Consider the following 57223-nt stretch of genomic DNA (forward strand, 5'->3'; position numbering starts at 1 on the left):
AGCAACGGCCACAGCGCTTCCGGCAACGAGAAGTTGTAGTGGATGCCAGCGATGCACTGCATGGTCTTGCCATAACGCAGGGCCAGGCCCTTGCGATACACGTACTTGAGCTGTCCGATATTGGACGTGCCGTAGTAGGCAATCGGAATGTCTTCCTCGGCCGGCAACGGGCACGGCATCGAGGGGCTCCACAGGTATTCACTGCCCAGCTTGGTGTAGGCAAAGCGATGGATCTTGTCCAGGCTGCTCAGGGTATCGGCCGGGTTGGGCAGGGCGGGAGTGATGAACTCCAGCAGCGATTCCGAGTAGTCGGTGGTGATCTGTTCGTGGGTCAACGCGGCGCCCAGGGCTTCAGGGTGCGGCGTTTGTGCCAGTCGACCCTCACCGGTGACACGCAGGCATTCGCGCTCGATGCCGTGCAAGCACTGCTCTAGCAGGGAGAGGTGTTCGCGCTTGCCGAGCAGGGCCAGGCGGCGGTTGAGAAGTTCGCTCAAGTTGGATTCCTTCACGCGTCAGTCGCCCCAATATGGGGGTGGGCAGGACGGTCTACAAGGGTGAAGTTAAAACTGGCGTGATCGCCTGGTTTAGAGTCGATTTAACCCGCTCTGAATATGCCGACTTCACTCCATGAATTTGGCTACAGCGCAGCGAGAAAATTCCGACGCCGTGATTGCAGCGCCGAAATTAACTCAAATCGGGGGTGGGGAGCTATAGGACAGCGAAGGTGCCCTGCGCTTTTGCGACAAGTCTTTCGTCTTGATACACGTCTGCCTCGACCACCAACGTGCGGCGACCGGCATGAATCACCCGGCTGGTGCACAGCACGTCACCGTCCGACACGGCGCGAATGTAGTTGATCTTGCACTCGATGGTCGCGCTCTGCTGGTCGAAACCATGAGAGCTGGAACAGGCCAGCCCCATCGTAATGTCCACCAGGCTGAAAATCGCCCCGCCATGGAGCTTGCCCGCGCGGTTGCGCAGTTGCGGCTCCAGGGTCAGGGCCACCTCGGCAACGCCTTCCTCAAGGCGTTGCAGGCGGCAGCCGATCAGTTCGCTGAACGCGCTCTGGGTCAAACCGGCCGGGATTTCCATCAGCGTTTCTTCAACTGTTTGGCGTTGGCGAACAGCGAGGCCATGGCATTGTTGCTTGGCGCTGCGGTGGCGGTTTCCTTACGCGGTGCATTGTTCTGCGACTGGCGTGGAGCGGAACCCGGGCGCGCGCCACGGGCACCGTCGATTTTCTCGCCGGGGGTGTCGCTCATGCGCATCGACAGGCCAACGCGTTTGCGCGGGATGTCGACTTCCATCACCTTGACCTTGACCACGTCACCGGCTTTCACCGCTTCACGCGGGTCTTTGATGAATTTCTCCGAAAGTGCAGAGATATGCACCAAACCGTCCTGATGCACGCCGATGTCCACAAAGGCGCCGAAGTTGGTCACGTTGGTGACCACGCCTTCGAGGATCATGCCCAGCTCCAGATCCTTGAGGTCTTCGACGCCGTCCTGGAACTCGGCGGTCTTGAACTCGGGACGTGGGTCGCGGCCAGGTTTTTCCAGCTCTTGCAGGATGTCGGTGATGGTCGGCACACCGAAGGTTTCGTCGGTGTACTTCTTCGGATCCAGGCGTTTGAGGAACGCAGCATCGCCGATCAGCGAGCGGATATCGCGGTCGGTCTCGGCGGCGATGCGCTGCACCAGCGGGTAGGCTTCCGGGTGGACGGCGGAAGAATCCAGCGGGTTGTCGCCGTTCATTACGCGTAGGAAGCCGGCGGCTTGTTCGAAGGTTTTCTCGCCCAGGCGTGCGACCTTTTTCAGCGCTGCACGGGTCTTGAACGCGCCGTTTTCGTCACGGTGGGTCACGATATTTTGCGCCAGGGTGGCGTTGAGGCCGGAAATGCGCGCCAGCAGGGCAACAGAGGCGGTGTTCACGTCCACGCCCACGGCGTTTACGCAATCTTCCACCACCGCGTCCAGGCCGCGTGCCAGTTTCAGCTGCGACACATCGTGCTGGTACTGGCCGACGCCGATGGATTTAGGGTCGATCTTCACCAGTTCGGCCAGTGGATCCTGCAGGCGACGGGCGATGGACACCGCGCCACGGATCGACACGTCGAGGTCCGGGAATTCCTTGGACGCCAGTTCCGACGCCGAGTACACCGAGGCGCCGGCTTCGGAAACCATGACCTTGGTCATCTTCATGGCTGGGTATTTTTTGATCAGTTCGGCGGCCAGCTTGTCGGTTTCACGGCTGGCGGTGCCGTTGCCGATGGCGATCAGGTCCACCGCGTGCTTGGCGCAGAGGGCGGCCAGGATGGCGAGGGTCTGGTCCCACTTGTTGTGCGGCACATGCGGGTACACCGTGGCGTGGTCCAGCAGCTTACCGGTGGAGTCGACCACCGCGACCTTGCAGCCGGTGCGCAGGCCCGGGTCGAGGCCCAGCGTGGCGCGCGGGCCGGCCGGGGCGGCCAGCAGCAGGTCATGCAGGTTGTGGGCGAACACGTTGATCGCCTCGGTCTCGGCGCCGTCGCGCAACTCGCCGAGCAGGTCGGTTTCCAGGTGGGTGTAGAGCTTGACCTTCCAGGTCCAGCGCACGACTTCACCGAGCCACTTGTCCGCAGGACGGTTCTGATTCTGGATGCCGAATTGTTGACCGATCATGCCTTCGCACGGGTGCATGGTGCCCGGCAGCTCGTCGCCGACCTTCAGCGCGGAGCTGAGAATGCCTTCGTTGCGGCCACGGAAAATGGCGAGCGCACGGTGGGACGGCATGCTTTTCAGCGGCTCGTCATGTTCGAAGTAGTCGCGGAACTTGGCGCCTTCCTCCTCTTTGCCAGCGATGACGCGGGCACTGAGAATGGCTTCCTGTTTCAAGTAAGTGCGCAGTTTTTCCAGCAGGCTGGCGTCTTCGGCGAAGCGCTCCATGAGGATGTACTTGGCGCCTTCGAGGGCGGCCTTGACGTCGGCGACGCCTTTTTCTGCATCGATGAAGCGCGCGGCTTCAGTGTCCGGGGTCAGCGACGGGTCGTTGAACAGACCGTCAGCCAGCTCGCCCAGGCCGGCTTCCAGGGCGATCTGGCCCTTGGTGCGACGCTTCTGCTTGTACGGCAGGTAGAGGTCTTCGAGGCGGGTCTTGGTGTCGGCGAGCTTGATGTCACGCTCGAGTTGCGGGGTCAGCTTGCCCTGTTCCTCGATGCTGGCGAGGATACTGATGCGCCGTTCGTCGAGTTCTCGCAGGTAGCGCAGGCGCTCTTCCAGGTGACGCAGTTGGGTGTCGTCGAGGCTGCCGGTCACTTCTTTACGGTAACGGGCGATGAAGGGCACCGTGGAGCCCTCATCCAGTAGCGCGACGGCCGCTTCGACCTGTTGTGGGCGTACACCGAGTTCCTCGGCGATGCGGCTGTTGATGCTGTCCATAAAACCACCTGAAATTCTGAAAAGCAGCTCGCAGGCCCGGAAAACAAGGCCCTGGGAGGCTGGTTGAGCGGCCCGACTGGCGCCGCTGCCTGGGTCAAGAGGCAGCCTATTGACCCTCGAAATCGAAAAAATCACACAAGCGGGTAAAAAAAGCCTCGGCATCAAACGGTAACGATCGGACGTTGCCCTGCACGACGGCGCCGCATTATAACCAGCGTTCTGCCCTTGGGGGGGATTGCGCCAACGGTTGTAGGGCGTGGGTTCGCTGGCAATTGAGGAAAAATCTGCTAACAATGCACACGGTGCGTATAACGGCAGCTAGGCCATAATGCGCGCCGAGATAAGAGGAGCATCCAATGAGCAGCACTGCACAAACTGCTGAAGGCGAAAAAATTCTCATCGTTGACGACGATCCTGGGCTGAGCAGCCTGCTGGAGCGTTTCTTCAACTCAAAGGGCTACCGTGCCCGCGCGGTGCCTAACACCGAGCAGATGGACCGCCTGCTGGGGCGTGAAGTCTTCAACCTGGTCGTACTCGACCTGATGCTGCCCGGCGAAGACGGCCTGACCGCCTGCAAACGCCTGCGCGGCGCAAACAACCAGATTCCCATCATCATGCTCACCGCCAAGGGTGATGAGCTGAGCCGCATCAAGGGCCTCGAACTGGGCGCTGATGACTACCTGGCCAAGCCGTTCAACCCTGACGAGCTGATGGCTCGGGTCAAAGCCGTACTGCGTCGCCAGGCACCGCCGGTTCCAGGTGCCCCAGGTAGCGAAGACGAGAGTGTCACCTTTGGCGACTACGAACTGTCGCTGGCCACCCGTGAGCTCAAGCGTGGCGATGAAGTGCACATGCTCACCACCGGCGAATTCGCCGTGCTCAAGGCCCTGGTGATGAACGCTCGCCAGCCGCTGACCCGCGACAAGCTGATGAACCTGGCCCGTGGTCGGGAATGGGATGCACTGGAGCGCTCCATTGACGTGCAGATCTCCCGTCTGCGCCGGATGATCGAGCCGGACCCATCCAAGCCGCGGTACATCCAGACGGTATGGGGCGTGGGTTATGTGTTTGTGCCGGACGGCAATAAAACCAGTTGACCGGTGATTTGCAGGGGCGGGCATCCTGGCGTTTGACTCCATGAGGGTCGACGGGATGTCCGGCGTCTGCAATTCTGCGAGCGCCGCTCGTTTCTGCAAGGTATCTAGCAGTCTTCTATGAAAACCCCGCTGTGGTTCCCCCAAAGTTTCTTCTCCCGCACCCTTTGGCTGGTGCTGATCGTCGTTCTGTTCTCCAAGGCACTCACACTGGTTTATCTGTTGATGAACGAGGACGTGCTGGTGGACCGGCAATACAGCCACGGTGTCGCCCTGACGCTGCGCGCCTATTGGGCGGCAGACCCTGAGAACCGCGAGAAGATCGCCAAGGCCGCGACCTTGGTGCGTGTCGCCGGCGCGGGTGTGCCAGAAGGCGAGCAGCATTGGCCCTACAGTGAAATCTATCAACGCCAGATGCAGGCCGAACTGGGTGAAGACACCGAGGTGCGGCTGCGTATGCATGTGTCGCCAGCCTTGTGGGTGCGTGCGCCAAGCCTGGGCGAAGATTGGTTGAAAGTGCCGCTGTACCCGCATCCGCTGCGGGGGCAGAAGATCTGGAACGTGTTGGGCTGGTTCCTGGCGATCGGTTTGCTTTCAACGGCCTCGGCGTGGATTTTCGTGCGGCAGCTCAATCAGCCTCTAAAACGCCTGGTGTTTGCCGCCCGTCAATTGGGCCAGGGGCGCAGTGTGCGTTTGCCGGTCAGCGACACGCCCAGTGAGATGACCGAGGTGTACGGCGCGTTCAACCAGATGGCGGAAGATGTCGAACAGGCCGGACGCGAGCGCGAGCTGATGCTGGCGGGGGTCTCCCATGACTTGCGCACGCCGTTGACGCGACTGCGCTTGTCTCTGGAGTTGATGGGCAACCACAGCGATCTTACCGACGACATGGTCCGCGACATCGAAGACATGGACGCGATCCTTGACCAGTTCCTGGCGTTTATTCGCGATGGCCGTGATGAAGTAGTTGAAGAAGTTGACCTGACGGACCTGGTACGTGAGGTGGTCGCACCCTACAACCAGAATGGTGAACAGGTACGTATGCGCCTGGAGCCTATCCAGCCGTTTGCGTTACGTCGGGTATCGATGAAGCGCCTGTTGAACAACCTGATCGGCAATGCCTTGCACCACGCCGGTTCCGATGTGGAAGTGGCGGCTTATGTGTCCGGCGACAGTGCGGCGCCTTATGTGGTGCTGAGCGTGATGGACCGGGGCGCCGGCATCGACCCGGATGAGTTGGAAGGCATCTTCAACCCGTTCACCCGTGGTGACCGTGCCCGGGGTGGCAAGGGGACTGGCTTGGGGTTGGCGATTGTGCGGCGGATTGCCTCGATGCATGGTGGCAATGTTGAGCTGCGCAATCGCGAAGAGGGTGGCCTGGAGGCGCGGGTGCGTTTGCCGCTTGGGCTGATGTTGCCCCGCGACGCGGTCTAAGCAACAACACAGGCCGAATGTGGGAGCGGGCTTGCTCGCGAATGCATGGGGTCAGTTGATATATATTTGACTGATCCACCGCTTTCGCGAGCAAGCCCGCTCCCACACTGGTTTGTGGCGGTTGATCAGCCCTTGCCCTTGGTCCGAGTCATATTCGGCCCACCATTCTTCTCCAGATGCTGAATGATGATCCCCGCCACGTCCTTGCCGGTGGTGGTTTCAATGCCTTCGAGGCCCGGTGACGAATTCACCTCCATTACCAGCGGCCCGTGATTGGAGCGCAGAATATCCACACCCGCCACACTCAACCCCATCACCTTGGCTGCCCGCAGTGCGGTCATGCGTTCTTCCGGGGTGATCTTGATCAGGCTGGCGCTGCCGCCACGGTGCAGGTTGGAGCGGAACTCCCCTGGCTTGGCCTGGCGCTTCATCGCTGCAATCACCTTGTCGCCCACCACGAAGCAGCGGATATCCGCACCGCCGGCTTCCTTGATGTATTCCTGCACCATGATGTTCTGCTTGAGGCCCATGAACGCCTCGATCACGGATTCGGCCGCTGTCGCGGTTTCACACAGCACCACGCCGATACCCTGGGTGCCTTCCAGCACCTTGATTACCAGCGGCGCACCATTGACCATGTCGATCAGGTCGGGGATGTCGTCGGGGGAGTGGGCAAAGCCCGTCACCGGCAGGCCGATACCTCGGCGCGACAGCAACTGCAGCGAGCGCAACTTGTCCCGTGAACGGGCAATGGCGACCGACTCATTGAGGGGAAACACCCCCATCATTTCGAACTGGCGCAACACCGCGCAGCCATAGAAAGTCACCGAGGCGCCGATGCGTGGGATCACGGCATCAAACCCCTCCAGCGGTTTGCCCCGGTAGTGGATCTGCGGCTTGTGGCTGGCAATGTTCATATAGGCACGCAACGTGTCGATCACCACCATTTCGTGGCCACGTTCGGTGCCGGCCTCAACCAGGCGGCGGGTGGAATACAGACGCGGGTTTCGCGACAGCACAGCAATCTTCATGCAGCACCTGGGACAGAAAGAGTAGAGACCGGGAACACCGGCTTGTCTTGAACGTACTTGATGCCGGGATTGACCACCAGTTGGCCGTCAATCAAGGCTTTGGAACCCAGCAACAGCCGGTAACGCATGGCTTTGCGGCAGGCCAGGGTGAACTCCACCCGCCATACCCGATCACCGAGTGCCAGGGTGGTGCTGATGACATAGCGCACCTGCGCATGCCCGTTGGAGCTCTTGATGGTTTTCATCGTCACCAGGGGCGCTTCGCAGCGGCGGTGACGCAGTTGCACAACGCTGCCCAGGTGCGCGGTAAAGCGCACCCACTTCTCACCGTCGCGCTCAAATGGCTCGATATCGGTAGCGTGCAGGCTTGAGGTGCTGGCACCGGTGTCGATCTTGGCGCGCAGGCCTGCCACTCCCAAGTCGGGAAGTGCCACCCACTCACGCAGACCCACAACGGTCAAATGGTCAAATGTCTTCAATATGGATAACCGGCATTTCAGAAATGTTTCGTAGTTGTCGAGGACAGTAACGTCCAACTGCTCACGGATTGTGACAATCCCCTGCCATCACTAATGGCTAGGTGCCGAATTCGCGGTATTCACGCAGAATAATCGGCAAATGGCGACAGATATCTCTCAAGCTTCAATAATCACTGGAGGCTTGGGCAAGGCACGCAAAACTGGATGTTCCTGGCGTATCTTAGGTGAGCCTTGAGGTTTATGCGTTGAAGGGTTTCAAGAGTAAGGTTGCGACATTTTTCAGAACGAGGAATTCAAGTGGCTCAAAAGCACGAAGAGGAAGAAAAGGTCCGATTGGACAAGTGGCTATGGGCCGCGCGTTTCTATAAAACCCGTGCGCTGGCCAAGGCTGCCATCGAGAGCGGCAAGGTGCACCATCGTGGCGAGCGCTGCAAGCCGGGCAAGGAGCCGCGTGTCGGGGATGAGTTTCAGATTCGTGTTGGGTTTGATGAAAAGACGGTCGTGGTCCAGGCGCTTTCCATCGTGCGCCGTGGTGCGCCTGAAGCACAGGCGTTGTACACCGAGACCGAAGCCAGCATCGCCAAGCGTGAAAATGCAGCAGCGATGCGCAAGGCCGGTGCCACAGGCATGACCACCGATGGCAAACCGAGCAAGAAGCAGCGCCGTGATCTGTTCAAGTTTCGCGGCAGTGGCAATGATGATTGACGGCGACAGTGAGGGAGCAAGCTCCCTCACCCTTGGCCATCACGCTGGGTGAACCACACTCAGTCGACTGATCAGCGGCACGTGTTGAAGCAGCCCAAACACCGGCGCCGTCACCCGCAACAACCCACTCGAAACCTTCGCCGCGAACGGCGTGTAATACCCCCATCCCAACGCCAACAGCGCCAGCAACACCCCGCCAATGTAATCGTCCTGGCCCCAATGCGCGCCCGCCACCAGGCGCGGCATCATGAACAGCAGTGCCAGGCCCCAGATCACCAGCACCTGGCCGATGCGCTGGGCGAATACCGTCATGAACATCCCCCAGATCAACAGTACTGACGCGTGATCCCCTGGAAAACTCTGGCTCGAACGGTCCTTCAATTCCCAGGTCTTCTCCAGCCCCGGGAAGTAGTCGCTCATCTGGATCGCTCCGCTGATCACCATTGACGGGCTACTGTGCTGCCAGCCCATGTGCGCTGCGAGTTTGGAAAACAGCATGCGGATAAACAGCAACAGCAGCAGAATGCCGATAAAACCGAACAGTGCCTGGCGCACCTGCACGGCCTTGAATATCCAGTCGCCGCGAATCAGCAGCGTCAGCAGAATCACGCCGACCACCGCATCGAACGGCCGCAAACTGGCTACTGCCCATACGTGCAGCCAGGTCGAATTGCTGGCCAGCGGGTCATTAAGCAGATGAAACAGCCACTCGTCGAAAAGCACACACAGCATCTGGCCCGTGGGCCACAGCCAAAAACACAGCAGTGCGATAGCGAGTAGATTGCAAAAGGCCCATCGCCCGAGGTTCCACTTGGCTTGGAACAAACCCGGATTGTTCATAAACTGTCCCCCACGGCTTCAGAAAACCGCACCAAAACGGTGCTAAAGCGTTTAATTCTATAAACCTTGTAATCAATTTGTCATCAATTCAGATACCCAGACCTATGACTGATCTACCGGATACCGACTTCACCCAACGCTTCATCTTTGACGAGAGCGACGCCCGCGGCGAGCTGGTCTCGCTGGAGCGCAGCTATGCCGAAGTCCTCGCCAAGCACCCCTATCCGGAGCCGGTCGCGCAACTGCTCGGGGAGCTGATGGCAGCGGCGGCGCTGCTGGTGGGCACCATGAAATTCGACGGGTTGCTGATCCTGCAGGCGCGTTCCGAAGGGCCGGTGCCGATGCTGATGATCGAATGCTCCAGCGAGCGTGAAATCCGTGGCCTGGCCCGTTACAAAGCCGACCAGATTGCCCCGGACGCCACGTTGTCCGACCTGATGGCCAACGGCGTGCTGGCGATCACCGTCGATCCGACCGAGGGCCAGCGTTACCAGGGCATCGTCGACCTGGACGGCGAAACCCTGTCGGACTGCTTCACCAACTATTTCGTGATGTCCCAGCAGGTCGGCACCAAGTTCTGGCTCAACGCTGACGGCAAACGCGCCCGCGGCATGCTGTTGCAGCAATTGCCACCAGATCGCATCAAGGACGAAGACGAACGCACCGACAGCTGGCGCAAGTTGACGGCCCTGGCCGGCACCCTCACCGCTGAAGAGCAACTGGGCCTGGACAACGAAACCATCCTGCATCGCCTGTACCACGAAGAAGCCGTGCGACTGTTTGTCGCACAAGGCCTGCACTTCAATTGCAGTTGCTCGCGCGAGCGCTCGGCCAATGCCTTGGTCAGCCTCGGCCTTGAAGATGCGCAAAACCTGGTGGTAGAGCACGGCGGCCATATCGAGATCGACTGCCAGTTCTGTAACGAGCGCTACCTGTTCGATGCGGCCGATGTCGCCCAATTGTTCGCCGGCGCAGGCATCGACACCCCTTCCGACACCCGCCACTAAAACGTTTAAGCACAGGTAAATCACCTGACAAACGCCGGATTAGCGCAGTTCTGACGGGAGGGCCCTACTCTTTTTGGGCTTTTCTGGCATAATCCGGCCCACTTTTTTCGCGGTAGTAGTGCGCAACTTTCTACTACAAAACGTTTGGAGCACTCGGCCATAGGCCGACGGGGAACCTCATGACGCAAGCCAACAACGCCGTATACACCGATCTGAGTGTTGACGATCTGGTTAAAGAAGCCCTGCAGCGTGGTGAAGGCGTGCTCGCCGATACTGGCGCGCTGGTCGTCGAAACCGGTCACCGTACTGGCCGTTCGCCGGTCGACCGTTTCATCGTTGAAGAGCCTTCCACCCAGGCTTCCATCGCCTGGGGCCCGATCAACCGCAAGTTCCCGGCCGACAAGTTCGATGCCCTGTGGGCTCGCGTCGAGGCCTTCAACAACGCGCAAGAGCATTTCGTTTCCCATGTTCACGTAGGGGCTGCCGAAGACCACTACCTGGCCGTGAAAATGACCACCCAGACTGCTTGGCAGAACCTGTTCGGTCGTTGCCTGTTCATCAACCCGGCCCAGTACAACCCGGCCGGTCGTGAAGAGTGGCAAGTGCTCAACGTGGCCAACTTCGAATGCGTGCCAGAGCGTGACGGCACCAACTCCGACGGTTGCGTGATCCTCAACTTCGCCCAGAAGAAAGTGCTGATCGCCGGCATGCGTTACGCCGGTGAGATGAAGAAAGCCATGTTCTCGGTGCAGAACTTCCTGCTGCCGGCTTCCGACGTGCTGCCAATGCACTGCGCCGCCAACATCGGCGAAGCAGGCGACGTGACCCTGTTCTTCGGTCTGTCGGGCACCGGTAAAACCACCCTGTCCGCCGACGAAAGCCGTTACCTGATCGGTGACGACGAACACGGCTGGGGCGAAGGCGTGGTGTTCAACATCGAAGGCGGTTGCTATGCCAAGTGCATCGACCTGTCCGAGAAGAACGAGCCGGTCATCTGGAAAGCCATCAAGCACGGCGCTGTGCTGGAAAACGTGGTGATCGACGAGGCCAAGCACGCCGACTACACCAACGTCAGCCTGACCCAGAACAGCCGCGCCGCCTACCCGCTGGAGCACGTTGCCAAGCGTTCCGAGAAGAACCTGGGCGGCGAGCCAAACGCGGTAATCTTCCTGACCTGCGACCTGACCGGCGTACTGCCGCCTGTGTCGATCCTCAGCGAAGAACAAGCGGCCTACCACTTCCTGTCCGGCTACACCGCACTGGTGGGCTCGACCGAAATGGGTTCCGGCGGCGGCATCAAGTCGACCTTCTCCACCTGCTTCGGCGCACCGTTCTTCCCGCGCCCGGCTGGCGAATACGCTGAGCTGCTGATCAAGCGCATCCGCGGCTTCGGCTCCAAGGTCTACCTGGTCAACACCGGCTGGACCGGCGGCGGCTACGGCGTTGGCAACCGCTTCAACATCCCGACCACTCGCGGCGTCATCGCAGCGATCCAGAGCGGCGCGTTGATCGGTGCAGAAACCGAACACCTCGACACCATCAACCTCGACGTGCCACTGGCCGTACCGGGCGTTGAAACCGGCCTGTTGAACCCACGTAACACCTGGGCCGACAAGGCTGCCTACGACGAAGCGGCGAAGGCACTGGCTGGCTTGTTCATCGAGAACTTCAAGAAGTTTGAAGTGAGCGATGCGATCAAGGCTGCGGGTCCTAAGTTGTAAGATTCGAGCGTTGTGAAAAAGCCGCCTCTTGTAGGCGGCTTTTTTGTGCGCGAACGCTTAGTCGGCGATGTGCAGAACCACCGCACCGACCAGTACCGACACAACCCCCAACACCTGCACCGCCGACAACCGCTCCTTGAAAAACACAAACCCCAGAATCGCCGCAATCCCGCCCGACAACGTACTGATCACCGTCACCACTGACACCGACCCCGCCATCGCCCCCCAGGAAAACGCCGAGAACCCACCCAGGTTCATCAAGCTTGCACCGGTCAGCGTTGCGCAGTTTTTAAGCGGTGGGATTTTCAGGCCGTCCTTGATCTTCAGCACCATCACCACCAATACGCACAGCCCCACCAGGTAACCGAGCCAGAGCATGGTGATCGGCCCCAGCGCGGGCAGGGTGTAGCGGCCTTGCAGCCAGAAGCTGGTGCCATACAGCAAGGCGGCGAGCATGGCGTAGGCGATGGACTGGCGCGGGTTGTTGTGGGGGACGCCGTTGTCCTTATGGATGCTGGACAGGACCACGCCGATCACGCACACGGCGATGCAGCCCAGTTGCGTCAGGCTGATGTGCTCGCCGCTGGCCCAGGACAGCAAGGTGGTCACCACGCCGTAGGACGTCACCAGCGGCGCGACGATGGCGGCTTTGCCAAGGGCGAAGGCCTTGGACAGCGCCAGGGCGCCGGAGACGGTGAGCAGGGCGGCGGCAACGCCCAGCAGCCACACGCTCAGCGGGGCGTCGAGGGATTTGAACAGCAAGCTTGGGAGAATGACCAACAGCAGGGTCATGATCACAAAGCCCAGGGCTTGGCCAAAATACACCGCGCGTTTAACGCCCACGGCTCGGGCGTTGAGGCCCACGAGAAAATCCGTACCACCCCAGAGCAGGGCAGCCAGCAGGCCCATTGTTACGTCCATGTAAGGTCCTTAGTATTTCAGCTCAGGTTTTCCAGCGTCTGCGTGTCCCAGCTGTGGGTCTTGATGGCCAGGTAGAGCATGCCGAGGGTCAGCGGCACTTTTTCGCCGCGACCCTTGGCGCGGCGTTTGAGAAACACATCGAACACCGGCGGGTTGAAGTAACGATAAGTGTCGAAGTCGCCCAGGTCGAGCGCAAATTCCTGCTCCAGTGCTTCCATCAGTTGCTTGGCTTCACTGCCGTCGCAGCCGAGGTCGAAGTTGATTGAGGTTTGCAGGCGGATCGTCTTGTGTTTGGGAAGGCCGATTTCTTCGTGCAGCAGTTGCAGGAGTTGCTGCATGACGGGGTCTTCGGGGAAGTTGGGGGCGAGGTTCATGGTGGGGGCACGCAGGAGTGGGTGATTGGCTTTTACTTTGCAATAGATACTCTGGGTGCTCAACAACCCGATGCCTGTCACAAAGACAACTATCGGCAGACTTTCAAGCTGTGCACCTCTGATCCATGAGGTGGCATAAAACAGAAGTACTGGGCCGGTTACCAAGAGGCAGAGTCCAACCCATCTTCTGAGTACGGGCAACTTTATTATTCTGTCGATTATGGCGGCCAGTGCGAGGAGGAGGAGCAGATAGATCCACTGGGTGTATTCGCTCATCGTCTTGGCCACTCTGGAGCTGTAGATCCATGGCCGATATGTTGAGTCCTTTCGATGTTCAAAGGTGTTTGCCGGGGGCTGTTGAAAGGATGCTAGTTTCAGTCAGAGAAAGGTGAGTTTTGTAGAGGGGCGGGCAGGAGTTTCAAGTAGTTTCGGAAGGGGATGTCGAAGCGTATAGAGGTTTCTTACAGGGCTTTCCGGAATTTGCCCTTTGTAGTGACTTAACAGCAAAACAGGTGAGTGGTGTGCGGCGAGCTGGCGTGTGATCAGTTGCCGACAGGCCGACTCACACACCGCTCAAAAATCACCTCTAACCCCCGATAATTACACGCCACCGCATCAATATTCGCCGGTATCCACGCCGCGTGTTTCACCAGCCACCAGTTCACCGAAAACCCGGCGTTGACGATGATCTGCTCGAACAAGATCCGTTGCGCCCGGCCGTTGCCTTCGCGGAAGGGATGGATGACGTTGAGGTCGCCGTAGGCCTCGGCAATTTGCGTAATCAGCTCAGCCTGACTCACACCGACATACCAGTTGGCCTCATGCATGCGCCGGATGATCTTCGCCGCTTCCGGCGGGATGCGTTCCGGGGTGCAGAACAGGGTGTCGCCTTTCTGGATGTTGACGCTGCGCAATTCGCCGGCCCAGTCGTAGAGGTCGCCGAACAGGGTGCGGTGGATGTGTTGCAGACGGTCGAGGTCGTAGGGCGGTGGGAAGAGGGGGAGGTTGCCTACGGCGATTTCGGATAATTCCCGCTCGGCTTGGTGCAAGCGGGCCTCGTCGTGCAAATCGAGGCGGTTGCGCAGCACGCTACCACCGGGATAGCAGTACGGATCCTGGCCCACCCCGTATTTGTCGAGCATCAGCGTGGGGTGTTGCGGTACTTGGCGAGGACGGCTTCGCGGGTCGGCAGGGGTTTGTCGACGTCGGCGGGTTGGGTGTCGAACCCTTCCAGGCGCAGGCTGGCCAGGTAATTGGAACGGCGGATCTTGTGGTAGTGATCCTGTTTTTGCTCAAACGTCGGTTCGCTCATGGCAGCGTACTCCTGGGTAGCAAGGCTTTATTGTAGCGCAATGCTTCAGAGGGTAGGCCGGAGAAAAAAATCACATCAACGCGCCCCAGTCCGGCATCGTCTTTTTGCGCAATGGCTACGGTCGCGAGGCTGCGTCGAGGTCCATCAACCCTCGCCCATAGGCTTCGCTGTTGGCATAGATTCCGGTTCGATTCGCCGTATTGAGCAGGCGCTCACGCACTTGTTGGGGTGTCATTTCGGGAAAGCGACTCTGCAATGCCGCCAAGGCACCACTGACCAACGCAGCGGCCGGCGATGTGCCGGCAGTGGGGCCGTAGCTGCCATCCTTGTTGGTGGTCAACAACCCAGCACCGCCATCGCCTCCTGGCACCGCGATGCACCAGCGTGCCGCGAGGCCGCAATAATTGGATTTGAGATTGATGGCCGTGCCGTCGTTCTTGAGGGCCATGACGGCAATCCAGCCTTTCTCCAGCTCCGGCACCAGCGCGGGCAGGCCGGGTTCGGCGAGTGGCTCACGCTTCACCTCGTTACCTGTTGAAAAGACGAATACAGCCCCTTCGCCCACTAGCTTTTTTGCCACGCCCAACGAGTCACCCATCAGGCGTTCGTAGATGGAGACCTCGTTGGTGTTGGCTTCAATGGGGTTCGCCCATGAGTTGCTGAAAATGCGTGCGCCTTTGGTGAAAGCGAGGTCCCAGGCCTGGGGCGATTTCGCTGTCGAAGTAGAACGGCTCCTTGTCATCACCGAAGCGCATGGGGATCAACTGGGCGTTGAAGGCGATACCGTGGATGCCCTGGTCATTCTTGTTCGCGGCGAGAATACCGGCCATCTGGGTGCCGTGGCCCTTGATGTCGAGGGTGCCCGGCTGTTGTGTCACAAAGTCATAGCCCGGATCGGCCACGCGGCCGTAAAACTCGGGCAGAGCCTGGTTGAGCCCTGAGTCGATCAGCGCGACTTTAACGCCCTGGCCAGTGCCACCCCGCGCGTAGAGGGAGGAGGCTTTGACAATGGGCAGGGCTTTTTGCTCGAGGTATTCGGGCGTTTCAAAACGCTGTGTGTCCGGTTCGGCAGGTATTGGGGCGGGGGCGTTTGCACAGCCCAGCAGCAATAATGACAGCGTGAACATGGCTAGATGTTGCAGTGAAAACAGTGAGCATCGAGACATCCGCGACTCCTTGTCGGGGGTAGGTGATCTGGCGTGTTACTGTCTGCGTTTTTGCGCGGGCTTGCTGGTTTTCTCTGTATCAGTTTGTAGCGTTTATCCCCGACCTTTTCTTGATCGCTGATCTATGTTTTTGATTCCTTCAGCGGTCAACGGAGTGACAGCCTATGCACGACACCCTCCAGCAGGTTTTTGGTTATCCACAGTTTCGCCTGGGTCAGGAAGAGACGGTCAGCGCCGTGCTGGCCGGCCGTTCGGCAGCGGCTATTTTCCCAACGGGGTCGGGCAAGTCCCTGTGCTACCAATTGTCGGCGGTGCTGCTGCCGCACCTGACGCTGGTGGTGTCACCGCTGTTGGCGCTGATGCAGGACCAGTTGGGTTTCTTGCAGCGCCACGGCATTTCGGCGGGCAGTATCGATTCGGCCCAGAGCCGCGAGGACGCCAATGACGTGATGGCCCGCGCGCGTTCGGGCGAGTTGAAGATCCTGATGATTTCCGTGGAGCGCCTGAAGAACGAGCGCTTTCGTAACTTCCTGCAAAGCGTGCGGATCTCGTTGTTGGTGGTGGACGAGGCGCACTGTATTTCCGAGTGGGGCCACAACTTCCGTCCGGACTATTTGAAGCTGCCGGACTACCAGCGTCAGTTCAATATCCCACAAGCCCTGCTGTTGACGGCTACAGCAACGCCCAAGGTGATTGCCGACATGCAGGCGAAGTTCGCCATTGCGCCGAGCGATGTGGTCACCACGGGCTTCTACCGGCCCAATCTCAATTTGTTGGTGGAGCCGGTCAGCGGTGCGGACAAACGTCGACGGCTGGTGCAGTGGATGAGCGAGCGTGCCGATCAGCCGAGTATCGTCTACGTCACCCTGCAGAAAACCGCCGAGCAGATTGCCGAGCATTTGAACCGCAACGGCATCCAGGCCGAGGCCTACCACGCCGGCTTGCCTCACGATAAACGCGAGGGCATCCAGCAGCGCTTCATGGGCGGGCGCTCCAATTGCATCGTCGCCACTATCGCGTTTGGCATGGGCATCGACAAAAGTGATATCCGCAATGTGGTGCACTTCGACCTGCCCAAGTCCATCGAGAACTACAGCCAGGAAATCGGCCGCGCGGGGCGTGATGGGCAACCGTCCGATTGCCTGGTATTGGCCAACCGCGACAGCCTCAATGTGCTGGAAAACTTCGTGTACGGCGATACGCCGGAGCAGGAGGGCATTCGGCGGGTGCTTGACGAGTTGCAGGCCGCGCGAGGCGATGGGCAGTGGGAGTTTTTGCTCAGGTCCTTGTCGGACCACAGCAACATCCGCGAGCTGCCGTTGAAGACGCTGCTGGTGCAGTTGGAGCTCAAGGGCGTGATTGCGCCGCGTTATGCGTTTTATGCCGAGTACCGTTTCAAATACCTGATCGAACCTGAAGCTTTGCTCGCGCGCTTCTCCGGTGAGCGGCAGCAGTTTGTCGCGGCGATCATCCAGGTGTGCAAACGGGCCAAGACCTGGGCGACGGTGGATTTTGACGCGCTTTATCAACAGCACAATGCCGAACGCAGCAGGGTGGTGAAGGCGCTGGATTACTTCCAGGAGCAAGGCCTGATCGAGCTTGAGAGCAAGCAAATGACGGAGGTCTATAGCTTGCTTGATACCGCGTTTGACCCTGATGAATTGAGCAAAGAGTTATACACAGGCTTCAAGCAGCATGAGGTGGGCGAAGTCGCACGGATTCACGCCATGCTTGATCTGTTCGCCACCGAACACTGCCTGGGTCAACGCCTGGCGCAGTATTTCGGCGATGAGCGCGCGCCCCAGCGCTGTGGGCACTGCTCGGTGTGCCACGGCAACGTGGCGCACCTTCCGCCGCCGCCAGGTTTGCCGCCGCTTGTGGATAAAAACTTCATGGGGCTTTGCGGTGATTTTATCCACAGGCATCATGAACACACCGGCCACTTGCCGGGAGCGGAACGCCTGACGCGTTTCCTCGGCGGCATCAGTGTGCCGTTATTCACCAAGTTGAAGGCGCGGGGCATTCCGGGCTTTGCTGCGTTGGAGGATTATCCGTACGCCGAGGTACGCGAGTGGGCCCAGGCCCATTTGAATGACCTGTAACTCACTTTAACGAGATGACCCGATGCCTGACTCAGTGCCTCAACGCAGCGATTACCCGCACTTCCAACCGATCATCACGCGCTGGCACGACAATGATGTGTATGGCCATGTGAACAACGTGACCTACTACAGCTTTTTCGACACGGCGGTGAATACCTACCTGATCGAGCAAGGTGGGCTGGATATTCATGACGGTGAAGTGGTGGGGTTTGTGGTGAGTTCGGCGTGCGATTATTTTGCGTCGATCGCCTTTCCCGAGCGCATCGAAATCGGCCTGCGGGTTGGCAAGCTGGGCAATAGTTCAGTGCAGTACGAATTGGCGGTGTTCAAGCAGGGCGAAGAAGAGGCCTGTGCGGCGGGGCGGTTTGTGCATGTGTTTGTGGATCGGGGTTCTAACCAGCCGGTGACGATTCCGGGGATGTTGCGCGAGGCGTTGCAGCGGTTGGTGGTGTAGGCGCGAGCGCCCACACCCTCAGGCCTTAGCGGTGACGGTAGTGATGCTTGTTCTTGCGATGGCCATAGGCATGCCCGCGGCCACGGTGATCATCGCGGTCATAGCGACGGTTATCACGCCCGCGTGAACGACGATCATCGTCATCGCTCTTGTTGCCCATGTAGTTACCCAGCGCGCCACCTGCACCGCCGCCGGCCGCTGAACCGATCAGTGCACCGGTGCTGCCGCCGACACTGCGGCCCACCACGTTGCCGCCGGCCGCGCCCAAGGCGCCACCAATGGCTGCTTCGCCACGGCTGCGTTTGTCCGCACCCACCGCGCTGCCGCCTGCGCCGCCCAGGGCTGCTCCGATGGTCGAGCCGGTGTTGCCGCCGATAGACTGGCCGACAACCGAACCTAGAACCCCGCCCAATGCGCCGCCCACACCGGCTTCGGTGGTGCCACCGGCCATGGCTGCGCCACTGACCAGGCCAAGGGACAACAAGAGAATCGAGGAGAACTTCATCAGGGGAAACCTCAAGGGGATGACGGCGCGATCCTGAGGCTGTATCGGGAGTGTGACAATCGAAATCCGACCGGTGGCAGCAGTTGTATACAATTTGCTAAGTTACTGTTTTGTATGGGGAACTTAAGTCGTTTTTGTGAGTCTTTAACTACTTCGGAACGGCCGCTTTTATGCAAAAGCGGCCTTTTTTGTGCCCGAAGATTTATGCAGAGCGCGCCATGATCAGCCCATTGTCACTCGCCGCTTCCAAGCGGATCGCCACGAACTTCGACGTCGGCGTATGGCTGCCATCCCCTGTGCTTTCCAGCGGCACCAGTGGGTTCACTTCCGGGTAGTAGGCCGCAGCCTGCCCGGCCGGAATATCAAACGCCAGGAGGGTAAAGCCCTTCACCCGGCGCTCGCGGCCGTCTTCCCACAGCGACACGATGTCGGCCTTCTGTCCCGGCTTGAAGCCCAGGCGGATGATGTCGGCTTCGTTGACGAACAGCACATCACGCTGGCCCTTGACCCCACGGTAGCGGTCGTCCAGGCCATAAATGGTGGTGTTGTACTGATCGTGGGAGCGCATCGATTGCATGATCAGGTCCGGAACCTTGCCCGTTGCGTGGGTGCGTTCGTGGATCAGATCCTTGGGCAAGATGTTCGGGCGGAAGTTGGCGCGCCCCGACGGGGTGTTCCAGCGGCGTGCACCGGCGGAGTTGCCCAGGTAGAAACCACCCGGATTCTTGATCTTCTCATTGAAGTCCTTGAAGCCCGGAATGGTATCGGCGATCAGGTCGCGGATGCGCCCGTAATCGGCCACCAGCCAATTCCAATCCACCGGCTTGCTGCCCAGGGTGGCGGCAGCGATACCCGCCAGAATCGCCGGCTCGGATTTCATCAGCTTCGACAGCGGCTGCAACTGGCCGTTCGAGCCGTGGACCATGCTGAACGAGTCTTCCACCGTCACCGCTTGCGGGCCGTCGGCCTGGATGTCGATGTCGGTACGGCCCAGGCACGGCAGGATCAGCGCGTCTTTGCCGTGCATCAGGTGGCTGCGGTTGAGCTTGGTGCTGATCTGCACGGTCAGGTCGCAATTGCGCAGTGCTTCGAAGGTACGCGGGCTGTCTGGCGTGGCTTGGGCGAAGTTGCCACCCAGGCCGATAAACACCTTGGAGCGGCCTTCAAGCATGGCGTGAATCGCTTCGACCACGTTGTGGCCGTTGACGCGCGGCACCTGGAACTGGAAGCGACGTTCCAGGGAGTCGAGGAACGCCACCGGCGGACGTTCATTGATGCCCATGGTGCGGTCGCCCTGCACGTTGCTATGGCCGCGCACTGGGCACAAGCCGGCACCTGGGCGGCCGATGTTGCCGCGCAGCAGCATCAGGTTGGCGATTTCCTGGATGGTCGGCACCGAATGGCGGTGCTGGGTGATGCCCATCGCCCAGCACATGATCACGTTCTTGCCTTTGGCGTACATGCGCGCCGCTTGCTCGATCTCCACCAGGGTGAGGCCAGACTGCTCGACGATTTCATCCCAGGAGGTGTCGTCGATCTTGCCCAGGTACTCCAGCACGTTGGCCGTGTGTTCGTTGAGGAAGTCGTGGTCGAACACGGCTTCTTTGCCTTCGGCCTGGGCCTGGCGTTCCCATAGCAGCAGGAACTTGGCCATGCCGCGCAGGATGGCCATGTCGCCACCCAATGCAGGGCGGAAGTAGGCAGTGTTGGTCGGTTTGTCACCGTTGGTGAGCATTTCCAGCGGATGTTGCGGATGCTGGAAGCGTTCCAGGCCGCGCTCTTTCAGCGGGTTGATGCACACAACCTGGGCGCCACGTTTGACCGCCTCGCGCAGCGGTTCGAGCATGCGCGGGTGGTTGGTGCCGGGGTTCTGGCCCCAGACGAAGATCGCATCGGCATGCTCAAAGTCATCAAAGGTCACGGTGCCTTTGCCGACGCCCACGCTTTGCGCCAGGGCAACGCCGCTGGCTTCGTGGCACATGTTGGAACAATCCGGGAAGTTGTTGGTGCCGTAGGCACGCACGAACAGTTGATACAGATACGCCGCCTCGTTGCTGGCGCGACCCGAGGTGTAGAACTCGGCCATGTCCGGGCTCGGCAGGGCATTCAGATGTTTACCGACCAGGTCGAAGGCCGCTTCCCAACTGATGGGCTGGTAGCGGTCGGTTTCGGCGTCATAGCGCATCGGCTCGGTCAGGCGGCCTTGGTATTCCAGCCAGTAGTCACTTTGCTCCAGCAGGGCAGTCACGCTGTGTTTGGCGAAGAACGCCGCGTCGACGCGGCGTTTGGTGGCTTCCCAGTTCACCGCCTTGGCGCCGTTTTCGCAGAACTTGACCATGCCGCTTTCCGGCGAATCACCCCAGGCGCAACCGGGGCAGTCGAAGCCGCCGTTCTGGTTGGTCTTGAGCATCATGCGCAGGTTCTTCAGCGCGTTGTCACTGGTCAACCAGGCCTGCGCCACGCTGATCAGTGCACCCCAGCCGCCGGCAGGGCCTTTGTAGGGCTTGTAGCGCGGGGTCGGGGTTTGGTCGGCTTGGTGGTGCTGGCTCATGGCTGGTTCTCCATCGCAGGGCTGTAGACCCGCGGCGCACTTTTCTGCGGCAGGTGGATGAGATTGAGGTTATGCCGGCGGGCCCATTGCAGGGCCAGGCCGGTGGGTGACGACAGGCTGACCAAGGTCTGGATGCCGGCGCGCAGGACTTTCTGGATCAACTCCAGGCTGCAACGGCTGGTAACAATCGCCAGGCCGCCTTCGGTCGGAATCTTTTGGCGGATCAAGGCGCCGATCAACTTATCCAGGGCGTTGTGCCGGCCGATGTCTTCGCGACCGAGTAGCAACTCGCCCTGGCCGTTCATGAACACGGCCGCATGCACGGCGCCGCTGTATTGGCCCAAAGGCTGAAAGGCGCTGATGCGCTGGCGCAGGCCATCCAGCCACTCGGCGGGTGGCAAGGGCGCGCCGGGCAATACCTGGAGGTCTGGGAGGGCCTGTTCAACGGCTTCCACGCCACACAAGCCACAGCCGCTGGTGCCGGCCAACTGGCGGCGCTGCTGCTTGAGGTTCCAGAAGGCGCGGCTGGAGATCTGCACCTGAGCAAATTGGGCTGAGCCCGAACCGCTGAGTTTCAGATCATAGATGTCGCTAACGTCGGCGATAATGCCGCTACCGATGCTGAAACCGACTATAAAGTCGTCCAAGTCCGTCGGCGTTACGAGCATCACCGCTTGGCTGATGTCGTTGTAGGCAATCGCCAACGCCACTTCTTCCGCCAAGGCTGTGCTGGCAGATTCCGTGTGTTCAAGATTGCAATACTGATAGCTCTGGCTGGCGGCGGGCGCTGGCGTTTCGAGAGCGGGCGCCGCGCAGACTGGGCGCTTGGCGTTCATGGGGCAGTACCACCGGCGGATTGATCAGTGTTTAGACTAGGCGCGACAAAGCGTCGCGTCTAATTGCCAGTACTGATCTACCGATAGATGACGTCGATCAAGATTCGTTTTGCGATTTCTGATACAGCGCGAAACACGCCTCGGCCAGTGCGGAGCGCGGGGCGCTGCGCCGCATGATCAGCCCCAGGCGCGCGAGGGTGTGGGCGTCTTCGATCGGCTGCAGCCGCAGGTGCTCGGTGAGTGCGTCCAGGCCGCCATCCAGCGGCATTACCGCGCAACACAATCCGCCGTGCACGGCTTGTAACAATTGATGGACGGCGTCGGTCTGCAGCAACGGTTGCGGGTTGAGCCCACGGCTGTGGAAGTTGTGGTCGATGGATTGGCGAAAGTGCATGCCGCTGGTGAGCATGCCTAGCGGCAGTTCGATCAGCGCCTCCCAGCTCAACGGCGTATCACCGAAGCTGAAGAAGCGCTGGTCGTAGAGCAGGCCCATGCGGGTTTCGCCCAAGGCCAGCGAATCGAAGCGCTCATTGTCCAGGCGTTCCAGGTAGGAGACGCCCAGGTCCAGCCGGTTACTCGCCAGTTGTTCAAGAATCTGCTCCGAACTGAGGGCCGACAGCTCGAAGCGCAGGCTTGGGTGTTCTTGGTGCAGTTGCTGCATTAATGCCAAAGGATCAAAGCTCGACAGCGGCACCACGCCCAGGCGCAACGTACCCACCAAGTTGCCGCGACAGGCCGCGGCCTCAGCCTGCAAGCCGTCATAGGCCGCCAGCACCGTGCGTGCCCAGGCCAACACGCGCTCGCCCGGTGCGGTAAAGCTTTCGAAGCGCTGGCCGCGATTGACCAACGGAAGGTCAAGCTCTTCTTCAAGGTTGCGCAAACGCATCGACAGGGTCGGTTGGGTGATGTGGCAACGCGCCGCCGCCTGGCCGAAGTGACGGGTTTCGTCGAGGGCGATGAGGAATTTCAGCTGTTTGATGTCCATCTTCGCTCCAGGGCTTATTCCAATGGCGGGGGGATTCTAGCGCGTTTGGGTCTTTGGTCGGGCTGGAACCCAAATCTGTAGGACTGGTCTAGTCTTGGGCATCTGGAAATCAAATCCCAAGGAGAGCGCACTATGAGTATTTTTAGCTTTGTAAAGGAAGCGGGCGAGAAGTTGATTGACCTGCTGACTCCGGGTAACGCCAACGCGAGTGAGGACCTGAAAAAACATATTGAGAAAGTCGGCCTGGGCAACCCAGACGTTCACGCCACTGTCGAGGGCGACAAGGTCACGCTTACCGGGACAGTTGCCAGTCAGGAAGAGAAAGAAAAAGTCCTTCTTGCGGCAGGCAATATCGCCGGTGTGGCCAGTGTTGATGACCAGATCACCGTATCCGGCCCGGCCGTGGCTGCTGCCCGTTTCGTCGTGGTGAAGAAGGGCGACACCCTGAGCGCGATCTCCCTGGCGGTGTATGGCAACGCCAACCAGTACAACAAAATCTTCGAGGCCAACAAGCCTCTGTTGTCGCATCCGGACAAGATTTACCCAGGGCAGACTCTGCGTATTCCTGAGTAACCCTCAACCCCTGTAGGAGCGAGCTTGCTCGCGAAGAACCTGAGAACGCCGCAGTTAACCGCAGTAGCTGCGTTATCGTTAACGATCTTCGCGGGCAAGCCCGCTCCTACAGAGGGTCACAAGCCCACAATCAAGTCCCGGTAATCCTCTACCGCCGCGAACTCCACCGTGTCTTTTGGCCCCTTCCGGCTGTCCGGTTCCTTCACCGCCAGCAAATGCCCCACGCCAAAGTCCCTGGCGCTACGAAGGATCGGCAGGGTGTCGTCGATAAACAGACTGCGGGCCGGGTCGAAGTGGATGTCGGCTTGCAGGGCGTCCCAGAACTGCGGGTTTTCCTTGGCGAAACCGTAGTCGTGGGAGCTGATCAACCGTTCGAAATACGGTGCCAGTTCAATGCGTTCCAACTTCAATGACAACGAATCACGATGCGCGTTGGTGATCAGGATCACACGCTTGCCGGCCTGTTTGATTGCCGCCAGGAAGGTGTCCGCATCCGGGCGCAGGGCGATCAGGTGCGCGGTTTCGAGCTTGAGCTCGCGTACCGGGATCTTCAGTTCGGCACTCCAGAAATCCAGGCAATACCATTGCAACTGTCCGGCGTTACGCTCGAACAGAGGCTGCAACTCCATCTCCGCCATGGCCCGGCTTACTCCGTGCAACTCGGCGTAGCGCTGGGGCAGGTGCTCCATCCAGAAGTGGTTGTCGAAATGCAGGTCGAGCAGGGTGCCGTCCATGTCCAGCAGGACAGTGTCGATGGCGTGCCAGGGCAAAGAGGGCATGGGGCGGTCTCATGTAAGTAAAAATATCCGACACAGACAATCGGAAAAGCCACGGTATAGTAACCCGATCACGCCAAGGAGCCGCTCATGCGCCAGAAACCCACCGTCCTCGCCCGCGAAATAGTCGCCAGTAGCCGTTTGTTCCGCGTGGAGGAAGTGCAACTGCGCTTTTCCAATGGCGTTGAACGGACCTACGAGCGCCTGGTGGGCCGCGGTGCCGGTTACGGTGCGGTGATGATCGTGGCGATGATCGACGCGGACCATGCGCTGCTGGTGGAAGAATACTGCGGCGGCACCGACGAATATGAATTGTCCTTGCCCAAAGGCTTGATCGAGCCCGGCGAAGACGTACTGGCCGCCGCCAACCGCGAGCTCAAGGAAGAGGCTGGCTATGGCGCGCGGCAGTTGGAACACCTCACCGAACTGTCGCTGTCGCCTGGCTACATGAGCCAGAAAATCCAGGTGGTATTGGCCACCGACCTCTATGAAGAACGCCTGGAAGGCGATGAACCTGAGCCGATGCGTGTGGACCGGGTCAACCTGCGTGAGCTGTCGATGCTCGCGCAAAACGAGCAATTCAGCGAAGGCCGCGCCCTGGCCGCGCTGTACCTGGTACGAGACCTGTTGACCCAGCGTGGAGCGTTTACCGCATGAGCGAACTGTTTTTAGGCCACCCGTTTATTGCCCCTGTGATCGAACTGGCTCGCCAGGCTGGTGAAGTGATTTTGCCGTTTTGGCGTGCCGACGTGGCCGTGACCTCCAAAGCCGACGATTCGCCCGTGACCGCAGCGGATCTGGCGGCTCACCATCTGATCCTGGCAGGCCTGACCGCGCTGGACCCCAGCATTCCGGTGCTGTCCGAGGAAGACGCCGACATCGACCAGAGCGTGCGCGCTGGCTGGCAGCGCTGGTGGCTGGTGGACCCATTGGACGGTACCAAGGAATTTATCGCCGGCAGTGAAGAGTTCACCGTGAACATTGCCCTGATCGAACAGGGCCGCGTGGTGTTCGGCGTAGTGTCGATGCCCACCAGCGGTCGTTGCTATTTCGGTGGCGCCGGCCTGGGCGCCTGGCGTTCGGATGTGAATGAGGCACCCAAGCAGATCCAGGTGCGCCAGGCACCGGCAGCGGGCGAGTCGTTTACCGTAGTGGCCAGTCGTCGGCATTCCAGCCCCGAGCAGGAGCGTCTGTTGGACGGATTGAGCGAAGGCTTGGGCGCGTTGAAGCTGGCGAATATCGGCAGCTCGTTGAAGTTCTGCCTCCTGGCCGAAGGCAGTGCCGATTGCTACCCGCGTCTGGCGCCGACGTCGCAGTGGGACACTGCCGCAGCCCAGGGCGTGCTGGAAGGGGCGGGGGGCGAGGTGTTGGAGTTGAGCGGTGAACCGTTCAGCTATCCGGCGCGGGCATCGTTGTTGAACCCGTTCTTCCTGGCGTTGCCGGCCAAAGCTGCATGGCGTGAGCGGCTGCTGACCCTGGCCCGTTCCTGACTTCTTCTGTAGGAGCGAGCTTGCTCGCGAAAAACCTGAGAGCGCCGCGATCAACCAGGATCGCTGCGTTATCGTTGACGATTTTCGCGAGCAAGCTCGCTCCTACAGGGCGGTCCCGCTGCTTTTAGCGGTGTAGGACGTACTGGCCTGTGAAGGCGACGGCGCGTTCTTCGCTACCTTCATTCACAATCCACGTCTCCAGCGTCAACCGCGCGCGGCCATAACGCTTGTAGGTCGCCAGAAACCGCTTCCACACCTTGTCCTCCGGCGCCGCGCACATCGCGGCCGCATCCCGCGTGACCGGCAGCGGATAACTGATCTGCCCTTCCTGAATCACGATATGCCCGTCTTCAATCCCTTCTTCACGCAACTGCAAGTGCAGCCAGCCCCATCCCGCCAGCACTGCGCCGCAGTACAGGCTGCCGCCGAACATGGTGCTCTTGTGGTTGATGTTGGCTTGCAAGGGCAAATGCAGTTCCAGCCGCCCCTGTTTCCAGTCGAGCACCTTAAGGCCCATTTCCCGGGTGAGGGGGATGTCGTGGTGAAGGATGGATTCCAGGTAACGGCTGTCGCGGCTCATGGGGGCCTCTTGGCGGGTGGGGGCTGTCATTCGTCGTCGCTGCTTTGGTTGGCGAAGTTCAGGCCATGCTTGCGCAGCTTGTCGTGCAGGGTCTTGCGCGGTACGCCCAGGGCTTCGGCGAGGCTGCGCATGGAGCTGTGGGGACGGGTCAGTTCGGCGGCGATCAGGCTTTTTTCGAACTGCTCGACCTGTTCGCTCAGACCTCCGGGCGTGGAGGTCAGGACACCGGCCGATGGATTGTCCGGCGTATTATCCAGCGCCAGCTCCAGGCCCAGCGCGAAACGTTCCGCAGCATTCTGTAGCTCACGCACATTGCCCGGCCAGCTATGGCGCAACAGCAGTGCGCGCTGGCCCGGTTGCAGTTCGTGCAGCGGCAAACCGTGACGGCTGCTGGCTTCATCGGCGAAGTGCTGGAACAGCATCAACGCGTCCTCACCGCGCTCGCGCAGTGGTGGAATGCGCAGCGGCGCGACGTTGAGGCGGTAATACAGGTCGGCACGGAAGCGGCCCTGGTCGGCGGACTGGCGCAGGTCTTCCTTGGTGGCGGCGATGATGCGGATATCCAGCGGGATCAGCTGATTGCCGCCCAGGCGCTCCACCACCCGCTCCTGCAACAGGCGCAACAGCTTGACCTGCACATCCAGGCTCATGCTTTCGATTTCATCCAGGAACAAGGTGCCGCCGTTGGCGAATTCGAACTTACCGATACGGCGTTTCTGCGCGCCGGTAAAGGCGCCGGGCTCGTGGCCAAACAGTTCGCTTTCCACCACGGACTCGGCCAAGGCGCCTGCGTTGATCGCCACAAATGGCCCGCTGCGGCGGCTCGACAGGTCATGCAGTGCGCGGGCGACCACTTCTTTGCCGGCGCCGGTTTCACCGAGGATCAGCACATCGGCCTTGGTCGCGGCCAGGGCGCCGATCTGCTCGCGCAGGCGCAGCATTTGCGGCGAGTGGCCGACCAGGCGCGTGCTCAGTTGCTGACGGTCGCTGAGGGCCAGGCGCAGGCTGCGGTTGTCCAGCACCAGGCGGCGCAGGGCCAGGGCGCGGCGCACGCTGTCGAGCAGGGCGTCGCTGGCGAACGGTTTTTCCAGGAAGTCATAGGCGCCGGCGCGCATGGCTTGCACTGCCAGTGGTACGTCGCCGTGGCCGGTGATCAGCAGCACCGGCAGGTCTGGGTCCTGGCCATGCAGTTCGGCGAGCAGTTCCAGGCCGTCCATGCCGGGCATGCGGATGTCGCTGACCACCACGCCCGGCCAGTCCCGCGACAGGCGCGCGGTAAGGCCGGTGGCTTCGCCCAGGGTCAGGACTTTCAGCCCGGCCAGGTCCAGGGTCTGGCACAGGGCCTGACGCAGGTGTGGATCGTCGTCGATCAACACCACCTGAATCTGGTTATCGATACTCATACACTGCGGTCCTCGGACGGTTGCAGACTGACGCCCGGCGCACCGGCACGCAATTTCAAGGTTAACAGCGCGCCGCCTTCCTTGTGGTTGGCGAACAGCAGTTCGCCGCCAAAGGCACGCATCAGGGTGTCACAGATCGCCAGCCCCAAGCCAAGGCCCTGGGTACGGGTCTTGGTGGTGTAGAACGGCTCGCTGGCGCGGCCCAGGGCTTCCATGCAAAAGCCCGGGCCGTTGTCGCGAATGTACAGGTTGACGCCCTGTTCGGTGGTTTCGGCACTCAGCCAGAGTTTACGCGGCGGGCCTTTTTCGGTGAGCGCGTCGAGGGCGTTGGCCAGCAGGTTGCCCAGCACCTGGCGCAGGCGGGTTTCACCGGCCTGGACCCACAGCGTCGCCTCGGGCAAGTCGCGGATCAGCTCCACCTCCATCGACCGCCGCCGCTTGGCCAGCAACGCCAGTGCATCGTCCAGCGCCGGTTGCAGGGCCACGCTCTCCGGCGCATGGCGATCGCGGCGGGCGAAGGCGCGCAGGTGGGCGATGATCGAGGCCATGCGCCCGGTCAACTCGCTGATCAGCTTCAGGTTGCCCCGCGCATCGGTGGTGCGCTCATGGTCGAGCAGGATTTCGGCGTTTTCCGCATAGCTGCGAATCGCCGCCAGGGGCTGGTTGAGTTCATGACTGATGCTCGCCGACATGGTGCCCAGCGCCGACAGTTTGCCCGCCTGCACCAGGTCATCCTGGGCGCGCACGAGCTCCTGCTGGGCGTGTTCGCGCTCCAGCACTTCCTGCTTCAGGCGCCGGTTGAGGCCTTCCAGATCACTGGTCCGCTCGACCACACGTGCCTCCAGCTCGCGACGGGCCTTGGCTTCGAACGCAATGCGTTCCAGGTAATGGCGGCGACGTTGCATCATCAGGCCGAGCAGCAACATCAACACCAACAACGTAGCGCCGCCCACGGCGACCACCGTACGCACCGGACGGTTGATCAGTGAACGCGGCGCGAGGATTTCCACGTTCCAGCCGGTCTCGGCAATGGCCGTGGATTGGCGCAGCCAGGCGGTGCTGCTCAGGCTCAGCGGCTGCGGGTCGCGAGTCGGGTAGGGCTGGATGGCGATGATGGCCTGGCGCTCTTCAGCGGTCAGTGGCCGGGTGGCGCGGAATCGCCATTGCGGGCGCGAGGTCAGGATCACCACGCCATTGTGGTCGGTGACCAGCAATTGCTCCGGCGTATTGCCCCAAAGGCTTTCGGTGTGGTCCAGGTCGACCTTGACCACCAGCACACCGATGATCGTATCGCCATCGCGCACGGCTGCGGCAAAGAAGTAACCACGTTTGGCCGAGGTGGTGCCCAACCCGAAAAACCGCCCCAGGCGCCCGTCCATGGCTTCGCTGAAATAAGGTCGAAACGAGAAGTTACGCCCGACGAAGCTGTCTTGCTTGTCCCAGTTGGACGCGGCCAGGGTCTTGCCGGTGGTGTCCATCAGGTACATCACCTCCACCCCGGCCTGGGCGGCGACGTCCTTGAGCAGCAGGTTGGCGTTGACCAGGTTGGTGCTGATTTGAGGCGCGTCCAGCGCGGTGCGCAAGGCCGGCAAGTCCCCGAGGATCTGCGGCAGCACCTCATAACGGTGCAGGGTCCCGAGCAAGTTGGCCACGTACAGGTCGAGGGTCTGGCGGTTCTGGCCGGCCAGTTCGCTGCGGTAATAACGCTCGGCCAGGTGCTCCAGCGGCCACAGCAGCGGCGCCAGGCACAACGCCAATAAGGCGAGGCTGCGCCAGCGGGGTCTACGCGGGAGAGTTGGAGTCATGGGAGTCGTGCGCCTGTGGGTACAGGCGCATTATGCCTAGTGCTGCTGTGCAAGACACTCGCGCAATGCGTCTTGCCAGTGTGGCTGGCTGACGTGCCATTGCTGCAGCAGGCGGCTGCAGTCCAGGCGCGAGTTCAGCGGGCGCTGGGCGGGTGTCGGATAAGCGCTGGAAGGGATGGGCTCCAGTTCGGCGCAGGCCTTGCCCTGTTCGCGCAGGTGCTCGCCAATGGCCTCGGCAAAACCGAACCATGAGGTTTGGCCTCCGGCGGTCAGGTGATAAATGCCCCATTCCCCCGGTTCGCCTGCTTGCCAGCGCTCGATCAACGCACGTGTGCTGTTGGCAATACTGCCGGCCCAGGTCGGCGCGCCGATCTGGTCGGCGACGATGCGCATCTGCGGCTTCTCTTGCAGCAGACGCTGCATGGTCAGCAGGAAGTTTTTGCCGTGGTTGGAGTAGACCCAACTGGTGCGCAGAATGAGGTATTGGCCGCCGACGGCCGCAATCGCGTGCTCGCCCGCCAGTTTGCTTTGGCCGTAGACGCCCAGTGGGTTCGGCGTGTCGGTTTCGGTGTAAGGCGCAGGTTTGCTGCCGTCGAACACGTAGTCGGTGGAATAGTGGATCAGCGGGATGCCCAGCGCCTTGGCTTCCCCAGCGAGAATGCCCGGGGCGATGGCGTTAATGGCAAACGCAGCGTCCGGTTCGCTCTCGGCCAGATCGACGGCGGTGTGGGCTGCTGCGTTGATGATCAAGCCTGGGCGATGGGCTCGCACTTGCTGGCGGATCTGGTCTGCGTCAGCCAGGTCAAGCTGGTCGCGGCCCAGGACGATGAGCTCGCCCAGGCCTTGGAGCTGCAGTTGCAGTTCGCGGGAGACTTGGCCATGTCGGCCGGTGATCAATATCTTCATGGGAACACGTCAGCTTCCAGCAAGGGTTTGCCTGCCTGGTCCTTGGCGGACAACTGTGGCGTCTCGCTCAGCTCCCAGTCGATGGCCAGTGTCGGGTCATTCCACAGGATGCTGCGTTCGGCGCTGGGCTGGTAGTAGTCAGTGGTTTTGTACAGGAATTCGGCGTGCTCGCTCAGTACCACGAAGCCATGGGCGAAGCCTTCCGGCACCCAGAGTTGGCGATGATTCTGGGCCGACAAGCGTACACCCACCCACTGGCCGAAATTCGGCGAGCTTCGGCGGATATCGACGGCTACGTCCAGCACTTCACCGGCGGTGACGCGCACCAATTTGCCCTGGGTGTGTTCGAGTTGGTAATGCAGGCCGCGCAGCACGCCTTTTTGCGAGCGCGAGTGGTTGTCCTGCACAAACTGGCGCTTGAGCCCGGTGGCCTCTTCAAAGCCGCGGGCGTTGAAGCTTTCGTAGAAAAAACCGCGCTCGTCACCGAACACTTTGGGTTCGATGATCAGTACGCCGGGCAGTGAGGTTTCAATGACGTTCACTGGTTGTCTCCAGCCAGTGAGTACAGGTATTGGCCGTAACCGGTCTTGCCGAAGTACTTGGCGCGTTCCAGCAGGTGGTCGCGGTCGATCCAGCCGTTGCTGTAGGCGATTTCTTCAAGGCATGCCACTTTCAGCCCTTGGCGGCGTTCGATAGTTTGCACGTATTGCGAGGCGTCCAACAAGCTGTCGTGGGTGCCGGTATCCAACCAGGCGAAGCCCCGGCCGAAGCGTTCCACTTGCAGGTCGCCCCGGTGCAAGTAGGCATTGTTGACGTCGGTGATCTCCAGCTCACCACGGGCGGAGGGCTTGACCGCCTTGGCGATGCTGATCACGTCGTTGTCATAGAAATACAGGCCTGTCACGGCATAGCTTGATTTAGGCACCGCCGGCTTTTCTTCAATGGACAGCGCGCGCCCTTCGCTGTCGAAGTCGATCACACCAAAGCGTTCCGGGTCTTTGACCCAGTAGCCAAACACCGTGGCGCCCTTGCCGCGCTCCACCGCTGCATGCAACTGCGCGCTGAAGCTCTGGCCGTGGAAGATATTATCGCCGAGGATCAGGCATACAGGGTCTTTGCCAATGAACGCCTCGCCAATCAGGAAGGCCTGCGCCAGGCCATCTGGCGTGGGCTGCTCGGCGTAGCTGAACGTTACGCCGAACTGGCTGCCGTCGCCCAGCAAGTTGCGGTATTGCGGCAGGTCCGCCGGAGTGGAAATCACCAGGATTTCCTTGATACCCGCCAACATCAGCACCGAAATCGGGTAATAGATCATCGGTTTGTCATACACCGGCAATAGTTGCTTGGACACGCCCAGGGTAATGGGGTGAAGACGGGTGCCGGAGCCGCCGGCCAATACGATTCCCTTCATCATGCGATCAGATCCCTCATGTCGGTATTGCCCAGTCGTTGGCCTTGATAACTACCGTCCTGGACCCTGCGGCACCACTCCAGGTTATCGAGGTACCACTGCACGGTCTTGCGCAGTCCGGTTTCAAAGGTTTCCTGCGGCGCCCAGCCCAGCTCTCGTTCTATCTTGCTGGCGTCGATTGCATAGCGCAGATCATGGCCGGGGCGGTCTTTGACGAACCTGATCAAGTCAGCGTATTTCTGCACACCCGCTGGGTGCTGTGGCGCCAGTTCTTCCAGCAAGGCGCAGATCTGTCGCACGACGTCGATGTTCTTTTGTTCGTTGTGCCCGCCGATGTTGTAGGTTTCGCCCACTACGCCGTCGGTCACCACCTTGAGCAATGCTCGGGCATGGTCTTCGACGAATAGCCAGTCGCGCACCTGCAAGCCATCACCATAGACTGGCAATGGCTTGCCCGCGAGGGCATTGAGAATGACCAGCGGGATAAGTTTTTCGGGGAAGTGGAACGGCCCGTAGTTGTTCGAACAGTTGGTCAGCAGTACCGGCAAGCCATAGGTGCGCTGCCAGGCGCGAACCAGGTGATCGGAAGCAGCTTTACTCGCGGAGTAGGGCGAGCTGGGGGCGTAGGGCGTGGTTTCGGTGAACAGGTCGTCCACACCATGCAGGTCGCCGTACACCTCATCCGTAGAAATATGGTGAAACCGGAAGGCCTTTTTTTCCGGACCGGCGAGGGTTTGCCAATAGCCCCGCGTGGCTTCCAACAGACTGTAGGTGCCGACGATATTGGTCTGGATAAAGTCCGACGGCCCATCAATCGAACGGTCGACATGGGACTCGGCGGCCAGGTGCATGACCGCCTGGGGCTCAAAGCGCGTCAGTACCGCGCTGACGGTGGCCTGGTCGTTGATATCGGCCTGGACGAATTCGTAACGGCTGTTGGACGCGATACGGGTCAATGATTCCAGGTTGCCGGCGTAGGTGAGTTTGTCCAGGTTGAGCACTTCGTGCTCGGTGTGCTGAATCAAGTGGCGTACCAAAGCAGAACCGATAAAACCGGCGCCACCGGTAATGAGAATGCGCATGTCGGGGGCCCTTTTCCTTAAACGGACGATTAGCGAGCATAGCCTGTGTTGGGGCGCCCGGCAGGTCGGCATGCCTCAGGGGTTGCCTAACCCCCCTGAACAATGGCGATATACACGCCTAAAAAAGCCGAGGCCAACCCCATGCCGCTCGCCACCCTGATCCATCGCGCCGGTCTACCCTGCCCGCAAGTGAGCCCCGACCAGGCGGCTCAACTGCTTGAGCAGCATTACGGCCTAACTGGCACCTTGCAATCGTTGGGCAGCCAGCAAGACCTCAACTACAAAGTCGACAGCCCCCGCGGCCGGTTTGTTCTGAAAATCTGCCGGGGCGACTACGACGCTGTTGAGCTGCACGCCCAGCATGCGGCGCTCAATAACCTGCAGACTGTGCGTGTACCCAAGGTCATCAAGTCTTTGACGGGGGAAGAGTTGTTGACCCTGACCCTCGACGGTCAAGCCTTGCACGTGCGGGTACTGGATTACATCGATGGCCAGCCGTTGACCCATCAGCCTCACTTGGGGCGTGGGGTGATCGCAGGGTTTGGTGACCTGTGTGGGCGCATGAGCCAGGCGCTGGCGCGGTTTGAGCATCCGGGCCTTGCGCGCACGCTGCAGTGGGACCCGCGCCATGCCCAGGCATTGATCAAGCATCTGCTGGCGACGCTGGAAAACCTTCCGCACCGTGCCGTACTGGAGCAAGTGGCTGAGCAGGTCGAGGAGCGTATCCGCCCCCTGGCCGATCACTTGCCGTGGCAGGCGGTGCATATGGACATCACCGACGACAACGTGGTGTGGCAGCGCGATGCGCAACGGCACTGGCAGGTTCAGGGCGTGATCGACTTCGGCGACCTGGTGCATACCTGGCGCATTGCCGACCTGTCGGTGACCTGCGCCGCGCTGCTGCACCATGCCGAGGGCGATCCCTTTGCGATCTTGCCGGCGATTCAAGCGTGTCACGCGGTGACGCCGTTGCAGCACGAAGAATTGCGGGCGCTGTGGCCGTTGATCGTCGCCCGTGCGGCGGTGCTGGTGTTGAGCAGCGAGCAGCAGCAACGCCTGGATCCGGATAACAGTTACCTGCTGAAAAACGCTGAACATGAGTGGGAAATCTTCCATGTAGCGACGTCAGTGCCGTTTGAATTAATGGAGGCGGCCATTCTGGGGTGCGTCGGGCAGGCGCCCGCACCCATCGCCAGCCAGGGCTTTGCGCCGTTGCTGCCAGGGTTGGTTGGGCGTGAGTTTGCGTTGATCGACCTGGGCGTGCTCAGCCCGCATTTCGAGGCCGGTAACTGGGAACAATCCGGCATCGATCAACGCTTGTTGCAGGAGGCGGCGGCGGTGCATGGCCTGGCGGCGAGTCGTTATGGGCAATACCGTTTGTCGCGTACCCAGCCCGACAGCGCGAATGAGCCAGAGACGTTCCCGTTGCATGTCGAACTGCACGTGGCGTTGGGCACATCCGTTGAAGCACCGTTTGCAGGCCTTGTGCGACGGGGCGTCAACGGTGAGCTTCAAGTGCACAGCCATGAGGCAAGCGTGCGGCTATGGGGCGTGAAAGTTCAGTTGCAGCCAGGTGCTGCGGTGATCAAGGGGCAGGTCATCGGTGAGGTCGAAGGCCCGCTCACCGTGCAACTGTGCCGTGCTGACGTACCCGCACCGTTGTTCTGCACACCGTCACGGGCACAGGCATGGCAGTCGCTGTGTCCGTCGCCGGCCGCGCTGTTGGGCCTGGCCTGCGATGCCGAGCCCGAGTTGGACCCCGAGGCCCTGCTGGCCCGCCGCGATGCCAGTTTCGCCCGTTCGCAAAAGCACTATTACGTCGACCCGCCGCGTATCGAGCGTGGCTGGCGCAACCACCTGATCGACATGCAGGGCCGTTCCTACCTGGACATGCTCAATAACGTCGCTGTGCTGGGCCATGGCCATCCGCGCATGGCGACGGTGGCCGCGCGGCAGTGGTCGTTGCTCAATACCAACTCGCGCTTCCACTACGCGGCGATTGCCGAATTTTCCGAACGTTTGCTGTCGCTGGCGCCAGAAGGCATGGACCGGGTATTCCTGGTCAACAGCGGCACCGAGGCCAATGACTTGGCGATCCGCCTGGCCTGGGCCTTCAGCGGCGGGCGCGACATGCTCAGCGTGCTGGAGGCCTACCACGGCTGGTCGGTGGCGGCGGATGCAGTGTCCACGTCGATCGCCGACAACCCCCAGGCATTAAGTAGTCGCCCGGACTGGGTACACCCGGTGACAGCGCCCAATACCTATCGCGGCGAGTTCCGTGGGCAGGACAGTGCGCCGGATTACGTACGAAGCGTGGAACACAACCTGGCGAAAATCGCCGCGAGCCAACGCCAACTGGCGGGTTTCATCTGCGAGCCGGTGTATGGGAATGCCGGTGGCATCTCGTTGCCGCCGGGCTATTTGCAGCAGGTGTATGGACGCGTTCGTGCCCAGGGCGGCGTGTGTATCGCCGATGAAGTGCAGGTGGGTTATGGCCGCATGGGGCATTTTTTCTGGGGCTTTGAAGAGCAGGGCGTGGTGCCCGACATCATCACCATGGCCAAGGGCATGGGCAATGGCCAGCCGCTGGGCGCGGTGATTACCCGGCGTGAAATCGCCGAGGCGCTGGAGGCTGAAGGGTATTTCTTCTCGTCCTCGGGAGGCAGCCCGGTGAGTTGCCGGATCGGCATGGCCGTGTTGGATGTGATGGAAGAGGAAAAGCTGTGGGAAAACGCGCAGGTGGTTGGCGGGCATTTCAAGGCCAGGTTGGAGGAGCTGATCGATCGTCATCCGTTGGTGGGAGCTGTCCACGGCTCCGGCTTTTATCTCGGGCTGGAGTTGGTGCGTGACCGACAGACCCTGGAACCTGCAACTGAAGAAACCACCTTGCTGTGTGATCGCCTGCGCGAGCTGGGGATTTTCATGCAGCCCACGGGTGACTATTTGAACATCCTCAAGATCAAGCCGCCGATGGTCACGTCCCGGCGTAGCGTGGATTTTTTCGTCGACATGCTGTCGAAGGTGCTCGATGAGCATTTGTAATTTGTCGATTGTTATCGGCTAATTATTGTAATATTTTCACGTTATTATCTTATGTCGCTATTAAAGCCGATTTTTATCCATTATGAAGTCGGCCCTCACCCCCATTCGGAGTCCTGATCGCCATGACCACCCTGCACAGCACCCCCCGCGCCGATGGCTTTCATATGCCTGCCGAATGGGCGCCACAGACCCAGACCTGGATGATCTGGCCGGAGCGCCCGGATAACTGGCGCCTGGGTGGCAAACCCGCGCAGGCCGCTCACGTAGCGGTGGCCAAGGCCATTGCACGGTTTGAGCCGGTCACCGTGGCGGTTTCCGCTGGCCAGTACGAAAACGCTCGCGCGCGCCTGGATGTGCCGAATATCCGCGTGGTGGAGATGTCCAGCGATGACGCCTGGGTACGCGATACCGGCCCGACCTTCGTGATCAACAACAGCGGCGAAGTGCGCGGCGTGAACTGGGACTTCAACGCCTGGGGCGGTTTTGACGGCGGTCTGTATTCGCCATGGAATCGCGACTCCCAGGTCGGCGGCAAGATTCTCGAAATCGAACGCGCTTCGCGCTATCGCACCGAAGGTTTTGTGCTGGAAGGCGGCTCGATCCATGTCGACGGCGAAGGCACCCTGATCACCACCGAAGAATGCTTGCTCAACCGCAATCGCAACCCGCACCTCGACCGTGCCGAGATCGAAGCGGTACTGAGCGCCAACCTGGCTGTGGATAAGATCATCTGGCTGCCGGATGGCCTGTTCAACGACGAAACCGACGGCCATGTGGATAACTTCTGTTGCTACGTGCGCCCAGGCGAAGTGCTGCTGGCCTGGACCGACGACCCGCAAGATCCGAACTATGCGCGCTGCCACACCGCCATGGAGGTGCTGCAAAGCAGCACCGACGCCCAGGGGCGCTCGTTCACCGTGCATAAAATGCCGATCCCTGGCCCGCTGTATGCGACCGAAGAAGAATGCGCCGGCGTTGACCCGGTTGACGGTACCCAGGAACGTAATCCGACCGTGCGGTTGGCGGGTTCCTACGTCAACTTCCTGATCGTCAACGGTGGCATCATCGCGCCAAGCTTCGACGACCCGCTGGACAGCCAGGCCAAATCCATCCTGCAGGCGCTGTTCCCGCAACATGAAGTGGTGATGGTGCCAGGCCGCGAACTGTTACTGGGCGGCGGCAACATCCACTGCCTGACCCAACAACAGCCGGCCCCGCACAAAAATTGAGTGCAGTTGTAACAGCGCTATGAGGATGAACCGGCGTTGATCGGTTCGGTCCTCCACAACAAGCCCGCGACCCAGACAGGTCGCGGGCTTTTTTGTGTCAAAACGCCTATGAGCACGAGACATTGGCATAGCTCTTGTATCGCCGTTGTGACAGTGGCCCAAGGCGATGACTGCACAGTTCTGTCATAAACCTTGAGTAAGTTAGCCGCTCACGCAGTAGGAGAGAGCGCTGAAATGAACGCCGATATCAACCTGATGTACACGCGCACGTTCCACCCCTTGCGGGTCAACGGTGACGCGATCCATGCGCTGGCACTCTGGTTGAAGGAAAACGGCTCGCGGCAGATCAGACAACAGCCCGATTTGCGCAGCGTGATGAGTGAACGTTACCCGGCGGGGTTGTTCAGTGAGGATGAAGTGAAGCTGTTGTGCGAATTGATGAACTGATGCACTTGTAGGAGCGAGCTTGCTCGCGAAGGTCGCCAACGATAACGCCGCGATCCTGGTTAATCGCGGCGCTCTCGGGTTTTTCGCGAGCAAGCTCGCTCCTACAGGAAGACTTTTAGAAGCTGTAGGTACCTGTCACCACCAGACTACGCGGTTCCCCTGGCTGAATCTGCGCCACACTGGTCGCCGAGGCGTAGTAGGTTTTATCCGCGATATTGTTCAGCGCCGCACTCACGTCCCATTCCTTCTGACGGAACCCCGCCAGCGCATCCCAACGGCCATAACCCGGCAACACCACGGTGTTGAGGCTGTCGGCATAACGGTCGCCCACCAGCGTCAGGCCGGTTTCTGCGTACCAGCCCATCTCTGGCTTCCAGGTAATGAACAAACTGGCATTGCGCTTGGCCACATCACTGACGCGCTTGCCTTCAAAGCCGTTGTTGTCCTTTTCGACCTTGGCATCCTGCAGGCCAACGCCGCCGCGCACGTACCAGTTGCCGACGATCTTGCCGCTGGCGGTCAGCTCCACGCCACGTGAACGCTGCAAGCCGCTGAGCAGGGTAATGGTACGGTCCAGTGGGTCGCTGGTGCGGCGGTTGTAGAGTTCCAGTTCGTACACCGCCAGGGTGGTGCTCAGGCGGTCGTCGAGCCAGTCGCTCTTGACCCCGATTTCCTTCTGCTTGGTCAGCTCTGGGCTCAGGTCGTTGACGCTGCCGGCGGCGTTCGGGGTGATACCGATCAAGCCGCCGCCCGCAGGCGAAAACGTCTTGCTCCACGACGCGTAGAACGAGTGATGTTCCAACGGCGTCCAGACCAGGCCAAAGCGCGGGCTGGTGCTGTGGCTTTTGACATCCTGCTGGGTATTGAGCAGTTTGTTTTTGGTGTCCACTTCAAAGCGGTCATAGCGCAGGCCGGCCAGGACTTGCCACTGATCGTTCAGGCGCAGTTGGTCCTGCACGTAAAGGGCACGGCTTTCGACTTCGGTGTGGTTGTTGCTTGATACGCTCATGCGCCCAGTGTGGCTGAGGTTGCGATTGGGCTGGTTGAGGTCCAGGCTCGGCACGGCCTGGCCGCCTCGGTTGACGGCAGTGGCGGTGTACAGCTTCGGGTCGCGGCGCTGGCTGCCCAGTTCGAGGCCGGTCAGCAGGCGGTGTTCCAGGCCGTAGGTGCTGAAGCCACCTTCCAGCTCGACGTTGTTGAAGATATTGAGGGTGTTCAGGTCTTGCTGCCAGCGTTGGCGTGTGACGCTGTGGGTCGCCGGCACGTAGGCGGTTTGGTAGGTATTGTCGAAATCACTGTCGAGCTTGAACACACCGAGTGTCTGGCGCAGTTGCCAGTTGTCGTTGAGTTCATAGGCCAGCTTGGAGCGCAGCGACTGGGATTTGTCGTCAATGTAGTCGCGGTTATCAAAGTAGGTGGTGCTGCGGCTCACATCCGCTGGCCGGCCGTTGACCCCTGGAATGCCACGGTCGGGCGTGCGGTTGTAGCGGCTGTATTCATACTGCACCAGCCAGTTCAGGTCCGGCGTGAGTTGCCAGCTCATGGACGGTGCGAACAGTTGGCGATTGCCGCTGACGCCGTCGCGAAAGCTGTTGTTGTCCTGGTTGCCCATGTTCAGGCGCAGGCTGATGTTATCGGTGGGGTCGGTGCTGAGGTCGGCGTACAAGCTGCGCAAGTCGTTGCTGCCGCCCTGGGCTTCGATACTCGATTTATGCCCGGCCACAGGCAGTTTGCTCACGCGGTTGACGATCCCTCCCTGACCGCCTCGCCCGTAAAGCACTGCTGCTGGCCCCTTGAGCACTTCGATGCGCTCGATGTTGTGCAGGTCGCGCACGTATTGGCTGTCGTCGCGAATGCCATCCAGATAGAAGTCATTGCTCGCGTCGAAACCGCGGATGCGCAAGCTGTCGAAGCGCGTGTCGGCGCCGCTGCTGACGTTGGGGATGCCGCTCAACGCCTGGCCCAGGTCATTGGTGCCATAGGAGCGCAGGCTTTCGGTCTTCACGGAGTCGATCGCCTGCGGCACATACCGCACAGGCAAAACCGGCAGACAGCAGAACGGAAAGCCCAAGGGTGATGGGCGTTAGGCGAGGGGCAGGCATGGAGGAATGTATCCGAATTGTTTGGGAGGAAATTGCGCGTTAATGGTAATGCTTTGCATTTGCGCGCGTTATCCATTACCAAACGTATCGGCTTTGAAATGTGTTACGAGATGTGTTTTTTGCCGTTTTGCGTGCGGTTTTTTGTCGCTAACAGAACCGCTGTAGGCGCTTCCTTAGAATTATTTCGCCTAAATACAGACGATTCGCGAAATTGACACATAGTTCCGGGCGCGACTAGGATTGCGCCCAACGCCTGTGGCTAACCGCCATGACTCATCCAATAAAAAAGGCCCGCGGCCTGTTAAGTCGTCCGCGGGCCTTCTTTTTTCCGGAATCAGTCGACACCAGAAAAAGCGACACGGAGCCTGGTGTCACAGCGCGTACTCAACCAGGAATAAGGAATACAAGAAAATGTTGAAGCAACGGATGAGTCTGATCGCTCTGGGGATTTTGAGCGCATCGACAGCAATGGCAAACGACCAGGACCAGTCCAAGGGTTTTATCGAAGACAGCCACCTGAACATCGCCGCACGTAACGCCTACATCAGCCGTGACTACAAGAACGGCAAGCAAGACAAAGCCGAGTGGGGCCAAGGCTTCATCGGCAAGCTCGAGTCCGGTTTCACCCAAGGCACCGTTGGTGTGGGTGTGGACGTGATCGGCCAATACGCTATTCGTCTGGACGGCGGTAAAGGCCGTGCTGGCGCCGGCGGTATCGACTTCTTCAAGCCGGGTAACGGCACTGCCAACAACCCTGGCTCGGCACCACACGACCTGGCCAAGGGCGGCGCTGCCGTGAAGTTCCGCGTTTCCAACACCGTGCTCAAGTACGGTGATCAGTTCCCGGCCGTGCCTGTGCTGCAGTACGACAACTCCCGTCTGTTGTCGGAAACCTACACCGGTACCTCGATCGTCTCCAAAGAGATCGCCGGTCTGCAACTGGACGCGGGTCACTTCACCAAAGAAGCCCGTAAGAGCATGGAAGGCACCGACAGCGGTCGCCTGAAAAGCATCGACTACATCGGTGGTAGCTACAAATTCACCGAGAGCCTGTCGGCCGCGCTGTACGCCTCCGATATGCAGGACGTGCTGAAGAAGCAATACGTCAACGTCAACTACGTGCTGGCCTTGCCAGAGAAGCAGTCGCTGACCTTTGACTTCAACGGCTACAAAACCAAGCTGGACAAGAGCTTCGCGCTGGAAAACCAGAAAGACGAAAACGCGCGTGACAACAAGATCTGGAGCCTGGGCGCGACGTGGGCTGTCGGCCCGCACAGCTTCACCGTCGCTCACCAGCGCAGCACCGGCGACACCGGTTACCTCTACGGCGGCTACCGCAACGCTGGCGGCATCGGTGACGGTGGTAACACCATCTTGCTGGCCAACTCCTACTGGTCCGACTTCAACGGCAAGGACGAGCGTTCGTGGCAGCTTGGCTACGGCATCGACTTCGCCACCTTCGGCGTACCGGGCCTGACCTACAACGTTGCCTACGTGCGCGGTACCAACATCGACGACGGTACCAACCGCGGCGATGGCACCGAGCGTGAAATCTGGAACCAGTTCAAGTACGTGGTCCAGAGCGGCCCAGCCAAAGACCTGAGCCTGCGTGCTCGCGCCTCCTGGTTGCGTGTCTCCAACAACGCTGACCAGTACAACGTAGGCGGTAACGAAATCCGTCTATTCGCCGACTACCCGATCAACGTTTTCTAATTGATCCGGCGTCGCGCCTGATTCCAGGCAATAAAAAACCCCGACTGGTTCGGGGTTTTTTTATGCCTGGCATTCCAGCGCTGTCTTGTTACACCGCAGTACGAATGAAGTACTCGGCCCCACCTTTATCCCCTCCCGACGCAAGCCTAAATTGGCCCCACTGCCCGCCCATCATCCCGATGGCCGGCCACTGGAGTCGTCGCCATGCCCTTTGTCAGCCTGCGCATCACCCGTGACGGCGTTACCCCTGAGCAAAAAGCCCAGGTCATCGCCGAGTTCACCGAAACCCTCGAACGCGTCCTGCACAAACGCCCGGACCTGACCCACATCGTCATCGAAGAAGTCGATACCGATAACTGGGGCTACGCCGGCATCACCACCACCGAATACCGCAAATCCCAAGCCTGAATCCCTACTGGAGAACCCTCATGAAAAAAGTCGTCATCATCACCGGCGCGTCCCAAGGTATCGGCGCCGCCGTGGTCCAGGCCTACCGCGCTTTGGATTACCGGGTCGTTGCCACTTCGCGCTCGATCCAGCCGTCCACCGACCCGGACATCCTTACCGTCGCCGGCGACATCGCCGACCCGGCCACCGCCCAGCGCGTCATTCGCGAAACCCTGGCTACCTTCGGGCGCGTCGACAGCCTGATCAACAACGCCGGTATCTTTATCGCCAAGCCGTTCACGGCCTACACCCAGGAGGACTACGCCAATGTGCTCGCGGTGAACCTCAACGGCTTCTTCTACATCACCCAACTCGCCATTGCCGAGATGGAAAAGAACAACGCTGGCCATATCGTCAACGTCACCACCAGCCTGGCGGATCACGCGATTGACGGCGTGCCGTCGGTACTAGCCAACCTCACCAAGGGTGGGCTGAATTCAGCGACAAAGTCCCTGGCGATCGAGTACGCCAAGCGTGGCATCCGGGTGAACGCGGTGAGCCCGGGGATCATCAAGACGCCGATGCACGGCGAAGAAACCCACGCGGCGCTCGGGCAATTGCACCCGGTCGGGCATATGGGGGAAGTGAGTGATATCGCCCAGGCGATCGTCTATCTGGAACGTGCTGGCTTTGTCACCGGCGAGATCCTGCATGTCGACGGTGGGCAAAGCGCGGGTCATTGATGAACACGTCCCGGCCTACCCCGGCCGGGCGTTGTCCTCCCGTGGCGAGCGACCAAAAAAGGCTTTGTAGGCACGACTGAACGCCGCCTCGGACTCATAGCCAATCGCAAAGCCAATTTCGCCGATACGAACGTCCTGTCTGGACAGCATGGTTTTCGCCAGGGTCAGGCGCCATTCATTTTGATAACGCAGCGGCGAGCGCCCGACCAGCGTAGTGAAGCGTTCACAGAAGTTCGAGCGTGACATGCCCGCAATCTCCGCCAGCGCGTCGATACGCCACTGCGTGCCCGGCGTTTCGTGAAGGGCCTTCAGCGCGCGGGCGATACGCGCGTCCGACAGCCCCCCCAGCCATCCGGAAGCCACACCCTGCTGCACCCAGGTGCGCAGAATGCGGATCACCACCAGATCGATAAGCCGCGAAATCATCAACGCACCGCCCGGTTGCGTGTCATGGGCTTCGAGCAACATGAAATGCAGGATGCCTTCCGACCAGGCGGCGGCTTCGGCGTGTTGGATATGAATCAGCCGCGGCAGGGCAAACAGCATGGCCTGGAAACTGCTCGCGTCGAACCAGAAGCGGCAGATGACCACGCTTGCGGCCCCATCCACCGCCGTCATCACGAGGCCCGCAGGACCGTGGGGCAGCAGGATGACATCGCCTGGGTTCAAGGTCTGTGCCGGTTGATCGGTCACTTCCAGATGCAGTTTGCCGTGTTGAAGCACGCAGATATGCGCGCTCTTTTCATCTAGATCGAGGCCCTGCGCGTCGGCAAGCGCGCAGGAATAAACGCGATCGCCCGTGAGACGAATCTGAGCCAGCACCTGGGACAGCAAATCGCCTTTGGCCAGCCCTTCCAGCTGCATTTCCGGATGAATGATCAAGTTTTCCAAGGGATTCATCATGTCGTTCCAATCCCGCCGTCATTAAGCTGACCCCCGAGATCATAGCGTGCCGGCGTCATAGAGATGAACGTTTGCAGCGTTGGCCGTTTATGCACGTCATCCAACTACATGGGAACACAGAAATGTTCGGAATCTCCGCCCTTGGCTGGCTTCACACCCTTGGCAGCCTGCCGGCTATCCCACTGGCCGCCTACATGTTTATCAAGCACGGGCGCATCGTGCCTCGGTCAGTGCCGGGGTTGTTCTATTTTGTGTCGATGTTGATCGGCGGCTTCACCGTGTTCCTGGTGGCGCATCAACCCGTCAGCAACATCATCGGCGTCATGACCCTTGCGCTGCTGTTGGCGGGTTATGGGGTAGGGCACCTGGCCTGGTTGGGGCGGGCGCGTGTGTACCTGGAAACGATCTTTTTGAGCCTGACCGCGTTCTTTCTGATGGTGCCCACCGTTTCTGAAACGTTGCGTCGCGTTCCCGATGGCCACCCCTTCGTGACGGACCTGCAATCGCCCGTGTTGCTTGGTGCGCAGGCGAGTATTGCGGTGGCGCTGGTGATCGGCCTGACGGCACAAATGATTCATCTGCGCAGAAAAAACCGGCTCAGAACCGCCCACTGATCCCCAGCAACGGCCCTTTCTGAACGATGTCGTAGACGAAACCGTCGTGACGATAATTCACGCCCATCGCCCGGTAGCCGGCCACGGCCGAGAAACCGGGCCAGAATTCCCAGCCCGCCAGCGCCGCCAGGTCCCAGTCTTCCTTGGATTGCCCGGCGCCCGCCATGCCCCAGGATGACAACCAGAACCGGTCATTCAACGCATAGTGCCCGCGTAGCCCGGCCATGGCGTCGACCCAGGTTGCGCTGTCGGAGCCGGATCGCCCGCCAGCGGGCCCACCATGAAAGGTGAGGGTGGTGCTGCTGTACCAGACGCGCATCCCGCCGGCCACATCCAACCGCCGGTCTGTATCACCCCACACCGTATAGCCGCCACCCAGGAACCCGGAGGCGGTCTTGCTTTCCACCTCGAGCTTGTTGGCAAGCTTGCCTCCAGGCAGGCGGTTGCGGGTGTCAGTGTCGATGTACATCAGGTCGGCGAGCACGCTGTAGGGACCACGACGCGCCTCGCCCATCAGCATCACCGACATATCCACCGTGCGTGCGATATCGGAGAAGTCGGACTTGATAAATTGGGTGCCGGTGCTGCGATGGCCCACGTGCCCACGGATACCTGCGCCCCATAGGTAAGGTCCGCCGTTGAAGGTCCAACCCTCGCCGTCGGCGGCCGTGGCCAAGGTTGGCATTGCCGTAAAGGCGCCCAACACCAGCGTCAGGCGTCGTAAGTGCATCATGGTGTTTCTCCGATCAATGCTGGGTCAGCGAGAGCGCCACGCTTTCGGCCCCACAGTCTTGCGTAGGTTTCAGGCCGGCTTTTTGAGCCGCCTTGACCTCCTCTTTTGCCGCCGCTAAATCCGCCAGGAATGCGGGATTGGCATGCAAGCTCGCCACGGTCGCGGCGCCCATAATGCGACCGGCATCCACGTCGCTTTGCCAATGTGCGTCGCAGATGACGCGGCTCTGGCCGAAGGACAATCCACGGGTCATCAACTCGGTGGCGCGTGCCGGCTGAATCTCGGCCAGCAGCAGCCCCCAGGCCCAACCGGCAGCGGAGTGACCCGACGGCCAGGAGCCATCCGTGCGCAGCAAGGGCTCCATATCCTTGCGGCAGGTGCCTTCGTTATGCGCCACGAAAGGTCGGGTGCGGTTGTAGGCATTCTTCCCGGCATAGGTGGAGCCGCCGGCGTCCGTCAGGGTGCGCTGCATCAAGGTATAAAGATGTGGCGTGTTTTTCTCGGTGATCGGTGTACCCATCGCGCAGGAGAAGGCTTGCGCCGGGCCTGGGAAGGCCAGCTCCGCGTCCGCCGCCGCGAGTTTTTCCCGGGCCGTGCCGCGTAGCGACAGCGCTGCACGCCGTGCCTCTTCATCCCGCGCAAGGGCTGCGGAGTCAGGTTTGGGTGGTGCGCCAAGCAAGGCCAGGCGCAATGGCAGATCCTTCGCGTCAAGATAGCCAGGGGCGAGCTTGAAATGCGGGTCTGTGATCTTGGTGACGGGCTCGTCGGCAAACGCCAGCCCCGCGCCGATCAGGCCGGCCAGCCCCAGCAACATCTGATGTGTGTTCATCGATTGTTCCCTGATCAGAATCGGTACAAGGCATTCAGATAGGCGCCTGTGCCCACCTTTTCACCCGTCAACGGACTGTTGCGCGCGTCTGAGACCAGGGCGTAGGTCTTGATGCCGCCTTCCAGCGCCAACTGTGGCTGCCATTGCCAGGTGAGGCCGAGCTTTAAGGTCACGTCGCGCATGCCGCCGCCGGGGTGGTATTCATCGAACTTAGTGCGCGCGGCTTGCTGGGCTGTGACGCCATAGCGGGCCATCATGTCGTTCTCATTGCTCCAGGTGCCGTACAGCGTCGAGTCCAGGATTAACGTCGAAGACAGCGCGTAGGCGGTGGCGAAGCCGGCTTCCAGATACTTCGTACGGCCCAGGTTTTCGCCGCCGTAGTTGCGGCTTTCACTGGCTTGCAGGCCGCGAACGAACAGGCGTCCGGCGGGCAGGATCCAGTAGGCTTCTGCACCGATCAGGGCCGTGCTGTCCAGGTTGCCCATGCCCTTGAGGTAGTCGTCACGGCCACCCAGGGTGTGGATTCTTTCTTTGCGCCCCTGGTCGTATCCCAACAGCAGCGCCACGCCGAAGGGCGATAGCCCCGGCAAGTCCCAGCGCAGCCCGTCCGGGAAGGCCGCAGTGAACTTGCCCCAGTTTTCAGTCGGCAACACGGCCTTGAGTTTCAGTGACGGGAACGCCGCGTAGTGCGACGAACCTTCGTACAACGGGCCGACCGCGAGTCCGCCGCCAACCGTCACGGACGGCTCGCTGTTTGAGTCGCCTGCGTGTGCTGGCAACGCCATCGCAACAGCGAGAGTGACACCCGTAATGAGTGTCGTCGAATGCTTGAACACGTTTGAACCACCGAGCGTTGTCATCGATTTTTTCCTGAATTAGAGAGCAACAGGCTGCGGCTTCGGAAAACGCCATTGGCCACTCAAGATCTCGTCACTCGGCTGATACAGCCGAACCGTGTAGTTCCAACCGGGCGTAGTCGGCAGGCAGTTGGCGATCTTCCCGTCACAGCCGCCGAACTGGATGACAATCGAGCCGTCAGCACTTTTCTGGGCGGTTAAATTGTTCAGTGAATAGGCGTCATACGGGTTTTGCTGGAAGTAGCCGTCCGCGTTGTAAACGCTGACAGACCAGAAGCTTTTGACCGGGACAGCGCCGACCTTGAGTCGGTAAACGGTCTTGCCGTCGTTCGCAGGCATCACGCCGCCGAGGTAGATCGCATCCTTCGCCGGGTTGCCGCCCCATCCCGTGGCCGTGCCGATCAGGTGATGAATCGGATTGACCTTGCCCTTGGGACCAAACGACTGGTTGTAATCGGGAATCGTCGAGCCCAGTACCTCCAGGGCCTCACGCACTTTTGTCTGGCTGGCCGGGTCCCACTTCGGTACCACGAACTCCCCGACCTTGGCCAGGTCGACGGTGATGGCGTCCTGCAAGGCATGTACCTTTTCCAGGTCCTGGCGATCCGTGGGGTCAAAGAAGGTGCGCACGGCGACAAACACATAGCGTGTGCCGACTGCCTCCTTCGTCAGTGTCCGGCGGCCGGCGCCGTAGGTGACGATGGGCACGTAGTGATCCTCATTGATCACCGCCATCGACATGAACCGCCCCTCGGCCTCAGGCAAGGCGATCGTGACGGGGCCGGCATCGAGGTCGAATACCGCTGATGAATACAGCGTGTCCCGATTCATCCGCACCACATTCTGGGCGTTGATAGGCACGGCTTCACGGCTATGAACAAAGCGGCCCAGGCTGCCTGTAGCGACCATTTTGCCCAAGTAGAGATCGGACTCGGCACGTGCAAAGTTATCCACACCCACCGGTATCACAGCCTCCGGGGATGACTGAGCGTGCGCACTACCATAAGCAGCCAGTGCCATGGCGAAGAGGCAGGCCGTGGATGATGGGGTCATTGAAACCTCTGGGTTTTATAAGTTGGCGTTGATTTTTTGACTGTATAAGAACGCCCTGGCGCGAACTTGCCATTTGGTGCCAAAAGCACAGCGAGCGGGCACGCGAAGGCCTCCGCTGAGCGTGGCCCGAGGGATTAAGCGAGGGGGTTAACGATCGTGTTTCAAGAGGGCGCGATAGCGCGACGGTGGGCTGCCGGTCCAGCGTTTGAAGGCACGGGTAAAATGCGCGGGGTCGCTGTAGCCGACCATGTAGGCAATTTCAGTCGCGCTGTACCGACCGCTGGCAATCAACTGGAGGGCTTCACTGCGACGTGTCTCGTCACGCAGTGCATCGAAGTCGATGCCGCAATGTTCAAGGCGTCGCTGCAGCGTTCGCACAGACAGCCCGATCTTTCTGGAAATGGTGACCAGTTTGGAGAACTCCTGATCCGCGATCTGCTGGGCGAGCACGTCGGCGGCTGCCGAGGTGGAGTTCAAGGCTTGGGTGGTTTTCCAGGCGACATCCCGGACAGGCCGCAAGGGGATTTCCAGCAACTCCCGATCGAACTCGATCATGTTGTAGTCGGCATTCATGACCAGGTTGGGGCCCAGATACTCCTCAAGCGCCTCGTCGCCTGGTTCTCTCGGGTTCTTCAGGTGCACGCGTATGGCGCTCGGCGCGCCTGACATGAGCGGCACTTTTCTGAGCACCGCCAAGGTACCGAAGATGACCTGCTTCGGATCCGCCCCGTGATGCCCGGTAAAATGCTGGATCAGTTTGGTCGTACGGCCTTCGGTGACAATCTTGACTTCGCTGCCCTGGTGCAGCAGGTCGGTATGAACGGCCGCCGCCGCGCACGCCTGGGCAAGGTTGGTCGAGCCCAGGATCAACTCGCCCCACATGCCGGTTGAGCGCACATCGGTCAAATGCCCGATCATCGCTCCACCGAAGGGATCCTGGGCGATGGCGGCCATTTCATTCGCGATATGAAAGCAGGCCGCCCGCGGCACCCAGGCTTCCGGGTTCTGGAAAACATGTGGGGATATGCCAAAACGCCGAAAGAACTCCAGCGGCGATACACCTCGCATGCTCAGGTAGGGAGCGATTTGGCGAAGCGTGCTGAGCTTGATGGCGGGCGGAGCATTCGTCATGGGGATCGTCTCGGCCATGATGCTTCGGAGGCTGCGATTGGCGCAGTAAACACGATGCCTGGAAGGGTGACAAGAACGCTGTGTTCTATTAATGCCGTCAAATTAATGACTGTTTTTTGACGTCTGAGTGCCGTTTGGCGGCAAGTAAGACAATGCATTGACAGTCCCTTTAGGATCCAACATCATTCGCGACGATTTTGATGGCTCTAAGCCATTAAAATGACATTAGCGACGCGCATTCGTCCCATGCTGTGGTTCTTCAAGATTCAGGGATAAGGCGGCTTGGACTCGGATGGCCAGGCGACGTTGGTCAGGGTAGCCCTTAAACACTGTCACCTTTAATTAGCGGGTTCGCTACTGCGTGCCTGCACTCGAGTCTTAGGAAGTAAACTTCATGGCTGTAGGACGAATTCTGGTTACCGGTGGTGCAGGTTTTATTGGGTCACATCTGGTAGAGGCTTTGCTGGGTAAAGGCTACAAGATTCGCGTACTGGATAACTTGTCGACCGGTAAGGTGGCTAACCTGCCCGCCGGGAATCCTGATCTGGAGCTGATGATTGGCGATGTCGCCGACAGCGCCGTGGTCGAACAGGCCATGGCTGATTGCAGCGCCGTCGTGCATCTGGCAGCGGTAGCGTCGGTGCAGGCTTCGGTGGACGACCCTGTCGCCACCCACCAGGCCAATTTCGTCGGCACGCTTAATGTGTGCCAAAGCATGCTCAAGGCCGGCGTGACGCGCGTAGTGTTTGCCTCCAGCGCCGCGACCTACGGCAACAACGGCGAAGGTACAGCCATCGCCGAAGACACCCCCAAGTCCCCACTGACGCCTTATGCCAGCGACAAACTGGCCAGTGAGTACTACCTGGACTTCTACCGTCGCGAACATGGCCTGGAACCGGTAATATTCCGTTTCTTCAATATCTTTGGCCCACGCCAGGATCCGTCTTCGCCGTACTCCGGCGTGATCAGCATCTTCACCGAACGCGCGTTGGCGGGTAAGCCAATTACCGTGTTTGGTGACGGCGAGCAAACCCGCGATTTTGTCTACGTGCAGGATCTGGTGAGCATTCTCGTCCAGGCAGTCGAGACCCGAGAACCGGCACCTGAAGCCATCAACGTAGGGCTTGGCCGCTCGACCAGTCTCAACGACCTGATCGCTGAACTGGGCAATGCCACCGGCACTGCGTTGAACGTGACATACCAGGCTCCACGCCAAGGCGACATCCGCCACTCGCGCGCCAATAACACCCGTCTGCTGGAGCGCTTTGCACTCCCGCAACCGACGTCCATCGGCCAGGGTTTGGCGCAGTTGTTGCGCAGTTTGTAGTTCGCCGGTCACTTCGCCCGACGTTTACGCAGTATTGGCTCAGTCATCTTCAAGAGTGAATTATGGAAATCGTTTTCCGCAGGACGCGTGTCCGCGCGATCGCTGAGCGGCTGTTTGCCGCTCTTGCCTTATTCGTCGGTGGGCCGGCTGTGCACGCTGCTGCTGTCTCTCAACCGAGCAGCGTGGCTTTCTGGTACGCCGAGCAACCGCCGTTGCCGGAACTGTCGCAGTTCGACTGGGCCGTGGTCGAGCCGGGCCACATGACACCCGCCGATGTGAAGACCTTGCGGGCGCTGGGCAGCCAGCCGTTTGCCTACCTGTCCATCGGCGAGTTCGATGGCAACAAGGCCGAGGTCGAGAAAGCCGGGTTGAGCAAAGCGGTGTCCCCGGTGCGTAACGACGCCTGGAACAGCCAGGTGATGGACCTCACCTCGACGGCCTGGCGTGAGCACCTGTTCGGGCGCGCCAAGGCACTGGAAGCGCAAGGCTATGCCGGCCTGTTCCTCGATACCCTCGACAGCTTCCAACTGATGCCCCAGGCCTCGCGCGAAAGCCAACGCGTCGGCCTGGCCAGCTTGTTGCGTGAGTTGCACAAGCGTCAGCCAAACCTGAAGCTGTTCTTCAACCGCGGTTTCGAAGTGTTGCCTGAGTTGGACGGCGTTGCCGCCGCCGTAGCGGTCGAATCGATCCATGCCGGTTGGGATGCTTCCGCCAAACGCTATCGCCCGGTGTCCGAGTCCGATCGCCAGTGGCTCGAAACCCACCTGCAACCGCTGCGCGCCAAGGGCGTGCCGCTGGTGGCCATCGACTACCTGCCACCGGAGCGTCGTGAAGAAGCGCGCAAGCTCGCCAAGCGTCTGCGCGATGAAGGCTTCATCCCCTACATCAGTACCCCGGACCTCAACACCCTGGGTATCAGCAGCATCGAGGTCCAGCCGCGCCGTATCGCGATGATCTACGACCCGCGTGAAGGCGCGCTGGAAGATGCCGCCGGCCATAGCAACCTGGGTGGTTTGTTGGAGTACCTCGGTTACCGTGTCGATTATCTGCCCGCCAACAGTGACCTGCCGCTCTACGGTTTCAGTGGCTTGTACGCGGGCGTCGTCACCTGGATGACCAGCGGCCCGCCGCAGGATGCCCCCGCATTCAATCGCTTTCTCAATGCACGCCTGGACGAACAGGTTCCGGTGGTGTTTTTCAGTGGCTTGCCGGTTGAGGACAAGCTGCTGCTCAAGCGCCTGGGCCTCAAGCGGGATGCCCCACCCGCCACTCAAGTGTTGACCATCACCCATCAGGACAAGGCGTTGCTGGGCGCCTTCGAGGCACCGGTGGTGCCTCGCTCGCGTGACCTTGCAGCGGTCTCTGTATTGCCCAACGGCCCAACCCCGGCGTTGTCCTTGAGCGGTGCCAATGGCGCCGTTTTCAACCCGGTGGTGGTCGGTAAATGGGGCGGCCTTGCGCTCGCGCCTTACCTGCTTGAAATCAACAACGAGCGCAGCCGCTGGATTCTCGATCCGTTCGCGTTCCTGCAGGCCAGCCTGCATCTGCCGGCGCAACCACGGCCCGACACCACCACCGAAAATGGCCGGCGCATTGCGACCGTGCACATCGATGGCGACGGTTTCCCCTCCCGTGCCGAAGTGCGTGGTACGCCCTACGCCGGTCGTCACACCTTGGACGATTACATCAAGCCCAATCCGTTCCTGACGTCGGTGTCGATCATCGAAGGCGAGATTTCGCCGCGCGGCGCCTTCCCGTTCCTGGCGCGTGAGCTTGAGCCGATTGCCCGTGAGATCTTCGCCAACCCTAAAGTCGAAGTGGCCACGCACACCTACAGCCACCCGTTTTTCATGCAGCCGGACAAAGCCAAGAAACGCGAGAACTTCAACCCGGAATACGGCTTGAACATGAAAATCGCCGGCTACAACAAAATCGATTTTCGCCGCGAGATCTTTGGCTCGCGCGACTACATCAACCAGAACCTGACCACCCCGCAGAAACCGGTGAAGATGGTGTTCTGGCCAGGCGATGCATTGCCGTCCTCGGACACCATCAAGCTGGCGTATGACGCCGGCCTGAAGAACGTCAACGGCGCCGAAACCATCATGACCAAGGCCGACCCGTCGCTGACCGGCCTCAACCCCTTGCTGCGCCCGACGCCTGGCGGGTTGCAGTACTACGCGCCGATCATCAACGAGAACCTGTACACCAACCTGTGGAAAGGCCCGTATTACGGGTTCCGTGAGTTGATCGAGACCTTCGAGCTGACCGACAGCCCGCGCCGCTTGCGTGGCCTGCACCTTTACTATCACTTCTATTCCAGCACCAAGCAGGCCTCGATCAAGGCCATGCACGAGATCTACGGTTACATGCGTGAGCAGCAACCGATGTCGTTGTGGATGAGCGACTACGTCGATCGTCTGCATGGTCTGTACCAGTCGAGCCTGGCGCGTACGGCTGACGGCGCCTGGCAGATTCGCGGGATGGACGCACTGCGCACCGTGCGCCTCGACGCCAATATGGGCTGGCCGGATTTGCTCAAATCCCAAGGTATCGCTGGCGTTCGCGACTTGCCGCAAGGGCGCTACGTGGCCTTGAGCAGTGACCGGGCGTTGTTGGCATTGCGTGCCGACAGAGACCCTCGCCCAGCACTGGAGGAAGCCAACGTGCCGTTACTCGATTGGCGTTACCTGGACGATCGTCGCGTGAGCTTTTCCTTCGCCGGTCAGTTCGACCTGACCTTCTCCGTGCGCTCGGCAACCGCCTGCCGCGTGGAAGTCGATGGGCAGCGATTCGCGGGCAAGGCTTCGGCCGGTCTTTGGACTTTTCAACTTCCTATGAAGCAGGTGAGTAATGGTCAACTCCTCTGCAACTAAAAGCAGCCGCCTGCTCAATCCATGGGCACTGGCAGTGGTCGCGGTGGCCGTGGGCGGCCTGCTGTGGGCGACCTTCCAGCGTGAAGAAGTATTTCAACCGGACGGGCGTGAACCCGACGCCGTGTCGGCCAACTATGCCGAGCTGTTGCTGACGGCGCACCCGGACGACGACCGCTTGCGTTTGCAACTGGTCGATTTGCTGATTCGCCTCGGTGACTACACCAAAGCGCGTCAACACGTGGATGCCTGGCCCAAGCCACAGCCGGAAATCCAGGCCTACTATCGCCTGGAACTGGATGCGCTGATCGCGGCCAGTGGCAACGACTTGATCGCGCAACAGGCGTTGGTCGAGCGTCTGCAAAGCTTCGACCATCGCAAGCTGCCGGTGGCCCAGTTGCAAAACCTGGCGAAGCTGGCGCTGAACCTGCAGGCGCCGGCATTTGCCGCCACGGTGTTTGAAGAGATCGCAGGGCGTGATCCGGCGCAACATACCGATGCGCTCAAATCAGCCGCACAGTGGTACCTGGCGGGTGAGCAACCTGCGCGCGCCGCAGACATCTATCTGCAACTCAAGCGCGACGCCCAACAGCCGAGTGAGCGGCGTGAGTATGCGCAACTCGCGTTCAACAGCCTGCTCTCGGCCGGACGTGACGAGCAGGCCGCGCAAGTGCTGGCTGACGAGTTGCCCCAGCTGAAGAACCCGCAAACCGACGTAGCGTGGCTGGAGCAAGGCGTGGATATCGCCGTTGCAACCAAGCAGTTCGACTTGGCCCAGCGTGTGCTCCAGCAATGGCATGACCTGGAGCCTGACAACCGCAAAATCCTGGTCAAGGAATTCCAGGTGCGCCTGTCTATCAATGACCTAGCGGGTGCGTGGGAAACCGGTCAAGAGCTGGTTATCGATTATCCGGATGACACCGCGTTGCTGGAGCAAATGGCCAAGCTCGGTGAATGGCGCGGCGACAACGAGGCCGCGCTGGACTACTGGATTCGCTTACTCAAACTCAAGGAAGACCCGAAAGTCCGCGAGCACGCCTGGCGCCTCGCCAGCCTGCAATTCGACTTTGCCCGCTCGATTCCGCTGCTTGCTGAAATCATGCAGCAGCGCCCGCTCACGGATATCGAACTGGATGCCTTGATCTACGGTCATGAGTCACGCGGCACTCCCGCTGAAGCCGAATCCTGGTTGCGCGCTTACCTGCGCAAGTACCCGGCCCATCGCCTGGCCTGGACGCGCTTGTTGCAGAACCTGGAAAACACCGGGCAGTTCGCGGCCAAAGGCAAGCTCTACAAGGACTATGCCAAACGCTACAAGCTGACCACCGCCGAATTGGTCGATTGGGCCAGTACGGAAATGAAGCTGTTTGATGAACAAGCGGCCTGGGAAGTGGTGAAGTCGGACAATGCCTCCATCGATGACCCTGAGTACTGGCGCACCCGTGCGGCGCTCGCTTGGGACCTGGAGCGGGATGAAGACTTGCGTGTCTCCCTGGAAAAGCTGTTGTCCCTCAATGGCAAGCTGACCAGTGGCGATGAGAGCCAGTTGATCACCCTGTATCGCAGCAGTGATCCACAGCGTGCCTTGAAGTTGATGGTCGACAGTTGGCACCGCGCCCAAGATCCGCAGCGGTTGGTCGAGGCCCTGCAATTGGCCCAGGAGCTACAAGAGTGGGATCAGGTCGTTGCCTTGTTGGAAGACGCCAAGAAATACCCGGCGGCCTACGAGCAAGCCCAGGTCCTGGCGGTACGCGGTGCCTTGGCGGTGGAGCAGGGCGATACTGCCGAGGCCGAGCGTCTCTATCTGCTGGGCTTGTCGCGCTACCCGGATGACAACCTGTTCCGCGAGCGCTTGACCTGGCTGTACGTCGACCAGGCCGACACGGCAAAGCTCAAGCCTCTGCTGACCCAATGGCGCGCTTATGCACGGGAAGACCGTCTGCTCTGGCTGCCATTCGCCAGTGCCAGCCAGCTATTGGGGCGCGATGCCGAGGCCTTGGCCTGGTATCGCCTGTACCTCAAGCTCAGCCCCAACGACTGGCTGGTGCAGGCGGCGTATGCCGACGCACTGGAAACGTCCGGCTACCAGGACGCCGCCCAGCGCCTGCGCTTGAAGTTGCTGCGCAGCCCCGAAGCCGAGAACCTGCAACCCTCGTCCCAGCGCTACGCGATCTGGCTGCGCTTGATGTCGAGCAGCTACTCGCCGCAAAAGGCCCAGCAAGAATTGCTGAAGTGGAAAGACGGTTCGCCGTCAATGAAACAGCTGTGGTTCGAGCGCCTGCTGGCCCGCCTGGATGCGACCAACCAGCAAGCGCAGAAAGATGATTGGCTGGCCTGGGCGCGTACCCAAGGTCTCAAGGTCGACCGTTACGAGCAGATCCAGGAAGCTTTGCGCAGCCGTAATAAAGCCCAGGTTGAAACCCTGCTGGCCAGCAGCGACCTGAACCCGGCGCAGCGTGCGCAGGCGCTCAGCCGTTTGGGCCGCACCAACGAGGCACTGGAAACCAGCCTGTCTGCCCTGGGCGACGATCAGCCGGATTCGGTGAACGAGCAACTGCGTCGCCAGGCGGTGGAGATCCACGAAGCCACCCCGCAAGGCGCATTGCTGTCGTATCAGAAACAGGATTTCGGTGGCTTGTCGTTTGACTCGCCGCGCCTGGAAATCGCCCACAATCTGGGTGACAACTGGTACGCCGATGTCGAGATGGAACACGGCAACTATAAAGGCGACGACGTCATCTCTTCGCGCATCGGTGACGAGAGCAACGCGGCCCTGACCTTGGTGCGTTCAGTGGAAAACGGTAGCTGGAAGCTGTTCGCCGACACCAGCCAGCGCAAGGATGACGACCGCAACGGCCTGGGCCTGTCGCGTATGTGGCAGGTGGGCAACAGTCACCAGATCGAGACTGGCCTGGACTGGCATCGCAAGAGCGACGACAGCGGTCTGATGCGCGCTTTCGGCCAACAGGACCGCGCCTGGGTCGGTGGCCGTCACGGCCTGACCGCGCGGGACCAGTTGAGCTGGGAAGTGGCACAGCGCTCGTTCTCGACCCGTGCCGGCGACTCGTTGGGCAATGGTCATGCGCTGAAGCTGGAACTCAACCACACGCTGGAATTCGCCGGGCCCAACTGGACGGTGCGCAGCGGTGTGGACTACCAGAAAAACAACGTCAAGGATCGCAACCTGGATTACCTCTCCAGCGATTATAAAGGGCCGATTCGAGTGCCTGATGTCGCGCCGCCTGAGCCGGGTGATCCGATCGAGTTGCAGACCATTCCGTCGGGCGACCTGCTGCAAAGCCGCTACGGCCAACTCTACGTTGGCACCTCCTGGCGTCGTGGCATCCCTGGCGCCCTGGTGCGCAGCAAGCCGCAATACACCTGGCTGGTGGATATGACGGCTGGCTGGCAGTGGACCGACCAAACCTTCAACTACGGCATCAACACCGGCGTCGGCTTCGAAGTCCTGGGTGACGACGAACTGGCCCTCACCTTCGGCTACCAATCTGCGCCACAGGGCGGGGATGGCAAGTCCGGCGGCACAGTGGGTATGAGCTACGGCGTGCGTTTCGGGCGCTGATTACAGAATCTACGGGAGAAAAACCTATGCAAGCAATTCGTAACCTGAGCCTGGCTCTGACAGTCCTGTTCGTCGCCGGCTGCTCCAGCTTCACCAGTGAAAACAGCCCGAACCTGCCGCGTAATGCGCAGTGGGGCATCGTGCCGATGATCAACTATTCGCAGACCCCGCAGGCGGGTGAGCGCAGCGAGCAGATCCTGCTCAGCGTACTCAGCAGCCACGGCCTGCAACCTCGGGTCTACCCAACCAGCACCCAGGGCGAACAGGCGCTGATGGACGACAATGAGCGCCTCACCGGTGCCCTGGAATGGGCCCGTGAGCAGAAGCTCGATTACGTCGTCGCCGGCAGCGTCGAAGAGTGGCAGTACAAGAACGGCCTGGACGGTGAGCCGGCGGTGGGCATCAGCCTGCGCGTGCTGGAAGCCAACAGCGGTCGTGTGCTCTGGAGCAAAAGCGGCGCGCGCGCCGGCTGGTCCCGTGAAAGCCTGGCGGGCAATGCTCAGACGGTAATCGACAAATTGGTTGGCGCCCTTCGATTCGAGTGAACGCAATGAATTCTCCACACATGGATTACAGCCTGGCGCCTCGCGCCAGCGGGCCGGTGTCTTGGCTGGAAACGCTATTGGTGACGGGCTTGGCCATTGGTCTTGGCTTCTGGCTGACTCCCGAAGACCCGTTGCAGATGCACGGTGGTTTCCCCT

50 protein-coding genes and 2 pseudogenes (2 of these 52 running past the window's edge) are annotated in these 57223 nt (G+C 60.6%); 22 read left to right on the forward strand and 30 right to left on the reverse strand.

Features of this window, described 5'->3' with window-relative positions; all coding sequences use genetic code 11:
* The 3 genes from gshA to CI807_RS07805 form a co-directional block, all read right to left on the reverse strand.
* On the reverse strand, nt 1-494 hold the 5' end (the start) of the coding sequence (gene gshA / locus CI807_RS07795) for a glutamate--cysteine ligase (protein ID WP_095014273.1). Its footprint begins 1090 nt before the window's first position; 494 of the gene's 1584 nt are visible here — the first part of the coding sequence; the start codon lies at nt 492-494; its stop codon lies off the left edge, out of view.
* Between the two features lie 214 nt (nt 495-708).
* Nucleotides 709-1092 (reverse strand): PaaI family thioesterase, encoded by a 384-nt coding sequence (locus CI807_RS07800; RefSeq protein ID WP_016979039.1) that lies wholly within the window; start codon nt 1090-1092, stop codon nt 709-711.
* Nucleotides 1092-3416 carry a Tex family protein gene (locus tag CI807_RS07805; RefSeq protein ID WP_095014274.1) on the reverse strand — a complete coding sequence of 775 codons (2325 nt, stop codon included), beginning with the start codon at nt 3414-3416 and terminating at the stop codon, nt 1092-1094. The genes CI807_RS07800 and CI807_RS07805 overlap by 1 nt, the downstream gene beginning before the upstream one ends.
* A 356-nt stretch (nt 3417-3772) precedes the next feature.
* Between CI807_RS07805 and ompR the strand changes: the two genes are divergently transcribed.
* Complete coding sequence (ompR, locus tag CI807_RS07810; protein ID WP_016979041.1) at nt 3773-4513, forward strand: two-component system response regulator OmpR; 741 nt, start codon at nt 3773-3775, stop codon at nt 4511-4513.
* A 117-nt stretch (nt 4514-4630) separates the two neighbouring features.
* A complete protein-coding gene (locus CI807_RS07815) occupies nt 4631-5944 on the forward strand; it encodes an ATP-binding protein (RefSeq protein WP_016979042.1) in 1314 nt (437 codons plus the stop codon).
* 125 nt (nt 5945-6069) lie between these two features.
* Here the strand turns inward: CI807_RS07815 and rimK are convergent, their stop codons facing one another.
* Both rimK and CI807_RS07825 read right to left on the reverse strand, forming a co-directional pair.
* Nucleotides 6070-6975 carry a 30S ribosomal protein S6--L-glutamate ligase gene (gene rimK, locus CI807_RS07820; protein ID WP_010214091.1) on the reverse strand — a complete coding sequence of 302 codons (906 nt, stop codon included), beginning with the start codon at nt 6973-6975 and terminating at the stop codon, nt 6070-6072.
* The gene (locus CI807_RS07825) at nt 6972-7421 is read right to left on the reverse strand and encodes an ATP-dependent zinc protease (RefSeq protein WP_170949822.1); all 450 of its coding nucleotides are present in this window, start codon (nt 7419-7421) and stop codon (nt 6972-6974) included. Before CI807_RS07825 ends, rimK begins: the two co-directional genes overlap by 4 nt.
* A gap of 330 nt (nt 7422-7751) precedes the next feature.
* Here CI807_RS07825 and CI807_RS07830 point away from each other — a divergent pair, with 330 nt between their 5' ends.
* The gene (locus CI807_RS07830) at nt 7752-8159 is read left to right on the forward strand and encodes an RNA-binding S4 domain-containing protein (protein ID WP_095014275.1); all 408 of its coding nucleotides are present in this window, start codon (nt 7752-7754) and stop codon (nt 8157-8159) included.
* A 39-nt stretch (nt 8160-8198) separates the two neighbouring features.
* Here CI807_RS07830 and CI807_RS07835 read toward each other — a convergent pair whose 3' ends face one another.
* The gene (locus tag CI807_RS07835; RefSeq protein WP_095014276.1) at nt 8199-8999 is read right to left on the reverse strand and encodes a phosphatase PAP2 family protein; all 801 of its coding nucleotides are present in this window, start codon (nt 8997-8999) and stop codon (nt 8199-8201) included.
* Between the two features lie 104 nt (nt 9000-9103).
* Here CI807_RS07835 and hslO point away from each other — a divergent pair, with 104 nt between their 5' ends.
* On the forward strand, nt 9104-10006 hold the full coding sequence (hslO, locus tag CI807_RS07840; protein WP_095014277.1) for an Hsp33 family molecular chaperone HslO: 903 nt from the start codon (nt 9104-9106) through the stop codon (nt 10004-10006).
* A 179-nt stretch (nt 10007-10185) separates the two neighbouring features.
* The gene (locus tag CI807_RS07845; protein ID WP_016979047.1) at nt 10186-11727 is read left to right on the forward strand and encodes a phosphoenolpyruvate carboxykinase; all 1542 of its coding nucleotides are present in this window, start codon (nt 10186-10188) and stop codon (nt 11725-11727) included.
* Between the two features lie 57 nt (nt 11728-11784).
* Here CI807_RS07845 and CI807_RS07850 read toward each other — a convergent pair whose 3' ends face one another.
* From CI807_RS07850 to CI807_RS07870, 5 genes and pseudogenes are all read right to left on the reverse strand, one after another.
* A complete protein-coding gene (locus CI807_RS07850) occupies nt 11785-12648 on the reverse strand; it encodes a DMT family transporter (RefSeq protein WP_256578731.1) in 864 nt (287 codons plus the stop codon).
* 17 nt (nt 12649-12665) lie between these two features.
* Nucleotides 12666-13022, reverse strand: coding sequence for a DUF1493 family protein (locus CI807_RS07855; protein ID WP_025999962.1), 357 nt, complete (start codon nt 13020-13022; stop codon nt 12666-12668).
* 542 nt (nt 13023-13564) lie between these two features.
* The gene (locus tag CI807_RS07860; protein WP_095014279.1) at nt 13565-14164 is read right to left on the reverse strand and encodes a putative adenosine monophosphate-protein transferase Fic; all 600 of its coding nucleotides are present in this window, start codon (nt 14162-14164) and stop codon (nt 13565-13567) included.
* Nucleotides 14164-14334 carry a YhfG family protein gene (locus CI807_RS07865; RefSeq protein WP_016979054.1) on the reverse strand — a complete coding sequence of 57 codons (171 nt, stop codon included), beginning with the start codon at nt 14332-14334 and terminating at the stop codon, nt 14164-14166. The genes CI807_RS07860 and CI807_RS07865 overlap by 1 nt, the downstream gene beginning before the upstream one ends.
* Before the next feature lie 115 nt (nt 14335-14449).
* Nucleotides 14450-15500 (reverse strand): annotated as a pseudogene (locus tag CI807_RS07870) (S8 family peptidase).
* 164 nt (nt 15501-15664) lie between these two features.
* On the opposite strand from CI807_RS07870, the gene CI807_RS07875 reads away from it, so the two are divergent.
* Entirely contained in the window at nt 15665-17602 is a 1938-nt protein-coding gene (locus tag CI807_RS07875) for an ATP-dependent DNA helicase RecQ (protein WP_095014280.1), read from the forward strand.
* Between the two features lie 22 nt (nt 17603-17624).
* A complete protein-coding gene (locus CI807_RS07880) occupies nt 17625-18056 on the forward strand; it encodes a thioesterase family protein (protein WP_095014281.1) in 432 nt (143 codons plus the stop codon).
* Between the two features lie 25 nt (nt 18057-18081).
* Here CI807_RS07880 and CI807_RS07885 read toward each other — a convergent pair whose 3' ends face one another.
* The 4 genes from CI807_RS07885 to CI807_RS07900 form a co-directional block, all read right to left on the reverse strand.
* Nucleotides 18082-18561, reverse strand: a complete 480-nt coding sequence (locus tag CI807_RS07885; protein ID WP_016979058.1) for a glycine zipper domain-containing protein — start codon at nt 18559-18561, stop codon at nt 18082-18084.
* Between the two features lie 202 nt (nt 18562-18763).
* Complete coding sequence (locus CI807_RS07890) at nt 18764-21112, reverse strand: FdhF/YdeP family oxidoreductase (protein ID WP_028615315.1); 2349 nt, start codon at nt 21110-21112, stop codon at nt 18764-18766.
* Nucleotides 21109-21948: a formate dehydrogenase accessory sulfurtransferase FdhD gene (gene fdhD, locus CI807_RS07895; RefSeq protein WP_095014282.1), complete on the reverse strand. Its 840-nt coding sequence runs from the start codon at nt 21946-21948 to the stop codon at nt 21109-21111. Before fdhD ends, CI807_RS07890 begins: the two co-directional genes overlap by 4 nt.
* A gap of 97 nt (nt 21949-22045) precedes the next feature.
* Nucleotides 22046-22933: a LysR family transcriptional regulator gene (locus CI807_RS07900; RefSeq protein WP_095014283.1), complete on the reverse strand. Its 888-nt coding sequence runs from the start codon at nt 22931-22933 to the stop codon at nt 22046-22048.
* 132 nt (nt 22934-23065) lie between these two features.
* On the opposite strand from CI807_RS07900, the gene lysM reads away from it, so the two are divergent.
* Entirely contained in the window at nt 23066-23506 is a 441-nt protein-coding gene (lysM, locus tag CI807_RS07905) for a peptidoglycan-binding protein LysM (RefSeq protein ID WP_016979062.1), read from the forward strand.
* A gap of 116 nt (nt 23507-23622) precedes the next feature.
* On the opposite strand, the gene yrfG is transcribed toward lysM, so the two are convergent.
* Nucleotides 23623-24285, reverse strand: a complete 663-nt coding sequence (yrfG, locus tag CI807_RS07910; protein WP_095014284.1) for a GMP/IMP nucleotidase — start codon at nt 24283-24285, stop codon at nt 23623-23625.
* Between the two features lie 87 nt (nt 24286-24372).
* Here yrfG and nudE point away from each other — a divergent pair, with 87 nt between their 5' ends.
* Together nudE and cysQ are read left to right on the forward strand one after the other, a co-directional pair.
* Nucleotides 24373-24939 (forward strand): ADP compounds hydrolase NudE, encoded by a 567-nt coding sequence (nudE, locus tag CI807_RS07915; protein WP_016979064.1) that lies wholly within the window; start codon nt 24373-24375, stop codon nt 24937-24939.
* Complete coding sequence (gene cysQ / locus CI807_RS07920; protein ID WP_016979065.1) at nt 24936-25772, forward strand: 3'(2'),5'-bisphosphate nucleotidase CysQ; 837 nt, start codon at nt 24936-24938, stop codon at nt 25770-25772. Before nudE ends, cysQ begins: the two co-directional genes overlap by 4 nt.
* Nucleotides 25773-25896: 124 nt before the next feature.
* Here the strand turns inward: cysQ and CI807_RS07930 are convergent, their stop codons facing one another.
* From CI807_RS07930 to rfbB, 7 genes are read right to left on the reverse strand one after another with little or no spacing between them, the layout of a single operon-like run.
* Nucleotides 25897-26352, reverse strand: a complete 456-nt coding sequence (locus CI807_RS07930) for a YiiD C-terminal domain-containing protein (RefSeq protein WP_095014285.1) — start codon at nt 26350-26352, stop codon at nt 25897-25899.
* Between the two features lie 26 nt (nt 26353-26378).
* On the reverse strand, nt 26379-27755 hold the full coding sequence (locus CI807_RS07935; RefSeq protein ID WP_033898710.1) for a sigma-54 dependent transcriptional regulator: 1377 nt from the start codon (nt 27753-27755) through the stop codon (nt 26379-26381).
* Nucleotides 27752-29560 (reverse strand): ATP-binding protein, encoded by a 1809-nt coding sequence (locus tag CI807_RS07940; protein ID WP_095014286.1) that lies wholly within the window; start codon nt 29558-29560, stop codon nt 27752-27754. The genes CI807_RS07935 and CI807_RS07940 overlap by 4 nt, the downstream gene beginning before the upstream one ends.
* Nucleotides 29561-29596: 36 nt before the next feature.
* Nucleotides 29597-30466, reverse strand: coding sequence for a dTDP-4-dehydrorhamnose reductase (gene rfbD, locus CI807_RS07945; RefSeq protein ID WP_095014287.1), 870 nt, complete (start codon nt 30464-30466; stop codon nt 29597-29599).
* Complete coding sequence (gene rfbC / locus CI807_RS07950) at nt 30463-31008, reverse strand: dTDP-4-dehydrorhamnose 3,5-epimerase (protein WP_095014288.1); 546 nt, start codon at nt 31006-31008, stop codon at nt 30463-30465. Before rfbC ends, rfbD begins: the two co-directional genes overlap by 4 nt.
* On the reverse strand, nt 31005-31880 hold the full coding sequence (rfbA, locus tag CI807_RS07955; RefSeq protein WP_095014289.1) for a glucose-1-phosphate thymidylyltransferase RfbA: 876 nt from the start codon (nt 31878-31880) through the stop codon (nt 31005-31007). The genes rfbC and rfbA overlap by 4 nt, the downstream gene beginning before the upstream one ends.
* A complete protein-coding gene (rfbB, locus tag CI807_RS07960; protein ID WP_095014290.1) occupies nt 31877-32959 on the reverse strand; it encodes a dTDP-glucose 4,6-dehydratase in 1083 nt (360 codons plus the stop codon). Before rfbB ends, rfbA begins: the two co-directional genes overlap by 4 nt.
* 141 nt (nt 32960-33100) lie before the next feature.
* Between rfbB and CI807_RS07965 the strand changes: the two genes are divergently transcribed.
* The 3 genes from CI807_RS07965 (at nt 33101) to CI807_RS07975 (ending at nt 37677) form a co-directional block, all read left to right on the forward strand.
* Nucleotides 33101-36001, forward strand: a complete 2901-nt coding sequence (locus CI807_RS07965) for an aminotransferase (protein ID WP_095014291.1) — start codon at nt 33101-33103, stop codon at nt 35999-36001.
* 122 nt (nt 36002-36123) lie between these two features.
* Entirely contained in the window at nt 36124-37230 is a 1107-nt protein-coding gene (gene aguA / locus CI807_RS07970) for an agmatine deiminase (protein ID WP_095014292.1), read from the forward strand.
* A 234-nt stretch (nt 37231-37464) separates the two neighbouring features.
* On the forward strand, nt 37465-37677 hold the full coding sequence (locus CI807_RS07975) for a hypothetical protein (protein ID WP_071497013.1): 213 nt from the start codon (nt 37465-37467) through the stop codon (nt 37675-37677).
* Nucleotides 37678-37792: 115 nt separating this feature from the next.
* Here the strand turns inward: CI807_RS07975 and CI807_RS07980 are convergent.
* Nucleotides 37793-39779 (reverse strand): annotated as a pseudogene (locus tag CI807_RS07980) (TonB-dependent receptor).
* A 411-nt stretch (nt 39780-40190) separates the two neighbouring features.
* Here CI807_RS07980 and CI807_RS07985 point away from each other — a divergent pair.
* The 3 genes from CI807_RS07985 (at nt 40191) to CI807_RS07995 (ending at nt 42622) form a co-directional block, all read left to right on the forward strand.
* Nucleotides 40191-41492, forward strand: a complete 1302-nt coding sequence (locus CI807_RS07985) for an OprD family porin (protein WP_095014293.1) — start codon at nt 40191-40193, stop codon at nt 41490-41492.
* 204 nt (nt 41493-41696) lie between these two features.
* On the forward strand, nt 41697-41900 hold the full coding sequence (locus CI807_RS07990; protein WP_016979078.1) for a 4-oxalocrotonate tautomerase family protein: 204 nt from the start codon (nt 41697-41699) through the stop codon (nt 41898-41900).
* A gap of 20 nt (nt 41901-41920) precedes the next feature.
* Nucleotides 41921-42622 (forward strand): SDR family NAD(P)-dependent oxidoreductase, encoded by a 702-nt coding sequence (locus CI807_RS07995; RefSeq protein WP_095014294.1) that lies wholly within the window; start codon nt 41921-41923, stop codon nt 42620-42622.
* Nucleotides 42623-42637: 15 nt separating this feature from the next.
* Here the strand turns inward: CI807_RS07995 and CI807_RS08000 are convergent, their stop codons facing one another.
* Nucleotides 42638-43504 (reverse strand): AraC family transcriptional regulator, encoded by an 867-nt coding sequence (locus tag CI807_RS08000; protein ID WP_256578732.1) that lies wholly within the window; start codon nt 43502-43504, stop codon nt 42638-42640.
* A gap of 143 nt (nt 43505-43647) precedes the next feature.
* On the opposite strand from CI807_RS08000, the gene CI807_RS08005 reads away from it, so the two are divergent.
* Complete coding sequence (locus CI807_RS08005) at nt 43648-44139, forward strand: hypothetical protein (RefSeq protein WP_095014296.1); 492 nt, start codon at nt 43648-43650, stop codon at nt 44137-44139.
* On the opposite strand, the gene CI807_RS08010 is transcribed toward CI807_RS08005, so the two are convergent.
* The 5 genes from CI807_RS08010 to CI807_RS08030 all read right to left on the reverse strand — a co-directional run bounded on the left by CI807_RS08010 (nt 44123) and on the right by CI807_RS08030 (nt 48742).
* Nucleotides 44123-44872, reverse strand: coding sequence for a hypothetical protein (locus tag CI807_RS08010; protein ID WP_095014297.1), 750 nt, complete (start codon nt 44870-44872; stop codon nt 44123-44125). The two genes, CI807_RS08005 and CI807_RS08010, sit on opposite strands and share 17 nt — an antisense overlap.
* A gap of 13 nt (nt 44873-44885) precedes the next feature.
* Nucleotides 44886-45701, reverse strand: a complete 816-nt coding sequence (locus tag CI807_RS08015) for a phosphatase PAP2 family protein (RefSeq protein ID WP_095014298.1) — start codon at nt 45699-45701, stop codon at nt 44886-44888.
* A 14-nt stretch (nt 45702-45715) separates the two neighbouring features.
* Nucleotides 45716-46561, reverse strand: a complete 846-nt coding sequence (locus CI807_RS08020; protein WP_095014299.1) for a MipA/OmpV family protein — start codon at nt 46559-46561, stop codon at nt 45716-45718.
* A gap of 15 nt (nt 46562-46576) precedes the next feature.
* Nucleotides 46577-47611, reverse strand: coding sequence for a DUF1254 domain-containing protein (locus CI807_RS08025; protein ID WP_095014300.1), 1035 nt, complete (start codon nt 47609-47611; stop codon nt 46577-46579).
* Nucleotides 47612-47758: 147 nt separating this feature from the next.
* Complete coding sequence (locus CI807_RS08030) at nt 47759-48742, reverse strand: AraC family transcriptional regulator (protein WP_095017521.1); 984 nt, start codon at nt 48740-48742, stop codon at nt 47759-47761.
* A 394-nt stretch (nt 48743-49136) separates the two neighbouring features.
* Between CI807_RS08030 and CI807_RS08035 the strand changes: the two genes are divergently transcribed.
* From CI807_RS08035 to CI807_RS08055, 5 genes are all read left to right on the forward strand, one after another.
* A complete protein-coding gene (locus CI807_RS08035) occupies nt 49137-50069 on the forward strand; it encodes an NAD-dependent epimerase/dehydratase family protein (protein ID WP_095014301.1) in 933 nt (310 codons plus the stop codon).
* A gap of 62 nt (nt 50070-50131) precedes the next feature.
* Entirely contained in the window at nt 50132-52945 is a 2814-nt protein-coding gene (locus CI807_RS08040; RefSeq protein WP_095014302.1) for a bifunctional glycoside hydrolase 114/ polysaccharide deacetylase family protein, read from the forward strand.
* On the forward strand, nt 52923-56522 hold the full coding sequence (locus tag CI807_RS08045) for a tetratricopeptide repeat protein (protein WP_095014303.1): 3600 nt from the start codon (nt 52923-52925) through the stop codon (nt 56520-56522). Before CI807_RS08040 ends, CI807_RS08045 begins: the two co-directional genes overlap by 23 nt.
* 26 nt (nt 56523-56548) lie before the next feature.
* Nucleotides 56549-57067, forward strand: coding sequence for a hypothetical protein (locus CI807_RS08050; RefSeq protein WP_016979090.1), 519 nt, complete (start codon nt 56549-56551; stop codon nt 57065-57067).
* Between the two features lie 5 nt (nt 57068-57072).
* A protein-coding gene (locus tag CI807_RS08055; protein WP_016979091.1) for a PelD GGDEF domain-containing protein crosses the window boundary here: on the forward strand, nt 57073-57223 show its 5' portion. Its footprint extends 1217 nt past the window's final position; only the first 151 of its 1368 coding nucleotides appear in the window; the start codon lies at nt 57073-57075; its stop codon lies beyond the right edge, outside the window.

This window comes from Pseudomonas sp. NS1(2017), assembly GCF_002269425.1.
Classification (GTDB): Bacteria; Pseudomonadota; Gammaproteobacteria; order Pseudomonadales; family Pseudomonadaceae; genus Aquipseudomonas; species Aquipseudomonas reactans.

Bases quoted from the DNA above. Each gene is read 5' to 3' on its own strand.
- CI807_RS08010 (WP_095014297.1), bottom strand. From the start codon at position 44,872: ATGATGCACTTACGACGCCTGACGCTGGTGTTGGGCGCCTTTACGGCA.
- CI807_RS07850 (WP_256578731.1), bottom strand. From the start codon at position 12,648: ATGGACGTAACAATGGGCCTGCTGGCTGCCCTGCTCTGGGGTGGTACG.
- CI807_RS07805 (WP_095014274.1), bottom strand. From the start codon at position 3,416: ATGGACAGCATCAACAGCCGCATCGCCGAGGAACTCGGTGTACGCCCA.
- rfbA (WP_095014289.1), bottom strand. From the start codon at position 31,880: ATGATGAAGGGAATCGTATTGGCCGGCGGCTCCGGCACCCGTCTTCAC.
- CI807_RS08025 (WP_095014300.1), bottom strand. From the start codon at position 47,611: ATGACCCCATCATCCACGGCCTGCCTCTTCGCCATGGCACTGGCTGCT.
- CI807_RS08015 (WP_095014298.1), bottom strand. From the start codon at position 45,701: ATGAACACACATCAGATGTTGCTGGGGCTGGCCGGCCTGATCGGCGCG.
- CI807_RS07860 (WP_095014279.1), bottom strand. From the start codon at position 14,164: ATGCTCGACAAATACGGGGTGGGCCAGGATCCGTACTGCTATCCCGGT.
- CI807_RS07985 (WP_095014293.1), top strand. From the start codon at position 40,191: ATGTTGAAGCAACGGATGAGTCTGATCGCTCTGGGGATTTTGAGCGCA.
- CI807_RS07990 (WP_016979078.1), top strand. From the start codon at position 41,697: ATGCCCTTTGTCAGCCTGCGCATCACCCGTGACGGCGTTACCCCTGAG.
- CI807_RS08020 (WP_095014299.1), bottom strand. From the start codon at position 46,561: ATGACAACGCTCGGTGGTTCAAACGTGTTCAAGCATTCGACGACACTC.
- CI807_RS08050 (WP_016979090.1), top strand. From the start codon at position 56,549: ATGCAAGCAATTCGTAACCTGAGCCTGGCTCTGACAGTCCTGTTCGTC.
- CI807_RS08005 (WP_095014296.1), top strand. From the start codon at position 43,648: ATGTTCGGAATCTCCGCCCTTGGCTGGCTTCACACCCTTGGCAGCCTG.
- CI807_RS07935 (WP_033898710.1), bottom strand. From the start codon at position 27,755: ATGAGTATCGATAACCAGATTCAGGTGGTGTTGATCGACGACGATCCA.
- cysQ (WP_016979065.1), top strand. From the start codon at position 24,936: ATGAGCGAACTGTTTTTAGGCCACCCGTTTATTGCCCCTGTGATCGAA.
- CI807_RS08030 (WP_095017521.1), bottom strand. From the start codon at position 48,742: ATGACGAATGCTCCGCCCGCCATCAAGCTCAGCACGCTTCGCCAAATC.
- CI807_RS07885 (WP_016979058.1), bottom strand. From the start codon at position 18,561: ATGAAGTTCTCCTCGATTCTCTTGTTGTCCCTTGGCCTGGTCAGTGGC.
- nudE (WP_016979064.1), top strand. From the start codon at position 24,373: ATGCGCCAGAAACCCACCGTCCTCGCCCGCGAAATAGTCGCCAGTAGC.
- fdhD (WP_095014282.1), bottom strand. From the start codon at position 21,948: ATGAACGCCAAGCGCCCAGTCTGCGCGGCGCCCGCTCTCGAAACGCCA.
- CI807_RS07900 (WP_095014283.1), bottom strand. From the start codon at position 22,933: ATGGACATCAAACAGCTGAAATTCCTCATCGCCCTCGACGAAACCCGT.
- CI807_RS07995 (WP_095014294.1), top strand. From the start codon at position 41,921: ATGAAAAAAGTCGTCATCATCACCGGCGCGTCCCAAGGTATCGGCGCC.
- CI807_RS08035 (WP_095014301.1), top strand. From the start codon at position 49,137: ATGGCTGTAGGACGAATTCTGGTTACCGGTGGTGCAGGTTTTATTGGG.
- CI807_RS07835 (WP_095014276.1), bottom strand. From the start codon at position 8,999: ATGAACAATCCGGGTTTGTTCCAAGCCAAGTGGAACCTCGGGCGATGG.
- ompR (WP_016979041.1), top strand. From the start codon at position 3,773: ATGAGCAGCACTGCACAAACTGCTGAAGGCGAAAAAATTCTCATCGTT.
- rfbD (WP_095014287.1), bottom strand. From the start codon at position 30,466: ATGAAGATATTGATCACCGGCCGACATGGCCAAGTCTCCCGCGAACTG.
- rfbB (WP_095014290.1), bottom strand. From the start codon at position 32,959: ATGCGCATTCTCATTACCGGTGGCGCCGGTTTTATCGGTTCTGCTTTG.
- CI807_RS08045 (WP_095014303.1), top strand. From the start codon at position 52,923: ATGGTCAACTCCTCTGCAACTAAAAGCAGCCGCCTGCTCAATCCATGG.
- CI807_RS07815 (WP_016979042.1), top strand. From the start codon at position 4,631: ATGAAAACCCCGCTGTGGTTCCCCCAAAGTTTCTTCTCCCGCACCCTT.
- rimK (WP_010214091.1), bottom strand. From the start codon at position 6,975: ATGAAGATTGCTGTGCTGTCGCGAAACCCGCGTCTGTATTCCACCCGC.
- CI807_RS07875 (WP_095014280.1), top strand. From the start codon at position 15,665: ATGCACGACACCCTCCAGCAGGTTTTTGGTTATCCACAGTTTCGCCTG.
- lysM (WP_016979062.1), top strand. From the start codon at position 23,066: ATGAGTATTTTTAGCTTTGTAAAGGAAGCGGGCGAGAAGTTGATTGAC.
- CI807_RS07855 (WP_025999962.1), bottom strand. From the start codon at position 13,022: ATGAACCTCGCCCCCAACTTCCCCGAAGACCCCGTCATGCAGCAACTC.
- aguA (WP_095014292.1), top strand. From the start codon at position 36,124: ATGACCACCCTGCACAGCACCCCCCGCGCCGATGGCTTTCATATGCCT.
- CI807_RS07880 (WP_095014281.1), top strand. From the start codon at position 17,625: ATGCCTGACTCAGTGCCTCAACGCAGCGATTACCCGCACTTCCAACCG.
- CI807_RS07940 (WP_095014286.1), bottom strand. From the start codon at position 29,560: ATGACTCCAACTCTCCCGCGTAGACCCCGCTGGCGCAGCCTCGCCTTA.
- CI807_RS07965 (WP_095014291.1), top strand. From the start codon at position 33,101: ATGCCGCTCGCCACCCTGATCCATCGCGCCGGTCTACCCTGCCCGCAA.
- CI807_RS07975 (WP_071497013.1), top strand. From the start codon at position 37,465: ATGAACGCCGATATCAACCTGATGTACACGCGCACGTTCCACCCCTTG.
- CI807_RS07890 (WP_028615315.1), bottom strand. From the start codon at position 21,112: ATGAGCCAGCACCACCAAGCCGACCAAACCCCGACCCCGCGCTACAAG.
- CI807_RS08040 (WP_095014302.1), top strand. From the start codon at position 50,132: ATGGAAATCGTTTTCCGCAGGACGCGTGTCCGCGCGATCGCTGAGCGG.
- CI807_RS07930 (WP_095014285.1), bottom strand. From the start codon at position 26,352: ATGAGCCGCGACAGCCGTTACCTGGAATCCATCCTTCACCACGACATC.
- CI807_RS07800 (WP_016979039.1), bottom strand. From the start codon at position 1,092: ATGGAAATCCCGGCCGGTTTGACCCAGAGCGCGTTCAGCGAACTGATC.
- yrfG (WP_095014284.1), bottom strand. From the start codon at position 24,285: ATGCCCTCTTTGCCCTGGCACGCCATCGACACTGTCCTGCTGGACATG.
- CI807_RS07865 (WP_016979054.1), bottom strand. From the start codon at position 14,334: ATGAGCGAACCGACGTTTGAGCAAAAACAGGATCACTACCACAAGATC.
- hslO (WP_095014277.1), top strand. From the start codon at position 9,104: ATGACTGATCTACCGGATACCGACTTCACCCAACGCTTCATCTTTGAC.
- CI807_RS07845 (WP_016979047.1), top strand. From the start codon at position 10,186: ATGACGCAAGCCAACAACGCCGTATACACCGATCTGAGTGTTGACGAT.